Below are 48,862 nucleotides of genomic sequence, written 5' to 3'. Positions count from 1 at the left end.
ACGGCAACCTCGTCATGCTACCGCAGGGAACTCGTCGCGCCGCCTGACGCGTTTCCACTCCAATTGACACGACCTCGCGGACGGCCACTGCCTGTGCATCGTCCCGGAGGCCGTGCGGCAGGATCCGGAGGCGATGCTCGCGTGGGTGGACCAGCGGCGCATCGACGCGCTGGACTGCACGCCGTCGCTGTTCAAGCTGCTGCTGGAAGCGGGCTTCCTGGAGCAGTCCCACGTGCCGGCCATCTGCTTCATCGGCGGTGAGGCCATGGACGAGGTGACGTGGCGCACGCTCGCGGCCACGGACCGCACGAGGGCGTACAACGCCTACGGCCCCACCGAGGGCACCGTGGCGTCCACCACCGAGTGCATCCATCGCACCGCGCAGCCCACGCCCGTCATCGGCCGGCCCATGCTCAACGTGAGTGTGTACGTGCTGGACGCGAACCTGAACCCCGTGTCCGTGGGCGTCCCGGGCGAGCTGTTCATCGCGGGCGAGGGCCTGGCGCGCGGCTACCGCAACCGGCCGGACCTCACGGCGGAGCGCTTCATCCCCCACCCGTTCAGCACGGTGCGCGGAGCCCGCCTCTACCGCACGGGCGACCGGGCTCGCTGGAAGCAGGACGGCACGCTGGACTTCATGGGGCGCGTGGACTTCCAGGTGAAGCTGCGCGGCTACCGCATCGAGCCGGGAGAGATCGAAACCGCGCTGCGCACGCACCCCGGCATCCGGGACGCGATGGTGCGGGTGCGCGAGGACGTGCCGGGCGTCCAACGCCTGGTGGCGTACGTGGCGCCGGAGGTGGACACCGCTCCGCTCCGAAGCCACCTCCAGCGCTCGCTGCCGGACTACATGGTCCCGGCCGCCTACGTCGCGCTGCCGGTCCTTCCGCTGACGCCCAACGGCAAGGTGGACCGAGCCGCACTGCCTGCCCCGGTGGAGGAAGCCGTGAACCCCGAAGCGAGGGTCGGCCCCAGGGACGAACGGGAAGCGATGCTCGAACGGCTCTGGGCCGAAGCCCTGGGCGTGTCCACCGTGGACGTGCGCACCAGCTTCTTCGAGCTGGGTGGGCACTCGCTGCTCGCGGTGCGGCTGATGGCGGCGGTGCACCGGGAGACGGGCCTGAAGCTCCCACTGTCCGCCCTCTTCCAGGCCCCCAGCGTGGAGCGGTTCGCGGTCCTGTTGGGTGAGGCCGAGCCGAAGCCCTTCACCCCGCTGGTGCCCTTCACGAAGGAAGGCACGGGCACGCCGTTCTTCTGCGTGCACCCGGTGGGAGGCAACGTGCTGGCGTACGCGGAGCTGGCGCGCAGGCTGGGACCGGCTCAGCCCTTCTACGGCCTCCAGGCGCGAGGACTCGACGGCACGGAGCAGCCGCTGGACACCGTGGAGGCCCTGGCCGCCAGCTACGTGCGGGCGGTGCGTGGGGTCCAACCCCACGGCCCGTACCACCTGGGCGGTTGGTCCCTGGGCGGCGTCATCGCCTACGAGATGGCGTACCAGCTCCGCGAAGCGGGTGAAGTCGTGGAGCTGGTGGCGATGCTCGACTCGTACGTGCCCCAGACGGTGCCGGACTCGGAGCCGGACCTGGACCGCGCGCTGGCGGTGGGGCTGTTCGCGCAGGACCTGATGGGCGTGTCGCTGGCGGACCTGGACGTGGACACGGCGGAGCTGGAGCCGGAAGCGATGCTCACGAAGGTGCTGGAGTCCGCGGCCCGGTCCGGAGCGCTGCCGTCCGGAGTGGATGCCATGGCCCTCTTCCAGGTCTTCGAGGCGAACCTCGAAGCGGCCCGTCGCTACCACCCGCCCGCGATGGAGCAGCGCGTGTTGCGCATCCACGCGGAGGAGCGGGACGAAACCCGACCCATCGACGGAGGCTGGGCGGCGCTGGTGGGTGAGCGGCTCGAATCACACGAACTGCCGGGCACCCACCACACGCTGCTGCGCGAGCCGCTGGTGCAGTCCGTGGCGGAGCTGCTGGCGAAGGCGCTGCGCGACGCGGACACGAAGTAGCAACGAAGAACCCCGCTCCCTCTCGTCGAGGGGGCGGGGTCCGTGAACCACGTCACCACTGCACGGTGACTACTTGTGCGCGTTCAGGTCCGGCTCGGACGCGGGCGCCTTGTCGGCGGGCACGTCGAAGAAGGTGCTGGGGCTGGCCGCGCGCGTCGGCGACATGTTGTTCTCCAGCGTCTCCGGCACGGGCGGCAGGGCGGCCGGCGTCATCTGCGCCGTGGCGGCGGCCTCGGCCTTGAGCTTCGCGTTCTTGCGGCGGCGGTACACGAAGTAGCCCACCGCCAGCACCGCCAGCGTCCCCATCACCACGACCTGGCCGTCCTTCAGCTTGCGGATGACCATGTCCAGCTCGCCACCGAAGTGGAACCCGAGCCACACGAACACCGGCGCGGACAGGAGCGCCGCCAGCCCGTCCCAGAAGATGAAGCGCCAGTACGACATGTGCACGGAGCCCGCGGTGAAGTACGTCACCGCGCGCACGCCCGGCATGAAGCGGGCGATCATCACGATCTTCTGGCCGTGTGTGACGAAGAGCGACTCCACCTTCGCCCGCTTCTCCGGTGTGACGATCTTCGAGAAGAACCCCCCACCCTTCGCCCCCGGGTCGCGCCCCAGCCGCGTGCCCAGCCGGCGCCCCGCCAGGTAGATGAGGCTGTCACCCACCAGGATTCCGAAGAACCCCACCGCCATCATCACCGGCAGGTCGGCCGCGCCCTTGTGCGCCAGGAACCCACCGAGGATGAGCGAGATGTCCTCCGGCAGCGGCACGCCCAGCCCGCATGCCACCAGGATGGCGAACACGGTCAGGTAGGCGAAGAGGCCCTGGGAGTTACCGAGCAGGTTGGTGAGCAGTTCTTCCACGCGTCGTTCCGTCCAATCACTTCCCGAAGGGCCGCTCGGCAACCACCCGGGCCAGCCCGTCCATCACCCAGCCAAGAACCGGGTGAAGCAGTTGAAAACTCCGGCCGCCCAGCTTCCCACCTCAAGCGCCCACGCCATACCCCGAAAGCCGTCGGCCCCATGTCTACCCATACCCACGGTGTGCGACAGTCTGGGAGCCCGGGGAGCCTTCAGGCGAGCACAGTAACCACCTCCGGTGCGGGTGGCAGGCCCGTTCGTGCGTCCGGCCTCACGGCTGGAGCCCGGGGCCACCTGTCCGACAGTCGCTCAGGTTCCCGGGGCCCGCGCCACCAGCGTGCGCAGCATGTCCCGGTTGTCCCGGGCCTTCGCGCCGAAGTGGCTGACGATGCCCATCAACAACTTGATGCAGGCCTGCGGCTTCTGCGCGAGCAGCTTCTGGAAATCCGCCGCGCGGATCTCCAGCGCCATCACGTCCGTCTGTGCCGTGGCGGAGCACAGCCGCTCGCCCTTCTGCACGAGCGCCAGCTCGCCCAGGGGCTCCCCGGCGGTCACCTCGCCCAGGGGCACGTCCTCGCCCGAGGGGCTCCGGGCGCTCAGCCGCACCGTGCCCTCACCGACAATCAGCAGCGAGTCCCCCGGCTTGCCCTCGGTGAACAAGGCCGACCCCTTGGGGTAGGCGCGCGACACGGCCGCCGCCGCGAAGATGGAGATGCCGGTGTCGGTGAAGCCCTTGAAGAGCGGACAGGCCTTCAGGGTCGTCTCGGGGGCGAGCGCCATGGGGTGTTCCTAACACGCACAACGCGGCCGCGTCAGCGGCTGGCGCGGTGTTCAGCGGCGGTGTGCACGTAGTGGAGGGCGGACTGCACCAGGAACTCACGTTCGCCGTCGTGAATGGGGCGCTTCACCTTGCCGGGCGAGCCCACCACCAGCGACCCGGGGGGAATCTTCGTCCCGGGCGTCAGGAGCGTGCCGGCGCCGATGATGCAGTCGTCCCCCACCTCCACGCCGTCCATCAGGATGGCGCCCATGCCCACCAGCACCCGGTTGCCCACGACGCACCCGTGGAGGATGACCCGGTGGCCCACGGTGCAGTCGTCGCCCACCGTCGTGGAGTCACCCTGGCTGGTGACGTGCACCATGGTGAGGTCCTGGATGTTGGTGCGCTTGCCGATGCGGATGGAGTTCACGTCCCCGCGCAGCACGGAGTTGAACCAGATGGACGAGTCCTCGCCCAGCTCCACGTCGCCCACCACCTGGGCGGAGTCCTCGATGAAGCAGCTCGGGTGGACGCGGGGGGACACCCCGCGAAACGGCTTCAACGGCATGGTGGCACCTCCGACGGCGGGACAGCGGCGGAAGCGTCAGGCCTCCGCCGGGACATGCAGCGGCACGGGCAGCTCCACGGCGGGCGGCGCCACGGTGGGGGCCTGGAGCACCACCACCTGCTTGCCCGCGAGCTGGTTGGGCGTGGCGCGCTCCACGTGCACCGTCACGATGGAGCCCGCCGGCGCGTCGCCCTCGAAGTTCACCGTGCGGTTCTCCGGCGTGCGGCCGAAGCGCTTGGTGGCGTCGTAGCGCGAGCGGCCCTCCACCAGCACCTCCACGTCCAGGCCCACCTGCGCCTGGGTGTACTCGCCGCTGATGCGCCGCTGCAGCTTCTGCAGCCGCTCCAGCCGGGCCACCTTCACCTCGTGCGGGATGGGGCCCCAGTCCTTCTCGCGCAGCGCGGCGCCCGTCTTGGGGCGCGGGCTGTACACGAAGGAGAACTGGTTGTCGTACTTCACCCGCTCGGTGAGCTGCATCGTCATCTCGAACTCTTCCTCCGTCTCTCCGGGGAAGCCCACGATGATGTCCGTGGTGATGGCGATGCCGGGGCGCGCGGCGCGCAGCTTCTCCAGCCGCTCCATGTACTGCTCGACGGTGTAGTCGCGGCGCATCATCTTGAGGATGCGGTCGCTGCCGCACTGCACCGGCAGGTGGAAGTGCGGGGCGATCTTCGGCTGCACGCGGAACGCTTCGATGAGCTCGTCCGACAGGTCATGCGGGTGGCTCGTCGTGAAGCGCACGCGCTCGATGCCCGGCACCTCCGCGGTGCGCAGCAGCAACTGCGCGAAGCTGATGCCGCCCTGGTACGAGTTCACGTTCTGCCCGATGAGGGTGACCTCGCGCAGGCCCACGCCCGCCAGGTCCGCCACCTCGTTGAGCACCTGCGTGAACTCGCGGCTCACCTCGCGGCCACGGGTGTGCGGGACGATGCAGAACGAGCAGACGTTGTCGCAGCCCTTCATCACGGTGACGAACTCGGTCACCTTGCCGCGGGACGTCTCCGCGTCGGCGCGCGGGAAGACGTACTCCTCGGAGTCCACGAAGGCCGTCTCCACCACGCGCTCGCGGGCGTCCTGCACGCGGGCGATGACTTCCGGCAGCTTCGCGATGTTGTCCGGGCCGAAGACGAAGTCCAGGTACGGGACCTTCTTCAGCAGCTTGTCCTTCTCCTGCTGGGCCACGCAGCCGCCCACGCCCAGGATGGCGCCGCGGCTGGCCTTCACGGCGCGGTAGCGCCCCAGCGCGGACAGCATCTTGTCCTCGGCCTTCTCCCGGATGGAGCAGGTGTTGAGGATGATGAGGTCCGCGTTGTCCGGCTCCGGCGTGGGGACGTAGGACATCTTCGACAACGCCTCGCTCATGCGGAGCGAGTCGTTGACGTTCATCTGGCAGCCGAAGGTGTGGATGAAGTAGCGCTTCATGGGTGGGCCTTGAAGGAAAACGGGCCGTTATGGAACGCCCGGACGCGGAATGCAACCGGGCGGGCACTCCGGGTCATCCCCGGCTGAGCACCTTCGTGAGCCGGGTGTGCAGGGCCACCAGCTCCGCCTCGCGCTCCCGGAGCAGGGCCACCGTCTCCGCGCCGTAGCGCCGGCCCAGGGCGTCCGTCTCCCGCTCCTGCTTCACCAACTCGTCCCGGACGCGCTTGCCCACCTCGTCCACCTCCGGCCCGGAGCGGGACTCCAGCTCCGTCAGCTTCGAGCGCAGCCGCTGCACGGTCCACCGCCGCCCGCCAAAGGCCCGGAGCACGGCGCTCCCCCACTCCGCCGCCTTCACGTCCAGGCCGCTCGCCTCCAGCGCCGCCTTCGCCGCGCCGGCCATGGCCTCCGGGGCGGCGTCCGCCTCCACGTGCGACAGGAAGGTCTCCTGGTAGCGGACCAACTGCTCGAGCAGCGCCTTGTCCACCGGCCGGGACGCCATGCGCAGCGTGCGGTCGTCGGCGGCGTCGAAGTCCGGACCGGTCTCCACGTTGGGGACGTCCTGGTAGTCGTCGAAGAAGGACGGGGCCATGGGGGGCGCTCCTCGGGTGCGAAGGGGTTTTCAGACGGGGACGAGCTGTTCCGCGATGCGGGCCAGGTCCGACACGGAGGTGACGACCACGGCCTGGGTGCAGTGCTTCTCGTAGGTGAGCATCTCGCTGTCGCCGATGCCCCAGTTGCCCCGGTCCTCGGGGCTGATCCACAGCACGCGCTTCGCCTTGCGCTTCAGGTCCTTCAGGGCCCAGGCGTTGCTCGCGTTGTAGTTGTTGCGGCCGTCACCGATGATCATCACGGTGGTGCGGCGCGTGATGCTGCCCAGGTGGTCGCGCGTGAAGTCCGCCAGCGCGCGGCCGTAGTTGGAGTTGGAGCTCATGGACACGGTGCGCCCGGCGGTCGCCGCGTCGATGGCCTCGCTCACGTCCAGGTCCTTGAAGAACGGGGTGACCTCGCCCACGTCGGACACGAAGACGAACGAGCGCACGCGCACGAACAGCGACTGCAGCGTGTGCATGAACAGCAGCATCATCCGGGACGCGTTGCGCACGGAGTCGGACACGTCGCAGAGCACCACCAGCTCCGGGCGCTCCGGCCGGCGGGTGCGGAACACGGGCACCATGGGGATGCCGTCCCACGGCATGTTCCGGCGCAGCGTGCGCTGGGCGTGGAGCGACCCGCGCCGGTGCGAGCGCTGCTTGCGGATCATCCGGCTCTTGAGCTTCTCCGCCAGCGTGCGGACGGCGGCCTCCATCTGGTCCACCTCCGCCTGCGTGAGCAGGTGCAGCGGCTTCTCCGTGACGGAGTCCGTGCGGCGGCGGATGCGCGCCTCGGACTGACGCTTCACCTCCGCGCGAGCGGCCTCTTCAATCTTGCGCATGGCCGCGGCCACGTGGCGCGAGACGATCTCCACGCCCTCCGCGTGCAGCCCGCGAGCCTTGAGCTCGTCCTCCAGCGACTTGAGGTCGGAGCGCGCCCGCTCCATGCCCGCGCCCGCGAGCATCCGCCGCGTGAAGAACCCCGTCTGCAGCGGGCTCTCCAGTTGCCCCAGGTCCAGTTGGAGCGACGCCTGACGGAAGATCTGCGCCAGCCGCGCGCGGTCACCCGCGAGGATGGCCTGCGCCAGCGGGGACATCTCCGGCGCCAGCAGGTTCATCTGGTAGATGACCATCTTCAAGAGGTCGCCTTCCAGGTAGCCCTCTTCCTCCAACTGCTTCGCCAGCGACTGGTCGATGGCCTCGAACGTGCGGGCCGCGCCGGAGAAGAAGAAGTCGAACGCGCGGCGGAACGTCTCCACGTCCAGCTCGCGCTTCACCAGCGTGGTGCGCAGCACGGAGCGGAACAGGTTCCGGTCCTCGACCCCCACCTCCGCCGTGGCGCGGAGCGCGTCCTGCACCTCGGACGTGCTGACGCGCACGCCGTTCTGGCGGAGGACCTCGGCGAACTCGACGATGCGGGCGTCCATGGCGCGTCAGGCTCCCCGTTCGAAGGACATCACCGCTTCCACGTGGTGCGTCTGCGGGAACATGTCCACCACCTGGAGCGCCACGGGCTTGTAACCGGCCTCCACCAGCCCCGCCGCGTCGCGCGCCAGCGAGGCCGGGTCGCACGCCACGTAGACGACCCGGCGCACGCTCAGCGCGCGCATCCACTTCGCCAGCCCCGGCGCCCCGGCCCGGGGCGGATCCGCGAGGCACAGGTCGAACGAGCGCCCCTCCGCCACCAGCCCGTCGCACACCTTGCGCGCGTCGCCCTGGACGAAGCGCACGTTGGCCACGCTGGCCTCCCGAGCGCTCCGCTGCGCCAGCTCCACGCCCACCGGGGACGACTCCACGCCCAGCACCGACCCGGCCGTGCCGGCCAGCGGGAACGTGAAGTTGCCGTTGCCGGAGTACAGCTCCAGCACGGAGTCCGTCTCCTGCACGCCCAGCTCGTACAGGGCCGCCGTGACGAGCCCCACGTTGGCCTCCGCGTGCGCCTGCGCGAACGCATCCGGCCGCAGGTACACCGGCACCTCGGGGCGCAGCGGGGACAGCGAGCGCAGCACCGGCCGGCCGATGAGCCGCGCCGAGCCCTCCCTGGGCACCAGCACCGCGCCCTCCAGCCGCAGGGCCCGGACCGCGCCTTCCGCCGCCTCCAGGTGCCGCGCCGTCACCGGGCCGCCCAGGTTCACCGCGAACGCGGCCTTGTCGCCCTCGGCGAGCAGCAGCACCTCTGCGGTGTCCCTGGCCAGCGGCTTGAGCAGCGGGGCCAGCTTCCCGGGCAGCGCCGTGAGCGCGGGCGTGAGCGCGGGGCAGACGTCCACCGGGATGCGCTCGTGCGTGCGCCGGCCGAAGTACCCGAGCGCCCCCTTCCCCGCCCCGTGCAGCACCGCGCGGCGGCGGTAGCCCCAGTCCCGGGGCGCCACCATCAACGGCCGCACGGTGAAGGCCGTGCGCTTCAGGTGGCCCAGGTGCTCCAGCGTGGAGAGGACGATCTCCAGCTTCGCGGACCGCTGCGCCGGGACGGACAGCTCCAGCCAGTCGCAGCCGCCGCACGCGTCGGACAGGACGCAGCGCGACGGCACGCGCTCCGCTCCGTCCGTCAGCACCTGGCCCAGCAGGCCGCGCAGGACCTTGCCCTGGGCCTCCAGGCGGACGCGCACGGTGTCGCCGGGGAAGGCGCCGGGCACGAAGACGGTGCGGCCCTCCCACTGGGCCACGCCTTCGCCCAACTGGCCCAGCCGCTCAATCGTCAGTTCAATGGGGGATTCGGGCAGCGTCGTCATCACAGGCGCACTCGCGGGGGCCGCCTGGGCGGGGCCGCCCTACTTCCGGGTCGCGCTGCCACGCTCGTCCGCCGGCAGGGCTTCCCGCAGGCGCTCCACGAACGCTTCGATGCGCGACCGCTTCTCGTGGTCAACGTCCAGGAACTCCACCGCCATCCCCGGGACCTCGGACCCCGGCGTCCCCTGGGGGTTCGTGCGGGTCACCTTCCCGGACAGGTCCACCGGGAAGCTGGCCCCCGGCAGCGACACCAACAGGCGCACCACCGTGCCCACGGGCAGCGGCTGCGGCGTGTTGATGTAGAGCCCGCCGCGCGACAGGTTCACCGCCCAGTCCGTCACGAAGCCCGCCACCGTGCGGTACGCCACGGGCAGCTCATGGTCGATGCGGTGCGCGCGAGGCGCGGGGACGGGCTTCTCCGAAGTGTCGGACATGCGGTGCTCCGTTCTCCGGGAGACGGTGGCTTCCGTCTCGTCTCCAGAACTGGAGGGAGAGACGGAAGCGCACCCTAGCACCCAACGTCAGGCCTGGAACTTCATCTCGCGCAGGTCGGGCGCGATCTTCAGCTTCGGCTCGGTGAGCTGCTGCACCCGTTCCACCGTCAGTCCGGGTGCCAGCTCGCGCAGGACCAGGCCCTCCGGCGTCACGTCGATGAAGGCGTGGTCCGTGACGATGTGGTGCACGCACTTGAGGCCCGTCAGCGGCAGCGAGCACTTCTTCAGGATCTTGGGCTGCCCGTCCTTGTTGGCGTGCTCCATGGCCACGTAGATGCGCTTGGCACCCACGGCCAGGTCCATGGCGCCGCCCATGCCCTTCACCATCTTGCCGGGGATCATCCAGTTGGCCAGGTCACCCGCTTCGCTGACCTCCATGGCGCCCAGCACGGCCAGGTCGATGTGGCCGCCGCGGATCATCCCGAAGGACAGCGCGGAGTCGAAGAAGGCGGAGCCCTTCACCACCGTCACCGTCTCCTTGCCCGCGTTGATGAGGTCCGGGTCCTCGCTCCCCTCCTCCGGGTACGGCCCGATGCCGAGCAGGCCGTTCTCCGACTGGAGCACCACCTCCACCCCGTGCGGGATGTAGTTGGGCACGAGCGTGGGGATGCCGATGCCCAGGTTCACGTAGAAGCCGTCCTTCAGCTCCTGGGCGATGCGCTGCGCGATCTGTTCACGAGTCAGGGGCATGGCTCAGGACGCCTTCTTGCGGACGGTCCGCCGCTCGATCCACTTCTGGAGGTTCTGCGCCTGCACGATGCGGTGCACGAAGATGCTCGGGATGTGCACCTGATCCGGGTCGATCTCCCCCGGCTGCACGATGTGCTCCGCCTGCACGATGGTGACCTTGGCGGCCATGCACATCATGGGCGTGAAGTTCCGCGCCGTCTTGTGGAACACCAGGTTGCCCCAGGTGTCCGCCTTCCAGGCGTGGACGATGGCGAAGTCCGCCTTCAGCGGCGTCTCCAGGACGTGGAGGCGCCCGTCGATCATCCGCGTCTCCTTGCCCTCCGCCACCTGGGTGCCCGCGCCCGTCGGCGTGAAGAACCCGCCGATGCCGCAGCCCCCGGCGCGGATGCGCTCCGCGAGCGTGCCCTGGGGGTTCAGCTCCACCTCCAGCTCCCCGGAGAGGAACTGCCGCTCGAACTCCTTGTTCTCCCCCACGTAGCTGGCGACCATCTTCTTCACCTGCTTGTTCTGCAGGAGGATGCCCAGCCCCAGCTCCGTGGTGCCGCAGTTGTTGGAGATGATGGTGAGGCCCTTCACGTTCTTCTTGTGCAGGGCCGTGATGAGGTTCTCGGGGTTGCCGCACAGCCCGAACCCACCACTCATGAGGGTGATGTTGTCCGGGATGTCGGCGACCGCCTCATCCGCGCTCGCGTAGACCTTGTTCATGCGGGCGGTGTCCTCTTCAGCGCTCGACCATCAGCGCGATGCCTTCGCCGCCGCCGATGCAGAGCGACGCCACGCCGCGCTTCTTGTCCTGGTCCTTCATCGTCTGGAGCAGCGTGACGAGCACGCGGGCGCCCGACGCGCCAATGGGGTGGCCCAGCACCACCGCGCCGCCGCGCACGTTCACCTTGGACGGATCCAGGCCGAGGATCTTGTTGTTGGCGATGGACACCACGGAGAAGGCCTCGTTGATCTCCCAGAGGTCCACGTCCTTGGCCGTCACGTTCTGCTTCTTGAGCAGCGTGTTGATGGCGTCCGCCGGCGCGATGGTGAACTCCACCGGCTTGCGGGCGGCCTGCGCGTAGCCCTTCACGCGGCCCAGGATGGTGCGGCCTTCGGCCTTCGCCTTCTCCTCGCTCATCAGCACCAGCGCCGCGGCGCCGTCGTTGATGGAGGACGCGTTGGCGGCCGTCACGGTGCCGTCCTTCTTGAACACCGGCTTCAGGCCCGGGATCTTGTCCGGCTTGGCGTTCTTGGGGCCCTCGTCCTCGGAGACGGTGGTGAACTCATCCGGCTTCTTGCCCGGAATCTGGACGGGGACGATCTCCGCGGCGAACAGGCCCTCCTTCTGGGCCTGGATGGCGCGGCGCGTGGACTCCAGCGCGAACTCGTCCTGCTGCGCGCGGCTGATGCCCTGCGTGGTGGCGCACTCCTCGGCGCAGATGCCCATGTGGACGTTGCCGTACACGTCCCAGAGGCCGTCGTTGATCATCGCGTCCTTGAACTCCACGTTCCCCATGCGGGCGCCGCCGCGCATGGTGTGGCTCAGGTAGGGCGCGTTGGACATGGACTCCATGCCGCCCGCGACGATGACGTCCGCGTCACCCAGGGCGATGGACTGCGCTGCGGCAATCACGGTCTTCAGGCCGGAGCCACAGACCTTGTTCAGCGTGACGGCCGGGACGGAGTCCGGGAGGCCGGCGAACAGGGCCGCCTGACGCGCGGGGGCCTGGCCCACGCCCGCCTGGAGGACGCAGCCCATGATGACCTCCTGCACGGCCTCCGGCTTCACGCCCGCGCGCTCCAGCGCCGCCTTGATGGCGATGGCGCCCAACTGCGGAGCGGTGAGCTTGGACAGCGCTCCCTGGAAGGAGCCGATGGGGGTACGGGCCGCGCCCACGATGACGACTTCACGAGCCATGGAACTGTCTCCTTGAGAGGGAACCGGGAACCGCTGGAAAGGTTTGGATGCGACTTATCACGGGCGGTTTCGGGCGAATCAAATGGAAACGGCCGGGCTCCCGCTGGGGAACCCGGCCGCCATCCACTTCAAGACGTGGGGCTGATTACTTCTTCAGCTTGCTCGCCATGACGTCGCCCAGGCGGGCCTTGGAACCCTCGGCCTGCTTGCGCAGGTACTCGCGGTAGTCCTCGCCCTCGCCGATGAGCGCCTTGATGGACAGCGCCACCTTGCGGTCCGGGGTGTTGATGTCGATGAGCTTGACCTCGACCTCCTGGCCCTCCTGCACCACGTCGCGGGGGTTCTCCACGCGCTCTTCCTTCAGCTCGGAGACGTGGACGAGGCCCTCGATGCCCGGCTCGATCTCCACGAACGCGCCGAAGTCGGTGACCTTGGTGACCTTGCCCTTCACGCGGCTGCCCACCGGCAGGCGCTCGGACAGCGTCTCCCAGGGGTCCGGCTGGAGCTGCTTGATGCCCAGGCTGAAGCGCTCGTTCTCGACGTCGATGTTGAGGACCACCGCCTCGACCTCGTCGCCCTTCTTGAACATCTCGCCCGGGTGCTTGATGCGCTGGGTCCAGGAGATGTCGGACACGTGCACCAGGCCGTCCACGCCCTCCTCGACGCCGACGAACACGCCGAAGTCGGTGACGTTGCGGATCTGGCCCTTGATGACGGAGCCGATCGGGTACTTGTCCTCGAGCAGCGTCCAGGGGTTCTGCTCGATCTGCTTCATGCCCAGCGCGATGCGCTTGGCCTTCGGATCGATGTCGAGGACGACGGCCTCCACCGTCTGGCCGACCTCCAGGATCTTGGACGGGTGCTTGAGGCGCTTGGTCCAGGACATCTCGGACACGTGCACCAGGCCCTCCACGCCCTGCTCGATCTCGATGAACGCGCCGTAGTCGGTGATCGACACGACCTTGCCGGCGACGCGGGTGCCGACGGGGTACTTCTCGTCGGCGCGGTGCCACGGGTCCTCCTGGATCTGCTTGAGGCCCAGGCTGACGCGCTCCTGCGCGGGGTCGAACTTGAGGACGACGACGCGCACTTCGTCACCGACGTTGAACATCTCGCTGGGGTGACCGATGCGGCCCCAGGACATGTCGGTGATGTGGAGCAGACCGTCGATGCCGCCGAGGTCGATGAAGGCGCCGTAGTCCGTGAGGTTCTTGACCACGCCCTTGAGGACCGCACCCTCCTTGAGGTTCTTGAGGGTCTCCTTCTTCATCTCCTCGCGCTGCTTCTCCAGCAGCACGCGGCGAGAGAGGACGATGTTGCCGCGCTTCTTGTTGAACTTGATGACCTTGAACTCGAATTCCTTCGAGATGTACTGGTCAAGGTTGCGCACAGGGCGGATGTCGACCTGGGAGCCAGGGAGGAACGCCTTCACGCCGATGTCGACGGAGAGGCCGCCCTTCACGCGTCCGACGATGGTGCCCTTGACGATCTCATCACGCTCGCACGCGGCGGAGATCTCGTCCCAGATGCGCATCTTGTCGGCCTTCTCCTTGGAGAGGACGACCATGCCGGTGTCGTTCTCGCGGCTCTCCAGGAGGACCTCGACGGGGTCACCGGACTTGACGGTGACTTCCCCGCGGGGATTGGTGAACTCGGAGATCGGGACCTGGCCCTCGGACTTGTAGCCGATGTCCACGATCGCGAAATCCTTCGTCACCTGCACGACCGTGCCCTTGACGATCTCGCCTTCCTTCAGGATTCCGTCGCCGCCACGCTCCTTGAGCGAGGCCTCGAACATCGCCGCGAAGTCTTCGTCACCGCCGTCGATCTGCTGGTTCACGTTCTGCTGCATGAAGTGGAAGTCCTTGGAACGGTACAACTGCCCCCTGTTTGAATGGGTGCGCGGCCGCCTGCGGGGAGCGACGGGAAACCGCGGGTGTCCCCTGGATGGGAACGCAAGGCTGGTTGGAAGCCGCGCACCCTAGACACCGGAGTTTCCGGGAGTCAAGTGGGGCGCCGCGCCAGGTGGTGATCCGTGTTCTATGAACGCCCGGCCGGGTCCGCATCTGTCCTACCCGGCCGGTGCCCCCTGCCCGCTCGCCCCGTGTGGGACAAGCGGAGCGCTACCCCTCGCGCCGGAATGTTTCCCGGGCGATGACCATCCGCTGCACCTCGCTGGTGCCCTCGTAGATGGTCTGCACGCGCGCGTCCCGGAAGTAACGCTCGACCGGGAACTCGTCGATGTAACCGTAGCCGCCGTGAAGCTGCACGGCCTTGTCCGCGACCTTGTTGCTCATCTCGCTGGCGAAGAGCTTCGCCATGGAGGCCTCGCGGGTGAACGGCTGGCCGGCCTCCTTGAGGGCGGCGGCGCGCAGGGTGAGCAGCTCGGCGGCGTCAAGCTGGGTGCGCATGTCCGCCATCATGAAGCGCGGGGCCTGCAGGTCCGCCACGGCCTGACCAAAGGCCTTGCGGTCCTTCGTGTAGGAGACGGTCGCCTCCAGCGCGGCGCGGCCGGTGCCGCACGCCTGCGCCGCGATGCCAATGCGCCCGCCGTCCAGCGCCATCATGGCCAGGCGGAACCCGTCGCCCTCCTTGCCCAGGAGGTTCGCCGCGGGCACTTCGCAGTCCTCGAAGGTGAGCCCCACGGTGTTGGACGCGCGCAGGCCCATCTTGTCCTCGTGCTTGCCCACGTGGAGGCCCCTGGCGCCGCCCTCCACGATGAAGCAGGACAGGCCCTTGTTGCCCGCCTGGCCCGTGCGGGCCCACACGACGATGACGCCCGCGTAGGCGCCGGAGGTGATCCACTGCTTGCTGCCGTTGAGCACGTACGTGTCGCCGCGCTTCACGGCGGTGGTGCGCATGGCGCCCGGGTCGGAGCCCGCGTGCGGCTCGCTCAGGGCGAACGCGCCGACGATGGCCTCACCGGAGGTGATGCGCGTGACGTACTTCTCCCGCTGCGCGTCGGTGCCCACCGCGTGGATGAGCTCCGCGCACATGTTGGTGACGGCCATGGCCACGGACACGGAGGCGTCCGCGGCGGCCATCTCCATCATGGCCAGCGCGTAGGACACCACGCCGGCCTCCGCGCCGCCGTACTTCCCCGGCAGGTTCACGCCCAAGAGGCCGACTTCCGCCAGGGCCTTGAAGACTTCCGGGTCGAAGCGCTCCTCGCGGTCCGCGGCGCGGGCGTGCGGAGCCACGCGCTCGCGGGCGAACTTGCGAGCGGTGTCACGGATGAGCGTCTGGGTCTCGGTGAGGTCGAAGTTCACGGGCGCGGGTGTCCTGCTACTCGATGGCCTTGAGGTTGAACGGGTACTCGATGGGGTGGTCGCGGCCGTCCGGGGGCTTGGGGAAGTCCATGGACGACAGCACCGCCACCACGCAGTCGTTGAGGCCCGCGTCCTTCAGCGTGCTGCCGTGCTTGTCGATCTTCGCGCTGCGCACGGTGCCTTCGGCGGTGATGGTGAAGGTGGTGCGCAGGAGGCCCTCCACCTTCTTGTCCTTCTCCACCATGTGGTCCTCGTAGCACTCCTGGATGCGAGGCATGTGGTGGGCCATCACCTGGCGGATGGAGTCCGGGGTGAAGGGCAGCCGGCTCACGTCCAGCCCGTCGTCCTTCTTGGGCGCGGGCGTCGCCGGAGCCGTCGCCGGAGCGGGCGTGGCCTTCTTCTTCGACGAGCCCTGGGCGAGCGCCAGCGGAGAGGCCAGGCCCAGGGACAGGAACAGCACGGGGAGGAGCGCGCGCTTCATGACCGGGTGACTACTCCTTCAGCAGGTTGGCGGAGATGACGATGCGCTGGATCTCGCTCGTCCCCTCGTAGATTTCGGTGATGCGCGCGTCGCGCACGTGGCGCTCGGCGTCCATCTCCTTGCTGTAGCCCATGCCGCCGTGGATCTGCAGGGCCTTGTTGGCCACGCGGCTGGCCATCTCGCTGGCGTAGAGCTTGGCCATGGCGCTCTCCGGGCTGTGGCGCACGCCCTTGTCCTTCATCAGCGCCGCGCGCCACACGAGCAGGCGGGCCGCGTCGATCTCCATGGCCATGTCGGCGATCATGAACTGGATGGCCTGGTGGTCGCGGATGGGCTTGCCGAACGTCTTGCGCTCACCGGAGTAGCGGACGGCCTCCTCGAAGGCGGCGCGCGCGATGCCCAGCGCCTGGGACGCGATGCCGATGCGGCCGCCGTCCAGGGTGGACATGGCGACCTTGAAGCCCTCGCCCTCCTTGCCCAGGCGGTACTTCTCCGGGACGCGCATGTCCTCGAAGAACATGGAGCAGGACCAGGCGGCGCTGATGCCCATCTTCTTGTCGGGCTCCGCGCGGGTGAATCCCGGCGTGTCGGTGGGCACGAGGAACGCGGTGATGCCCTTGTTGCCCGCTTCCTTGTTCGTCATCGTGATGAGGACGATGGCGTCGGCCTTGGGGCCGTTGGTGATCCAGTTCTTGGAGCCGTTGATGATGTACTCGTCGCCGCGCTTCACGGCGATGGTCTTCTGGGCGGCGGCGTCGCTGCCGGCCTCGGGCTCCGTCAGGCCGAAGCAGCCGATCTTCTGGCCGCTGGCGAAGGGCTTGAGGAACTGCTCCTTCTGCTCGGGGGTGCCGAACTTGGACACCGGGTCGCAGTAGAGCGAGTTGTTCACGCTCATGATCACGCCGGTGGAGGCGCAGCCGCGCGAAATCTCCTCCATGGCGATGGCGTAGCAGACGTTGTCCAGGCCCGCGCCGCCCCACTCCTCCGGCACCGCGATGCCCAGGAGCGACAGCTCCGCCAGCTTCTTCACCGCGTCCGTGGGCCACGCGTGCTGTTCGTCCCACTTGCGGGCGTTGGGGATGAGTTCCTTGGCGGCGAACTCGCGGCACAGCCGCTGGATCTCGCGCTGGATGTCGGTCAGCTCGAAGTTCATGGTGGACCTCCCATAGTACGGGGTCCGCCCGGGGGCTACTCCGAAGACGCCCCTCCCACCCCGGGAGCAGGAATCCGGGTCCCAAAGAACATCGCCAGCGGCACCGTCACGTCGAAGGACACGTCCGTGCGAGCCCCCGCGTCCGTCCAGGCCCTGCGCACCACCACCGACACCGTCCAGGGTTGGGTGTCCCGGTGCCGCTCAATCAAGTCGTAGGTGAGCCCCACCCCGGCCACCCCGCCCTTCCCGTCCCCGCCCCACACGCCCGCCCCCTCGGCCAGCACGCCGAAGCGGGACGCGTCCGGGAAGGCGTACACGCGCCCTCCGGCGAGCAGGCGGAAGGTGGCCGGCCGCAGCCGGAGCTGGGGCTCCACGAAGGGCGACAGGATGAGCGTGGGGCCCGGAATGTCCAGGGGCGGCGTGGCCCACGGGTGGATGGGCCAGGAGAGCACCCAGCGGGCGCCGTCTCCCCACTCCCGGCGCAGGTCCGGGATGGCGGGCTCCAGGAAGCACAGCGTGTAGAGACACAGCGTGCGCTTCCAGGACACCAGGGCCGGGGCGCGGGGCTCACGCTCCTCCGCCCGGGCCAGCGGCGCGGCCAGGAAGCACAGCAGGCTCCCGGCCGCGACCGCGTGCTTCACGTCACTTGCCCTGGAAGTTGGCCGGACGCTTGCCCAGGAACGCGGCCATGCCCTCGCGCTGATCCTCCGAACCGAAGAGGACGGCGAAGCCCTGGCGCTCCAGCTCGTTGGCGGCGCGCAGGTCCTGGTCCGCGCCGTACTCCACCACGCGCTTGGCCTGGGCCACCGCGAGCGGGCCGTTCTTGAGGATCTTCGCGGCCACCGCCTTGACGTGCTCCATCAGCTTGTCCGCGGGCAGCACGTCCAGCACCAGGCCGATCTCCTTGGCCTTGGCGGCGTCCAGGCGGTCCGCGGTGAAGAGCAGCTCCTTGGCGCGGGCGCGGCCCAGCAGGCGCGTGAGGCGCTGGGTGCCGCCGAAGCCGGGGATGACGCCCAGGGTGACCTCGGGCACGCCCAGCTTGGCCTTCTCCGACGCGTAGATGAGGTCGCAGCCCAGGGCCAGCTCCAGGCCGCCGCCCAGCGCGAAGCCGTTCACGGCCGCGATGGTGGGGATGGGCAGGTTCTCCAGGTGCTCGAAGACGCGGTGTCCCAGGGCGGAGAACTCCCGCGCCTGCGCGGCGCTGATGGTGGCCATCTCCGCGATGTCCGCGCCCGCCACGAAGGCCTTGTCGCCGCCGCCGGTGACGATGAGCGCGCGCGTGTCGGCCGTCAGCGAGTTCAGCGCGTGCTCCATCTCGTGGAACGTGGCGCTGTTGAGCGCGTTGAGCGCCTTGGGCCGGTCCACGGTGAGGATGGCGAGCGCGCCGTCCTTCTCGAACTTGATGTTCTGGTAGTCCATGTGCGTGTGGGCTCCTGGAGGGGGCTAGTACTTGTAGAAGCCGCGGCCGGACTTCTTGCCGTACCAGCCGGCGTCCACGTACTGGCGCAGCAGCGGGCACGGGCGGTACTTGGAGTCACCCAGGCCCTTGTGCAGCACCTCGGCGATGTAGAGCACCGTGTCCAGGCCGATGAAGTCCGCGAGCTGCAGCGGGCCCATGGGCTGGTTGGTGCCCAGCTTCATCGCGGTGTCGATGTCCTCCGCGCTGCCCAGGCCCTCCATCAGGGCGAAGCAGGCCTCGTTGAGCATGGGGATGAGGATGCGGTTGACGATGAAGCCCGGGTAGTCCTTGGAGACCACCGTCGTCTTGCCCATGCGCTCCGCCATCGCGCGGATGGTGGCGTACGTCTCATCGCTGGTGGCCGCGCCGCGGATGAGCTCCACCAACTGCATCACCGGCACCGGGTTCATGAAGTGCATCCCGATGACGGACTCGGGGCGCTTGGTGGCCGCGGCGATGCGGGTGATGGGGATGGAGGACGTGTTGGTGGCGAGGATGCCGCCGGGGCGGACCACCTCGTCCAGCTCCAGGAAGATGCGGCGCTTGAGGTCCTCGTTCTCCGTGACGGCCTCGATGGCGACGTCCACGTCCTTCGCCTCGCGCGCGCTGGTGAAGGTGGCCAGGTTCGCTTCGGCGGCCTGCTGCTTCGCCGCGTCCAGCTTGCCCTTCTCCACCAGCTTCTTCAGGCCCGCCTTGATGCGGTCCGCGCCCTTGGCGAGGCCGTCCTTGTTGACGTCCACCAGCGACACGCGCAGGCCCGCCTGGAGCGCCACCTGCGCGATGCCCGCGCCCATCTGCCCTGCACCGACGACGACGATGTGTTCCGTTGCCATGGCGTCTTCTCTCCTGTGCCGGCGGCCATAACGCACGCCTCCAGGAGGGTCAACGCCGGTCAGCGGCTGGCGGCGGGCAGTCTCAACGGGACGACGATCGCCTTCGCCTCGCCCACCATCAGCCGGCCGCGAATGACGTCGCGTTTCTCACGCCCGTCCACCTGGAGGAACAGCAGCGTGCGGAAGGTGCCCTCCGGCAGGTCCACCTTGAAGGTCACCTCCATGGGCGGGCCGTCCGCGAAGAAGCGCTCCTCGCGCTTCACGATGTGCTCCTCGGAGTCCAGCACCTGGAGGTCCATGGCGCGCACGTCGCCCCAGCCGTCGCCCTCCAGCCGGTAGATGAGCTGGCGCTCCGGGACGTCCGTCACCCTCCACAGCCACAGGCCCAGCGCGACGATGGCGATGAGCGCCAGCCGCTTGGGCAGGGGGTGCGTGCGCCAGGTGCGGCGCGGGGTCTCCGGAGCCGGAGGGGCCGGTGCCTCTTCCGCCACGTCCCTACTCCCGCTTCGAGCGCTTGGAGGCCGGCCGACGCGCGTTCACGTCCGTGATGACCACGCGCGCGCCAGGCGCCTCCGCGGCCTTCTTGTGGGCCTTGGGCGGGTGCGGCTCCGGCGCGGGCGCCTCTTCCGCCTTCTCCGACGGCACCAGGCGGATCTGCGCCTTGACCTCCACCGTCATGCCGGAGAGCAGCTTGAGGAACTCGTCGCGCAGCTTCTCCGACTGCATGAAGCGGCGCAGCTCCTCCGTGACGACGCGGCTGATGTCGTCCTTGGTCTTCTCCGCCTGGGAGAGGAGGAAGCCCAGCGCCTCCTTGGGCAGCTTGAGCTGGCCGGCGAGGGCCCGGATGCCCTCCTCGCCCATGAAGACCGCGCCCATGCCGGCCACCGCCATGCGCCGCACGAAGTCCGGCACGAAGCCGCCCGAGCGGCTCTCGCGGCCGGGCTGCTGCTCCGAGTCGTCATCGAACAGCGGATCGTGCGGAAGGTCGTCGTTGCCGGCCGGGGCCATGCGGTCTCCTCTTCAGGTTGAGCCCTACCGGGCCTGCATCACCGGCAGGGGCACGCTCTTCATGGACTGCGCGGACACGCGGCCCGCGACCGCGCGCGCGACGTCCTGGAAGGCCTTCGCCTCCGGGCTGTCCTTGTGCCCCACCACCACCGGCACGCCGGAGTCTCCCGCTTCGCGCACCTTGAGGTCGAGCGGGATCTCCCCCAGGAATGGGATGCCGAACATCTCCGCCGCCTTGTGGCCGCCGCCGTGGTTGAAGATGGGCGTGCTCTTGTTGCAGTGCGGGCAGATGAACTGGCTCATGTTCTCCACGATGCCCAGCACGGGGATGTGCACCTTGTCGAACATCTGCTTGGCGCGCACCACGTCCGCCAGGGCCACGTCCTGCGGCGTCGTGACCAGCACCGCGCCCGCGGCCCGCACGGACTGGGACAGCGTCAGCGCCACGTCGCCCGTGCCCGGGGGCAGGTCCAGGATGAGGTAGTCCAGCTCACCCCAGTTCACGTCGCGCACCAACTGCATGAGGGCGCCGTGGAGCATGGGGCCGCGCCAGATGAGCGCCTGATCCGCTTCCACCAGGAAGCCGATGGACATGATCTTCAGGCCGTGGGCGACCAGCGGATCCAGCGTCTTGCCGTTGGGGCTCACCGGGCGCTTGTCCGCGGTGCCCGTCATCAGCGGCACGGAGGGGCCGTAGAAGTCCGCGTCCAGCAGGCCCACCTTGGCGCCGTGCTGCGCGAGCGACGTGGCCAGGTTCACCGCCACCGTGCTCTTGCCCACGCCGCCCTTGCCGGCGCCCACGAGCAGGATGTTCTTCACGCCCGGCAGCAGCGCCCCGCCGGAGCCCCCGGCGACGCCGCGCACCTGGGCGCCCCACTCGATGTCGAAGGACTTCAGGCCCGGCACGGCCTTGAGCGCCGCCTCCGCGTCCGCCTGGATCTTCCCCTTCATGGGACACGCGGGCGTGGTCAGCTCGATCTTCAACTTCACCGTGTCGCCGGTGACGCGCACGTCCTTCACCATCCCGGCCTTCACCAGGTCGACGTGCAGCTCGGGATCGATCACCTTCGACATGGCCGCCATCACATCGGCCTGGGACACGCTCATCGGGACACCTGAAACCTTTTGAAAACGGGCGTTTGCACGCTCGAAGGGGGGCGGAGATTGCCAGCACTCCGGGGGCTGTCAACGTCGTTTAACGCACATCTCCGGAGGCCGCCCGGCCTTCCGCCGGCCCTGGAACGCGCCCGGCTTCTGGCCCTCATTCGATGGCGGCCACCCGGTACTCACCGTCTTCCAGCACCAGCCGCACGGCGCGCTCGCCGCCCAGGGGGAACAGGGCCTCGCCCGCCGCCACGCGCACGTGGGTGTTGAGGGCCAGCCGGGCGCGGCGCAGGCGCTCCTTCGCCAGGGGCTCGCGCTCGAAGTCCTCTTTCAGTCGCTCCGGGGTGTAGCGGGCCCTCAGCGGCGAGGCGAGCAGGCCCCACGCGCCCTTCCAGTCCCGGGAGTCCACCTCGTCCAGGAACTTCTTCAGGGCCGCGCGGGGTACGTCCGCGGGGCGGGACTCCACCACGCGCCAGTCCTCCCCCTGGCGGGCCAGCGTGACGGACGGGGCCCGGGCCTCCAGCACGGCGGTGCCCGCGCGGACGGCGGCGGCGCGCTCCTTCCGGGCGGCCTCGTCGGAGTACTCGTCCAGGTAGGCCCCCTCGCCCTCCGGGGCGCCGGTCGTCAGGCGGTAGGCGTCCGACAGGCGGTTCTCCTCCAGCGCCTTCGCGTACGCCTCCGCCACCGAGGCCGGTTCACGGGACGCGGTGGCACAGGCGGTGCCGAGCAGCAGGAGGCTCAAGGGGGCGAGGCGGGTCATCACTGGCGCGGCAGGGTAGACGCCGGCTCCGGGGCCGGCAATGCCCGGACGTCCGCCCCGTCGGTGCTCCCGCGGACGAACGGTCAGCGGCGCAGTCGCCGGAAGAGCCAGACGACGATGTCCACCAGGTCGACGCCGTCCGACGCGTCCTCCAGGTTCGGGTAGTTGGACGGATCCCGGTCCTTGGGGAGGCTGTTGCCGGACACGGCGCCCTTGGGGCGGTGCTCGCGGCAGTAGAGGTCGCCGTTGAACGCGAACGCCTGGGGCACGGAGACCTGGATGCCGCATTGGACGCAGGCCAGCGGGGAGCGCACGCCCAGCCCGCCCGTGGGCGAGTCCGACGGCGGCAGCGGGGCCGTGGCGCCCGGGCCCCTCCATGGATCCGCGCCCCCGTCCGTCGCCGGGGCGACCTCCCAACCCCTGGACACGGGCTGCGCCTTGGGGGGCGTCACGACGGCGTTCTCCAGGGCCTCGAACTTGCCCGCGTCCAGCCAGGTGCCGCCGCAGTGCGTGCACAGGTCCACGTTGCACACGCGCGCGTTGACCAGCGCCAGCCGCGCGCCGCAGCCGGGACAGCCCAGGGGCGCGCTGTCGCAGGTGGCGCAGACGGCCATGGCGCGCGGGATGAGGTGCCCGCCCGTGCGGCAGCGCGACGCGGCCTGCCTCGCCGCGGTCAGCAGCGGCTTGAGCGAGGGCCGGTCCGGAAAGCGCTCCAGCTCCCCCCGGTCGAAGTACAGGCCGTGGCAGCGCGGGCAGACGTCCACCTCCACGTCGGAGGCCTGGACGACGTTCAGGGGCTGGCTGGGGCAGACCGGGCAGGAGCGGGCCATGCCGCGCATGCTAAGGGGCGGATTCCCTCCGTGAAAGGGCGCGCGCTCACCCGTCGAGCCGGCGCAAGGCCCTGGCACCCTGGAGGCTCCAGGCCGCGGTGCAGAAGGCGTACGTGGCCGGGTGCGCCGCGCCCATCAGCAGCTTGAGCAGCGACAGCCTCGCGCGAGCGTCTCCGTAGCGCACCAGCTCGAAGTCGTCCGACGGGACGCGCGCCTCGTCCAGCGCGTGGCGGCAGACCTCCTCGAAGCCGCCGATGCGGTCCACCAGCCCCGCCTCCTTCGCGCGCAGCCCGGAGTAGACGCGCCCCTCCGCGCGCTGGTGGATCTCCTCCTTCGTCCGGCCGCGCGCCTGGGCCACCAGCTCCAGGAAGGACTGGTAGCTCTCCTCCACCTCGCGCTCCAGCGCGGCGCGCTCCTGCGGCGTGAAGCCCCGCGACGAGGAGAAGAAGGCCGCGTTCTCCCCCCGCGCCAGCGTGGTGCGGTGGATGCCCAGCTTCTCCAGCAGCTCGCCGTACTCGAACTTGCCCACGAACACGCCAATGGAGCCCACGACGGCGTGCGGCGCGGACCAGATCTCCTTCGCGCCGATGGCCGCCATGTAGCCGCCGCTCGCGCAGATCTGATCCACGTACGCGATGACGGGCTTCTGCTTCGCCACGCGCTTCACGGCCTCCAATATCTGCTCGGACGCGAGCGCGGATCCGCCGGGGCTCCCCACCGCCAGCACCACGGCCTTGGCGCGCGGATCCCTGCCCGCCTTGCGCAGCGCCTTCACCACCGAGTCCGCCGCCGCGAACCGGCCCGCGCCGCCGCTGCCCGGGATGATGATGCCCGCCACGTCCACCACCGCCAGCCGGGGCTTGCGGCGCAGCCGGCGCCACCTCACCGGCGGGAACGCGAGCGTCGCCAGGTACGCGTCATAGGTGGGCACCGGGGGCTCCTCGTCCTTCTTCGCCTCCAGGCCCAGGTGCGCGCCCAGGTCCGCCTCGTGGACCAGCCCGTCCACCAGCCCCGCCTCCAGCGCCCGCTTCGCGCTGTAGGGCCCCGCGTCGATGAGCGCCCGCGCCTCCTCCGGCGTCCTGCCCCGGTCGCGGGAGATGGCGTCCACCAGCACGCCGAAGCGCTCGTCCAGGAAGGACTCCAGTGTCTGGCGCTGGATGTCGGACACCTTGCCGTCCGTGAAGAGCTCCGGCGCCGTCTTGTAGTCGCCGCGCCGCGCGAAGTGCGCGTGGATGCCCACCCGGCCGAAGGCCTCGCCCAGCACCGTGGCCTCGGCGGCGTAGCCCACCAGCTCCACCCGGCCCATGGGAGCGAGCAGCACCTCGTCCGCCGCGCCCAGCACGGGGTAGGCGTCCGTGTCCACCATCACCGCCCAGGACACCACCCGCTTGCCGGCGGACTGGAAGTCCGACAGCAGGGCGCGCAGGGCCTCGCGCTTCGCGTCCGGAATGGACAGGCCCTCCAGCTCCAGGAGGATGCCCTCCACCTTCGGATCCGCGGCCAACACCTTGAGTGCGCGGCCCAGCGCTTCCAGTGAGGTCACCGTGGCGGGCTCCGGCCTGGCGCCGCCGAAACGGAGACGTTGCACGGGGCGCGGGCGGTACGGGAGCTCGCCCGAGAGCCGGAAGCGGATCCACGTGGGTCGTTTGCGCGCCGCCATCAGACGAAAGGGCAGGCCCAGGAGCAGCCGCAGCCCCAGGAGGAGGTTCGCCACGAGGAGGAAGGGAAGGCGGAGCATGCCGCGCGCGTAACGCCCCGCGCCGGGCGAAGCAACCCCTGTTCACCCGCGCCAGGAGGCTCTGTTAGGCTCAAGGCCCATGCCCTCCCCCTCCCTCCCCCGGCTTGTCCTCGTCCTCGCCCTTGTCTGGGGCGGCGCTGTCCTGGCGCAGCCCCAGCGCCGGCAGCCCCAGGAGTTCCAGAACCGCAAGGAGTTGACCCAGGAAGAGAAGGACGCCGCCAAGGCGCGCGCCATGGGCAACAACCTCAACGGTTACGGCAAGGACGTGCAGATCAAGGAGACGCCCATCCCGTGGATGGCCATCGGCCTCGTGGGCATCGTCTTCCTCGTCGCCGCGCCCTTCGCCATCCGCGCCTACCGGGGCACCGTGCGAGAGATGTCGGACGCCAACACCTTCGGCGCCCGCGGCGGAGCCACCGAGGACGAGGCCTAGACAGCCCCGCCCCCTCCTCTCACGCCGGGCGGACCTCCACGCTCCCGCCCGGCTCCACCTGGAGGTGCACCGGCAGGAAGCGCCGCAGCACCTCCGCCTGGACCGTCAGCGCGTCGGTGATGCGCGCGGCGGTGAAGCGCGTGGTGCCTGGCGTCACCGCCCCCAGCCTCCCCGACGCCAGGAGCGCCGCCGGCAGGAGCAGTTGCTCCGCCAGGTGCTCGTCGATCGCGCCGCCCGTCTGCATGAAGCGGGTCAGCGCCTCCGCCGCCTCGCGCCCCACGCCTTCCGCGTCCAGGCCCCGCTCGCCCAGGGACGTGAAGGCCGCGACGGTGTGCTCGAACTGCGCGAGCACGAAGGTCGCGGAGCCCTGCGAGCGCGTCACCGCCAGCGGGCGGTTGTCCGCCTCCGCCAGGATGCCCCGCTCGCGCAGCGCGGCCACCGCGGCGCGGGACTGACGCTCCGCCACCGCGAAGGGCAGCCCGCCCACGAAGGACATCACCCGCACCTCCCGCAGCACGCCGCGCGCGGGCAGGTCCACGCGCACGGGCGGTTCGGCCGGGGCGCCCACCTCCGCGGTGAACTCGCCCGCGCCCTCCGGGAGGAAGCCCGCGTGGGTGAGCGACAGTTGCACGGGCAGCCCGTACGCGCGCGCCACCGGCAGCCACGCGCCGACGAGCGCGTGGAAGCTGGGGCCGCCCCGCAGGTGCGTGGCGCCCCGCAGCGTGAGGCGCCCTCCGCCCGCGAGCGCCAGCGGGTACACCAGGCACTGGAAGAGCCGGGGCGTGCTGCCGGACGCGCCGGCCTCCAGCAGGTAGTCCCCCGCGCGCACCGGGCCCGGGGTGAAGCGCAGCTCCGTGGAGCCCACGGAGGCGCCCTCGCTGGTGCCGCCGCTCAGCGCCTCCGCGCCGCGCACGTAGGCCAGGTGGTGGGGGCGCAGGCCCGGCGGGTCGCGGTGCTCGCGCAGCCCGCTGAGCTGGAAGGGACGGCCGGTGATGAGCGACAGGGACAACGCGGAGCGGAGGACGTGGCCGCCCCCCTCCCCCAACTCTCCATCGAGCAGCACCCTCCCGGCGTCGGGCCGGTCGTGACCGGTCATGTCCCTCCCGTCATGGCGTGTCGTGGCGCGCGGCCCCGCGAAGGGCCGCACGCGAGGTGGCGGTGCGCAGCCTAGCAGACCGCGCGCGAGCGGACCGGGGTTCTACTCGTCCAGCGCGGGCAGGACGTTCACCTTCAACGCGCTGGGCTGGGCCGCCGTGTGGTGCAGCCGGTGCATCGCGCGCACGAAGTCCGTGGGCTTCGCTTCGTAGATGCTGGGCACGAAGGTCTGCGGGTTGCGGTCGATGAAGGGGAACCAGCTCGACTGCACCTGCACCATCAGGCGGTGGCCGCGCTGGAAGGTGTGGAACACGTCGTTGATGACGAAGCGCACCTTCGTCACCTCGTTGGGCGTGAAGGGCTTGGGCTGGGAGTAGCTGTCGCGGAAGCGGCCTCGGAACGGCTCCCCGCGCACCAGCGTCTGCTGCGCGCCCCGGTTGCGCTCGCCGGACTGCTCCTGCTCCTTCGTCCAGCCGGGCACCTTCCCGGGGTTCACGTCCACCAGCTTCACCACCCAGTCCGCGTCGGTGCCCGTCGTGGAGACCCACAGTTCCGCCTCCAGCGGGCCCGCGAGCGTGAGGTCCTGGGGCAGCGGCTCCGTCTGGTACGTGAGCACGTCCGGCCGGCGCGAGGCGAAGCGCTGATCCTCCGTCATGTACGTTTTGGACCAGCCGGGGCTCAGGTCCTGCGTGTACGGCACGGGCTTCGCCGGGTCGCTCACGTACTCGTCGAACGACGGCGCCTTGGGGGCCTGGAACGTCAGCGCGCCCTGGGGCTGGAAGTACAGGCGCGCCTCCTTCGTGCCCCTGGGCGGCCAGGCGTCCAGCTTGCGCCAGCGGTTGGCGCCGCCCTCGAAGACGAGCGCCTCCGGCACGGCCGCGTCCGGGCCGCCCTTCAGGTGCTGCTTGAAGAACGCGAGCACCAGGTCCTGGTACGCGGCGGCGGTGGGGAAGCCGAAGTCGGCGTCCCCCAGCGACGTGCCCTCCGAGCGCATCCAGCCGCCGTGGGGCCAGGGGCCCATCACCAGCGTGTTGGCGATGCCGGGGTTCTGCTTCTCGATGGCGGCGTACGTGCGCAGCGGCCCGTAGAGGTCCTCCGTGTCGTACCAGCCGCCCACCACCATCACCGCCGCCTTGATGTTCCTCAGGTGCGGCAGCAGGTTCCGCGCCTGCCAGAAGGCGTCGTAGTTGGGGTGCGCGACCAGGTCGTTCCAGAAGGCGATGTCGCCCTGGAAGTGCTTCGCGTTCGCGTTGGACAGCGGGCCCAGGTCCAGGAAGAACTGGTAGGCGTCCGGGGTGCCGAAGTCGAAGGACTTCCAGTCGGTGTCGTCGGTGGGCGCGGGGCGGGGCTTGCCGAAGATGGAGAAGAAGCTGAACGCGAGCTGCAGGTTGAGGGCGCCATGCCGGTGCATGTCGTCCCAGAACCAGTCCGCGATGGGCGCCTGCGGCGACACCGCCTTGAGCGCGGGGTGCGAATCAATGGCGCCCGCGGACGTGTAGAATCCCGGATAGGACACGCCCCACATGCCCACCTTGCCGTTGTTGTGGGGCACGCGCTTCACCAGCCAGTCGAGCGTGTCGTACGTGTCGCTGCTCTCGTCCACCTCCTTGCCGCGCTTGGTGTCGCGGTGGGGGCGCACGTTGACGAACTCGCCCTCGGACATGTACCGGCCGCGCACGTCCTGGAAGGCGAAGATGAAGCCCTCCTTCTCGAAGGCGGGCAGGGACAGGGTCTTCGGATAGCGGCCGGCTCCGTAAGGCCCCACGGAGTATGGCGTGCGCGTCAGCAGCACGGGGTAGCGCTTCTGGGGGCTCGCGTCGTTGGGCACGTAGAACGTCGTGAAGAGCTTCACGCCGTCGCGCATGGGGATGCGCACCTCGTACTTCGTGAAGTGCGACCGGACGTACGCGGCGCGTTCATCCTCCGGGCTCGCGGGCGGCCTGGGCGGCGCGGCGGGGGCCTGCGCGAGCGCGGGGCCGGACAGGGAGAACAGCGCGAGCGCGGCCAGGAGGCCGCGGGGGTGGAAGGACATGCTCCCCTCCTCTTTGCGGAAAAAACGCGGGGGAAATTCGGAAGGAAATGCATCTTGGGCGATGCCGCCGGGGCACGGAAGCTGGATCGCCCGCCGCATCGCGCCGCGCTCGGAGCGTGCAAGGGTTGCACACGCTCCTCGCATGCGCGGCACGGCAAGCCTTGCATGCACGGCAGGGTTTGCACGCTCCGCACAAAGCAGACCTCCGCTGTCAATTTCGCGCGCGTCCCCCGTTCCTTGGGCATCGGGGACGCGTTGGTGCGCCCCACGGATTCGAAGGCCCTGGGGAGACGGACACATGAAGGCGAGCAGCGGAACGGTGACGCGGTGGTGCCTGGTGATGGGGGTGATGACGGCCCTGGGCGCGGCGGCGGATCCGCCGCCGGTGAACAGCGCGCAGGGCGCGCGGCTGCACGGCTCGGAGCGCTTCGAGACGGTGAACGTCCCGCTGGGCTCCTTCGAGCCCGCCTCGTCGCCCGCGGGGTTCACGTGCACGAAGACCGCGTTGATGGTGGGTGGGCGGCTGGTGGGCTACCAGTCCTGCCCGGGCGCCAATCCGCCGGCGTGGTTCCTGGAGGGCACGGAGCTGGTGGGCTCGGCCTTCCGCGCGCCCTTCGAGGGGCGCTCCGTGAAGCTCACCATCGAGGAGGCCCGCTGCCACGCGAGCATCTCCGGGCCCACCTACGCGTGCACGACGCAGAACCTGGCGGACGGCAAGGCGTTCTGGGAGTACCGCGTGACGGCGACGCCGGAGGACACCCTGTCCCAGCCGCTGTGCCCCACGGGCAGCGGCTTCGCGCTCGCGGCGCCCCACGCCTGGTCCGCGGGCGGCGAGCTGCTCCAGAACTCCGAGTACTTCACCTTCGCCTGCGCGGCGAAGAACGAGGGCACCGCGACCCAGCCGTTCTTCGTGGGCGGCGGCGTCATCGCCAAGTGCATCGACTGGGGCTATCCGCCCTGGGCCACGACGTTCCCGCTGGACGTGGCGATGGACTACCACCAGTTGTGCACGCGCATGGCCACGGCGGACTACTGCGGCGAGGGCCGCAGCAACACGCTGGACGGGACGCCGCTGAAGTTCATGGGGCCCAAGGACGCCATCCTGCTGAACGCGGGGGGCCTGCCGGCCACGCTGGAGGGCTACTCCCTGGAGGCGGTGTGGAAGGTGGATGACTGCGGCGGCGTGCGGCCGCTGTGCCTGGGCAAGAAGCGCTGGGACACGCTGCCCCTGGAGGCCACGTGCGTGAACCGCAAGCTCCTGCTGGCCCCGCGCGCTGCGCGGCCGTGCGATTCGCTGAACCTGTCGTCCCAGGCGGACGCGACGCTGCTCGTCTCCTATTCGCTCTTCATCGACCGCTCGTTGGTGACGTTCAAGGACGCCAACGGCCAGTTCCTGACGACCACCGCGGTGACGGTGGATCCGCAGACCGTCGAAGGCGGCAGGAACGTGACGGGAATCCACCTGGACCTGGACGCGAACGGGGTGGCGGACGTGACGCCGTTCACCGCGCTGCGCAAGGAGGGGCCCATCCTCTCCCCCAAGCTGCCCGCCAACATCCGCGCGCGCATGAGCAAGTTCATCAAGCCGCTGTACCGGTGCGCGGACGGCAACGGGCGCTACCTGCTCACGGACAAGTCGACGTGTGACGGCGCCCCCGGCTTCTTCCTCAAGGTCATCAACGGGGACCAGGCCATCGAGGGCTTCGTGTACAGCGCCGTGGACATGACTGGCGCGGGCCAGCGCCGGCCGCTGACGCTGTGGCGGTCCCTGGTGACGGAGGGCGTCTACGCGACGTCCACGCAGGCCCCACCCGGGTTCACGTCCGTCCGGGAGCTGGGCTACCTGCCGGCGGTGGGGCAGTTGCCGGGGCGCGACCTGTAGTCAGGGCACGGACGCGCACACGCGCATCCCGATGAAGGGGAAGCGTGTGCGCGGCTCGCCGTCGCCGTGGTTGAGGGCCCGGGCGGTGAGCGCGTCCTGGTAGAACGACCCGCCGCCGTACGCGGGCGTGCCGTTCGTGTCCGTCACCAGCCACTCCCAGACGTTGCCGGCCAGGTCCGCCACGCCGAAGGGGCTGTCCGACGCGGGGTGCGAGCCCACCGCGTCCGGTCCGAAGGCGCGCGGCTTGCGGCCGTAGGTGGCGTCGAAGTTGGCGTCGTCCGGCGCGAGCACCGGGCCGTGCGGGTAGTCGCGGCCGTCCGCGCCCCGGGCGGCGCGTTCCCATTCGCGCTCGGTGCACAGGCGCGCGCGGGGCAGGCGGCCGGTGACATCCAGCCAGGCGGTGTACGCGCGGGCGTCCTCCCAGGAGATGCCGGACACGGGGAAGCGGCGCCAGTCCTGCTCGGCGCGCACGGCGCGGTCCTGGTAGCGCAGCGGCTCCCCTTCCCTCGCCTGGTACGTGACGCCTTCGTGCTCCAGGTGGAAGGTCCAGGTGCCGTCCGCGGCGGGGCGCAGCTCGATGGTGCCGAAGTAGTTGGTGCCTCGGGGCCTGCGCGCGGCGCGCTCGGACGCGGGCAGCTCGCGCAGCCAGGCGAGCCAGTCCGCGTACGTGACTTCGTGGCGCGCGATGAGGAAGGCGCCGGTGGTGAGCGGGTGCATCGGGCGCGTGCGGATGACGGTGCGGCGGATGGTCTCCGGATCGCCGCTGCCGTAGAGGAAGCGGCCCGGGGGCACGTAGACGTAGCCGTCCGGGACGTGTTCGGGGATGGGGACCCGGGCCCGGAAGGTCTCTCCGCGCGTGAGCAGCACCGGGTAGCGCACGGGCGGGCGGCCCGGGAGCGTGAAGGTCAGCCGGTGCGAGCCGGGCTCCAGCGTGAGGCCAGGGGCCGTGGGCGTCGTGGCGAGGGTCCTGGGCTCGGACGCGCGCGGCGGGCCGTCGGGTTGGGGCTCGAGGGTCTCGACCTGGACGGTGGCGCCCGGGGGATCGCTGTCCAGATCCATGCGGGCGGGAGCGGTCAGCTTCCGGCGCGTGGTGGCGCCGGGGTCCAGCGCTTCCAGGTGCTGCGTCAGGGCCTTCCGCGCGGTGAAGTCGCGGTCGCGCTCCGCGATGAGGATGCGCTGGAGGAGGACCTCGGCGACGTGTTGGTCCAGGGCGGGGTTCGTGCCCGGGCCCACGCGTGTCCGCGCGGCTTCGAGGAGGTCGCTGGCGTCCTGGTAGCGGCGGGCCTGCTTCGCGCCCAGGTCCAGGGCCTGGGCCCAGAGGGGCTCCGCTTCGGCGGAGCGGTCGGTGTCGAACGCGGTGAAGGCCTGCGTGCGGAGGGCTTCGATGCGGGCGTCCAGGGCGTGCGCTTCGTCGACGAGGGACGCGGCGGAGCGCATGGCCTGCTCCGCGTCGATGCGCCGGGACCGTTCACCCCACCAGCCGCCGCCCAGGAGGAGGGCTCCCGCGAGCCCGGGGAGCGCGAGCACGCGCGTGACGCGGAGCCACCGTGGACGCGGCGGCGGTGCGGGGACTGGGGTGGCACCGCGCGAGGTGAGGGACTCCAGCGCTTCGCGCAGCGCGTCCGCGGACTCGAAGCGGGCGAACGGATCATGCGCGAGGCAGCGCGCGAGGACGGCGGCGAAGGTGGCGTCGACGCCGGGGACGGCGGCGTCCAGCGGCTCGAAGGTCCGGTGCCGCGCTGGCGCCTCCGCGAGCGGTCCCGGCGTGGGGCCTCCGCACAGCTCGTAGAGGAGCACGCCCAGGGAGAAGAGATCGCTGCGGACCGTGGCCGGTTCACCTCGCCAGACCTCGGGCGCCATGTAGAGCGGCGTCCCGATGCGGCCCGTGGACACCAGGTCCGCGGGACCGAGGAGCCGCTCTGGCGGAAGCGGAGTGGACGTCGCGGTTCGCTGCGCGGTGCCCGCGTCCGCGAGGCCCAGGGGACGCGGGGAGGCGCCGCCGGAGCCGCCGGTCCTCGGGGGAGACCCCGGCACGTCGACGGTCGCCGTGCTTCGCGGATCCACCGGGCCCGGCACGTCCACCGTCGCCTCCCCCGCGACGGGCGTGGCACGCGGTGCCTGGAGCACGGGCCCGACGGGCGCCATCGCCACGTCGAGCAGCTTCGCCACGCCGAAGTCGAGCAGCTTCACCTGCCCGTCCTCGGTCAGCAGCGCGTTCGCGGGCTTGAGGTCCCGGTGCAGGACACCCTGCCGGTGCGCCGCCGCCAGCCCCTTCGCCAGCCCGATGCCAATCTCCCGCACGCGCGTCCACGGCACCGGCCGGGCCAGCCGGTCCAGGCTGTCGCCTCGCAGGAACTCGGAGACGAGATACGGCCGGTCCTTCACCTCGCCCACGCGGTGGATGCCCACCACGTTCGGGTGTTGGACCCGGGCAATCGCCCGCGCCTCCGTGCGGAAGCGCTCGCGCTGCACCTCATCCGGCGCGACGCCCGCGATGAACTTCACCGCCACCAGTCGGTCCAGCACCGTGTCGTGCGCCAGGTACACCTCGCCCATAGCGCCGCGCCCCAGCGGCCGCACCAGGCGGTACTCCCCGAACGTCGCGGGCGGCTGCCACGCTGGAAGCGGCTCGCTCCTCATCCACCCGCCGGGCCGCGTCCTCGCGAGGGCACGATGCGGTGCTGCTTCAGCTTGAACGCGAACGTGCGCAGCGGCATCCCGATGAGCTGCGCCGCCCGCGTCTGCACCCCACCCGTCGCCTCCAGCGCCTCCATCATCCGCTGCCGCTCCAGCGTCCGCAGCTCCTCCGCCAGGTTCTGGAACGTCTTCGGCGGCTGCGTCCTGGCTTCCGCCCGCTCGGGTTCCGGCTCCGGCTCCGCCGCCGCGCGCAGGGACTCCGGCAGGTGTGACGGCTCCACCACCGGCCCGGGCGACGTGGCCACCGCGTACTCCACCGTGTTCTTCAGCTCGCGCACGTTGCCCGGCCACGCGTGCGCGCCCAGCACCTCCATGGTCGCCGCGGACAGGTGCGGCGGCGGCCGGCCCGCCCTCGCGCACGCGTCCTCCAGGAAGGCCCGCGCCAGCAGCGGCAGCTCCCGGGGCCGGTCCCGCAGCGGGGGCAGCACCACCACCGCCGCGGACAGGCGGAAGAACAGGTCCTGCCGGAACCGCCCCGCCTTCACCTCTTCCGCCAGCACCCGGTGCGTGGCCGCCACCACGCGCAGGTCCACCGGCCGCTCGCGCGAATCCCCCAGCCGGGTGATCACCTGCTGATCCAACGCGCGCAGCAGCTTGGCCTGGATGGGCAGCGACAGCTCCGCCACCTCGTCCAGGAACAGCGTCCCGCCGCTCGCGCGCTCCAGCAGGCCCGCCCGCGCCCGGTCCGCGCCGGAGAACGCGCCCCGCTCGTGGCCGAACAGCTCCGCCTCCACCAGGCTCTCCGGCAGCGCCGCGCAGTTGAGCGGCACGAACGGCTGCGCCGAGCGCGGCGACCAGTGATGCACCGCCCACGCCGCGTTCTCCTTCCCCACCCCCGTCTCGCCGTGGATGAGCACCGGCAGGGGGCTCGCCGCCAGCCGGCGCAGCAACTCGAACAGCCGCGTCAGCGCCGCGTCCGCCACCACCACCGACCGCTCGCCCAGCGCCAGCCGGTACATGGACGGTCCGCTGACCCGCGTCCCGCCCGGCTCCGCCGACAGCGCCGCCGCCTTCGCCGCGCCCAGGAGCGCGTCCCCCTGCATCCCGTCCCCCGGCGCGGACGCCAGCCCTCCACGCACCCGTCCGGCCAGCGGCGAGAGCACCGACACCAGGTGCGCCGCCGCCGCCTCCGCCTCCTCGCCGGCCAGGTCCGGGAGCAGCACCATCAGCGTGCCCCCCACCTGCCCCACGGCATCCATCAACCGCAGCGCGCCGTGGAGCGCCCGCACCAGCTCCACCTGCGGCACCCGCGCGGACTCCACCTCCAGCGCCAGCACGCTCACCGCCAGCCCGGAGCCGCGCACCCGGTCCAGTTCCTCGGAGAGCCGGGCCCGCAGCCCCTCGGCCTCCAGCGCCCGCCGCTCCGGCAGGGGCCGCTCGCCCTGGTGGAACACCAGCGTCACGTTGCCCAGCGTCACCACGTCGCCGCCGTCCAGGGGCCGGGTGCCCTGCACCCGCTCGCCGTTGACCCGCACGCCGTTGTGGCTGCCCAGGTCCGCGATGAAGGCCTCACCCTCCGCCACGCCCACCCGCGCGTGCTGGCGGCTGACGGACGTGTCCTCCACCACGACGTCCGCCCCCGCCGCGCGGCCAATCACCACCGACCCCTCCCGGGGCAGCGGCACCACCGTGGAGGTGTTCCCCTGCACGAGCAGCAGGTACAGCCGATCCGCCGGGGCGGCGCGGCCGGGCCCCCTGCGGGAGTCCTCGGTGTCCATCAGGTCGCGTGACGGCATTCCCTGAAAGAATGCCCAGGCCCTTGAATTCCGGGCAACCGGGTAGACCCGATTGATTTGCGGGTCAGGCCACGCGCGGTCCATGCTCCCTCCGGGAGGATTGGGACTTTCATGGCCAAGATGCTGAAAGAAGGGGACGCGGTTCCGGATGTCACCCTGCAGGGGCCGGGCGGCGCGCCGGTGCGCCTGCGCGACCTGTTGGGTGACAAGGCGATGGTCATCTACTTCTACCCGAGGGATGACTCCCCGGGATGTACCGTCCAGGCCTGCAGCCTGCGGGATCAGTATCAGGACTTCACGGACGCGGGCGCGGACGTGGTGGGCATCAGCAGCGACTCCGCGGAGTCCCACGAGAAGTTCGTCGCCAAGTACCGCCTCCCCTTCCGGCTCCTCAGCGACCCGGATGGCGCGGCGCGCAAGGCCTTCGGGGTGGGCACCAACTTCCTGGGGCTGTTGCCCGGGCGGGTGACGTTCGTCGCGGACAAGGGCGGCACCATCCGCTACGCGTTCGACTCGCAGATCCAGGTGAAGAAGCACGCCGAGCACGCGCTGGACGTCGTCCGCTCGCTCACGGGCCAGGGAGCCGCGCCCACCCGTCCTGCCTGACAGACGTGTCTACCGGGCGTTTCCCGGTAGACTGATTCCCGCCGTCCCGGCCGTGGGAGCCGGGACGCCGCGCCCCCGTCGCGAGCAACATCGGGTGGGCCGGAGGTCATGCCATGCGGTTTCACTGGGTGCTGGGACTGTCGTTGTGCGTCGGCGGCTGCGCGAGCCTGACGAAGGACCTCCATGACGACCTGCCGGCGGACGAGGAGGTCCCCACCGAGGAGACGGTGTACCTGGTCCCGCTGGACGAGGCGCTCTTCACCATGCGGCGCGTCTTCGAGGAGCAGCGCTACGACGTCTTCGAGCGCGAGGATCACCACGAGCTCTACACGTCCGCGCACGAGCCCGGGATGAACCTGCCCGGCAACCGCACCTACGAGCGCTACTTCGTGAAGGGCGCGTCGCTGGGGCCGCGCCAGTCGGTCATCCGTGTCTTCCGCCTGCGCTACCGCGAGCAGGACACGAACATCGAGGTGAAGCCCAAGTGGCTCAACGAGCGCATCCAGGACGAGGAGAAGTACCTCTCCCGGAAGACGTTCGAGCGCTTCACGTTCGACGGCGTGCCGGACATGGAGGGCTTCAAGATGGTGCGCGGCACGCGCGACCTGCCGCTGGAGCGCAAGCTGCTGGCGAAGCTGGAGATGGTGCCGTCGCTGGAGCTGGTGGGGGGCAGGACGAACGCGCCCGTGCGCGCCGTGCAGGTGGAGGGCTGGGATGACGACACGGCCCAGCCGCCGCCGGTGAGGTGCGGCGAGCCGCTGCAGGGGGTGGAGCCGCTGCTCACGGCCGGGAACACGGTGCTGGTGGGAGATCCGCTGGGCACGCGCGAGCTGCCGGAGGCCGCCACGCGGATGCTGTGCGACGCGGTGGAGAAGAAGCTGTCGGTGGCGCTGGCGCTGTCCATGCCGTCGGAGGATCAGGGCGCGCTGGACGAGTACCTGGCCAGCGAGGGCCACGGCCCGGACCTGGAGCGGCTGCTGGTGGTCAGCTCGTTCTGGCGCCGCGTGTATCAGGACGGCCGCAGCAGCGGCGCGTTGCTGCGCCTCATCGAGCAGGCCCGGAGGCTGCGCGCGCAGGGCAACGCGGTGACGGTGCTGGCGTTCGACTCGAACAACGCCTCCGGCAACGCGCGCGAGGCGGAGATGGCGAAGAACCTCATCGCGTACCGCCAGGCGAATCCGGACACGTGGCTCCTGGCGCTCGCGGGTGACGTGCACGTGCGCACGAAGCCGGTGAGCTGGAACAAGGACTTCGAGCCGCTGGGCTGGCGGCTGACGAAGGCGCTGCCCGGGTCGCCGGTGAAAGCGCTGGAGGTGGGCTTCGCGCGAGGCTCGCAGTTCTCCTGCCGGTTCAACGTCTGGGAGCAGGTGGACTGCAACGTCTTCGCGCTCAGCCCCTCCCCGGAGCTGCGCCAGGAGCCGGGCACGCCGCGCAAGGTGGCGATGTTCGACGCGCCCAGCGAAGGGGGCTTCCACGGCAGGCTCTGGGTAGGGGCGCTCAACGCCTCACCGCCGGTCATCCAGCGCGCCGCGAAGCCCGTGGTCCAGAAGCCGCAGGATGGCGGCACGAAGCCCGCGGACGCGGAGCACTGAGACTGGGCCAGCCCCTTGCTTTTGGGAGAGGAGTTGGCCCACAGATAAATCAGCACGACTTCCCAGCGCGCAATGAGTGGCTGCGGGATGGAGTTGGATTTACTTGGCTACCATCTCCAGAAATCCCGCGAAGTTCCTCAACAGCATGATGTCGTCGTCCTCAAGTGGGTCTGGGTCGAAGTGCATGATGTCGTTCCGGAGGTTACGTACTTCCTTCATCTTCGCGATGAAGGGGTCCCTCTCAAAAGACACGTTCAGCTTTGGCCACGCCTCTCGATTCTCAAGGAGGTTCACGTATTCACCGAAGGTCAAATCGGAAACATCGTCGACCTTACGGGAAGTGTCGGCCTCATGCTTTGCCTTACGCATCTCCTCGACGGTGAAGCATTCTCGGATCAGGGATCGGAGGAGGTTCTCGATCTGCTCAAGAAGGAGAAATGGCTCGCTAAGCGCACGGAACTGGAGGCTTAGGTCCACGACAGTCACAATTCCTTGGAATCGCTTGTCCGGTCCTCGAACGAGCGCGAACTCCTTCGCGGCAACTTTCTGAATGGCCTCCAAAAGAGACGCATTCCAAGCCACCTCCTCCGGAGGCACCATACAGTCATTCACCGTTCTGCATTGCTTGCCCAGTTCTGCGGCCGTAGCAATGCTCTGCCATGTCACGACCCCCTTGCAGTCGCGTTCGTTCTGAATGACTGGCAACTGGGAGAAATCGTTGAGCATCATGATTGTCGTCGCCGCCTTGAGTGGCGTGTTCGGCGGAACGGAAACAACCTTTTTGTTCGCGGCGCGCAGCAGACTTATCCGACGGATTGGATCAGTCGTTTTCTGCTTTAGTGGCGGCTGAGTTGCTGGTGGGGATCCAGCTACGCTTGGCCCAATCGTGACTGGTTCTGCAGCGTGTGGTGACCCCCAGCGGGCGGCGATGCAGCCTCGGCACTCTGCGCCCGTTTGACCAATAGCGGCACATCGACCCACACCTCGTCAAAATCCGGTTCAGTCACTAAGTTTCGCGCGAAAAGTTCGTCACGGATCCAGGCGACAACTCGCCAACCACGACGCTTAGCTCCGAACAGCGTCAATAGTTCGCGCCCGGTAGTTGATGGAATCTCGCTACGCGAGAGCATTGCGCTCCAGCTGTCGAGTTTCTGGGAGATGGGCGACACGGGGGACTCTTCCAAAGGTGCATCATTGGAGGCAGGTTCGGGATGGTCCATGCCGCCAAGATACATGAGCACGCATTGCGATTGGCGCATTCTGAAGCAACCGCGCTCTCCTCTGCGTTCCGCCTTCCCTGTCATTGTAGGGGCGGCAAATTCCTACGCTCACCAATCCACTGCAATTTCACATCCCCCCTTGTTCTCGACCTGTTTGCGCACACGAAGGTAGAAAACTTATGATGTTGACGTCGTCTCCATTAACCCAAGGCTCGTTTGACGCGATCGTCGAGGCTTGATCTTCTCTGGGGATGAGCGAAGGACATCCGACCCCGGAGAAGCTGCGACGGGCCATCGGTGCGGGCCTTCCACGACGAGAGCCTGTCGTATGCGCAGATTGCCCACCTGCTGGGCATTGGCGAGGGGTATGCGCCAGGCAGTCGAAGCCGTTGGCGCCTGCGTCGTGTACCTGCCCACCTACAGTCCCGACTTCAATCCCATCGAGCCGTGGTGGGTGGACCTGAAGCGGCAGCTTCGTCGCCTTGCGCCTCGGGCCATTGAGGACCTGGCTCGGAAGGTGAGGCAGTTACGCGAGTCCACTCCGCTCGCAAAGCTCGCGGCCTGGTTCCGCCACTGCCTTTCATTCCTTCAACTCAACTGATCCCGGCGTTAGCATGGCGCATTGCGGTTCACCCTTCACTCTCCGCTGGGATGACCCTCGAAGTCTTCCCATCCGCCTGGGGGCGTCGGAATGCCCAGCGCGTCCAGGCACTCTCGGGCCTGGGCATTCCATCCGGAATCCGTGCGGCTGTCGGGGGGAGCGGCCGCCAGCAGTTCAGCAAGCATCCGCACCTTGGGGGCTGCCGCCCGGAAGCGCTCTGCGTCCGGGCTCCCCCACGACTTCTCACAGAAGGCGGCGAGCGCCGCCATGCGGGACTGGAGCACGGCCCGCAGTTCCTCCGCCGGAGCCTGGGAGCACCACCGCTCATGGAGGCGCGGTGCGGCCAGCACGGTCAGGAGGTTGAGCGCCTCGACGACCTGGGTTGCCTCCTGAGCCCACGAATCCTCAGCCACAGAAGGGCCCCAATCGCGTGTTGAAGGGCGCGGTGTTGAACAGGACGGCCTTCCCCGTTACGGCGCCGCCGCTCGTGCACGTGTAGACCGCCCACCCCGTGAAGACGAGGTTCTCCATGCCCTGGATGAAGCAATAGGGGCACTTGCCTTCGCCACAGCTCGAAACGAAGCACGGCGTGCTTCCGCAGGTGACGGTCGCGGGCCATCCGCGTTTCGCGCATCCCGGGGCCCTGGTCAGCGGCGGCTCCGCATGGGCCGCCGGTAGCTGGAAGAAGCCAAGCACTCCGAGTCCCAGCAGCAAACGCGTCAGCCCCTCTCGCGCATGTCGCGGCACGCTTCCCTCCTTCGCTCAGTCAGGGCTCAGGTGCGGGAGTGTTTCTTTCACGGCCGACGGGCGCAAGCCCCGCAGCGCGGGCCCCGGACACACCGGAGCCCGCGCCTGGTACGCCTACGGCAGCTTCGCCGTGAGGGTCACGCCGCTCACCACCAGGGCGTAGTCCGCGTCCACCGCGGTCGTCTCCGTGTGGGCGTCCTGGACCACCTCGTCCGCCAGGACCTCCACCGTCCACGTGCCCGCGGCGGGGTTCGCGAGGAAGACGTTCTCCACGGTGTCCACCTTGTTGGACACGCCTCCGGACGTGGACACGTTGCCCGCCGTCAGGCCGTTGTTGCCCCAGTACACCGTGCCGTTGGGCGCCGTCACGCGCAGGGACAGGTCGTTGACGCGCGCCCGGGCCGCGCCCACCGTGCCCATCGGGTCCGTGTAGGCCAGCGTGACGTTGAGCTCCGGCTCACCGCTGGTCACCGTGAAGGTGTACGTCCTGCTCCCGAGCGGCGCGAGGACGTCCGTCTCGTCGACGATGAACGTCTTCGGCGCGCGGTCGTACAGGCGCTTCAGGTCCGACGTGCCCCAGCCCTGCTTGTTGCGGTCGATGTCCGCGTTCGCGCCGCCCGCCAGCCAGTTGTACTTGGACGCGCCGTTGATCATCAGCGCCTTGGCCGTGGCCATCTTCGGGCGGCTGGTGAAGACGTCCGCCTTCTTGCCGTGCCCGGCCCACACGCCCTCGTGCCACATCTGGTGCAGCAGGCCGAAGTGGCCCGCCGTCTGCGGCGTGGCGGAGCTGGTCCCGCTGAACTCCGTGTAGGCGCTGTCCGAGGAGCCGTACGCCCCCCGCACGTTGTCGTAGTAGAAGGCCAGGTCCGGCTTGATGCGGCCGTCCGCCGCCGGGCCGATGCTCGCCCCCGACGACCAGCGGTCATCCGTGCGCGTCTGCGTGTTGTAGTGCCGGATGCCGCCCACGGAGACGATGTTCTTCGCCCACGCCTGCGGCCGGGAGTTGCGCGTGCCGGAGTTGCTCTGCGACTGCGTGCTCAGGATGGGCGCCTTGAACAGGTAGTCGTCCACCTCCGCGGAGATGGTCGTGTACGCCGTCGTCAGCGTGCTGCCCACGCTGGAGGTCTGGAACACCGCGCGGTAGGGGCCGCTCGGGTTGAGCAGCTCCTGGTTCATCGCGAGGCGGGACTTGGTGCCGCCAAACTGCGTGGCCTCCGAGTACAGGAAGAAGATGCCCTGCCCGCCCGGCAACAGGCCCTTGGCCAGCGGATCCACGCCCTGGGCGAAGTTGTGGCTGTAGCAGGCCGTCCCGTGCAGAGAACCGGAGGACGTGCCCGTGCTGTGGATGATGGGCGCGGTGGGCCACTCGCGGTGGGTGGTGCGCAGCTCGGTGTCGAAGATCTCCCCGCGCACGCCCTGCCCGTTCCAGCCCTTCAGCCCCTCCACGTAGTTGGCGCCGCCCGTCTCGCGCACGATGTCCATGTCCACCTCGCCGGGGCCACCCCAGCGGTCGATGAACTGCACCTCGTTGGCGCGCGCGACCGAGGCCAACTGCTCCTGGGTGAGCGTGGCCTCCACGCGCAGGCCGCCCGGCTCCACCAGGTCCACCCTGCCCCCCAGCCGCTCCACCAGCGCCGTCACGCGGGCCTGACGGGCCGCGCCGCCCTCACCCAGCATGATGGAGTAGCGCTGGGGCAAGAGCGCCGCCGCCCGTCCGAGCAGCGCATCCCGCAGCACCGGCTCCACGCGCCACTCCGGGTGGTAGTCCCCCACCCAGCGCACGGCCGGGAGCTGGGCCACGCGCGCGCGCACCTCCGACGGCATCTCCACCAGGTACGTGTGGTCCGACAGGAAGCGCAGCACCTTGCCGCCCGCGTTCTCGATCGTCTCCCGGTACTCCGGCAGCGGCGTGGCGTGGAACTGCACCAGCGACAGGGTGTTGTCCCGGTCCGCCACCAGCGCGTTGCCCAGGAGCGGCGCGGCGCGGGCCAGCGGGTCGAACGACGCCTCCGCCAGCCGGATGAGGTACTCCTCCTGCTGCACGCGGCCCAGGAGCTCCGAACCGCCGCGCGTGTACGCGGAGAAGGCGCGCTCCGTGCCGTCCGCCTGCCGCTCCCGCCAGACGTGCAACTGCACGCCCGTGTCCCGCACCACGTCCAGCGTGCGCAGGCCGCTGACCGGCCGCGCCGTCTGGTGGAACACCCACCCCGACGGCGTCGCCAGCGTGGTGCCCCCCGCCTTGAGCGCCGTCGCCACCGCCGCGCCCGGAGACGCCGCGGCCCGCGTGGCCGTTGAAGGGGTGCGCTCCGCCGCGAGCGCTCCAGCCGGAACCGCCAGGGTGCAGCCCAGCACCAGCGCCGTCACCGGCCGCCAGCCACCACGAGACGTCGAGAACCGCTTCCGCATGTTCTGCATGTCGTGCACTCCCTTTAAAGTGAGAAAAACCTGTAATACGTATTAAGGCTGTATTTCAAGTCCCTGCCACTCAGTTGCAATAGGGCGTGCTTTTTTCGCCGGGAGTGCGTCCTTCCGGTAGGTGCAGGTGGTTCTGGATGGGCGGAAGTGGCCGGATTCTCTCAAGACCCAGGAGTGCAAGAGCCACACACTGAGCGGAAACAAAGCGACCGAAAGACCGATAACCTCATTACCCATGACTTCCATCAATCCGAACCGTCCCACTCCGACCTTCCAGCCGACGCAGTCGACGGTCCCCGCCTCCCGCCCCGCGAGCGCGCCGCCACGGACGCAGCCGGCGGAGGCGCCCGCGTCGCAGGCCGCGGCGGAGCGCAACCGGGACTCGTTCTCGCCCGCCGCCGCGCTGCGCCCGTCGGGCCGCGCCCGGGTGACGACGCAGGGTGACAACTTCGTCCTGGAGGCCCAGGGCCAGGTGGGCAACCGCGGCTCGACGCCCCGGGGCGGCGTTCCGACGCGGCTGGGGCCGGTGAGCGCGGGCGGTTCGTTCGGGCTGCAGGGCAGCCTGCGCGTGGAGGTGCCTCGCGAGGCCGCCACGGACGCCATCCGCAACGGCCAGTTGCCCAACCCCGCCGCTCCGGAGACGTGGCCGGTGGGCACCCGCGCCCGGGCGGAGGTCCAGGGCCAGGCGGGCTTCAACGTGGGCCTGCGCGCGGGCCCGGGCAGGCTGGGCGAGCGGCTGGGGCTGAGCACGTCGTACGACCGCACCCAGACGCAGCGCTACGAGCTGCAGCGCACGTCGGAAGACACCGTGCGCGCCACGGTGACCAGCGACGGCCGCCAGCGGGACGCCACCAACATCCGCGGCCTGGAGGGCCGGCAGGATCAGCGCCTGGGGCACTCGCAGTCCGCGGACTTCAACATCCGCACGCCGGAGGGCCGCGCGGCCTATGACGACTTCATGCGCACCGGCCAACTGCCCCGGGAGAACGGCCCGGGCGTGAGCAACGTGCAGCGCACGGACACGCTGGATCAGACCCGCGACGGGCGCGTGCTGGGCCAGAGCGTGGCCACCTCCGAGCGCCAGACGCGGCTCTCGGCGGACGGCGCTGGTGATCAGACCGTGCGCCAGACGGACCGCAACGTGGCGGGCAGCACGCAGACGACGGAGATGCAGGTGGGCGCGGACGGCAACGGCCGGGCGCGCACGGCCATCAACGACTCCGTGGTGGCGACCACGACCACGCGCCCCGGCCAGCCCCCGGAGACGAGCTACGAGCTGACCTTCACGGATCCGAACGCGGCGGCCATCGCGCGCGGCGCCTTCTCCGGCGACGACGCGGCGGCGTCCGGCAGCGGCCCGTTCTCCGTGCGCCTCAACGAGCAGCAGGCGCGCGCGCTGGTGGAGCGCACCCTGGGCCAGGGCCTGCAGGGCGGCCAGCAGGCGCTGGACCGCGCCTTCCGCACGCTGTCCACGGGCGGGCAGCAGACCTTCGCCACGACGCTCTACAACTCGACCGTGGACACCCGGAACCCCAACGCCGCGCGCCGCCCGCTCGAGTCCATGCCGGCGGAAGCCCCCGCCCAGCCGCGCCCCCCGGCCGAGACCACGCCGATGTCGTAGTCCCGCCGTCCCCAGGCGGGGTATGGGACCTCCCATCGATGAGGTCCCCTCCCCGCCCCGTTTGTCCGCATGCATGACGTGAACGCGCTGGTCGGCACGCACGACCTGCTCCTCCTCACGCTGGACACGCTCCGCTACGACGTGGCCCGGGAGGAGCTGGAGGCAGGCCGCACCCCCACCGTGGCCGCGCTGCTGCCCGGCGGCCGGTGGGAGGAGCGGCACACCCCGGCGAGCTTCACCTACGCCGCGCACCAGGCCTTCTTCGCGGGCTTCCTCCCCACCCCCGTCACCCCGGGCCGGCACGCTCGCCCGTTCGCCCTGCGCTTCGAGGGCAGCGAGACCACGGGCCCCGGCACCTGCGTGCTGGACGCGCCGGACCTCGTCACCGGGCTGGCCGGGCGCGGCTATCACACGGTGTGCATTGGCGGGACGGGCTTCTTCAACCAGCGGAACCCCCTGGGCCGCGTCCTCCCGGGCCTCTTCTCCGAGGCGCACTGGGCCCCCGAGCTGGGCGTCACCGAGCCGCGATCCACGGAAAATCAGGTATCACTCGCGGTGAAGATTCTCGGGTCGTTGCCCCGGGAGCGGCGGGTGTTCCTGTTCATCAACGTCTCCGCGCTGCACCAGCCCAACCGGCACTACGTGCCCGGGGCGACGGAGGACTCCAAGGCGACGCACGCGGCGGCCCTGGCGTACGTGGACCGCCAGTTGCCGCCCCTGTTCCAGGCGCTGCGCCGGCGCGGCCCGGCGTTCTGCATCGTGTGCTCGGACCACGGGACGGCGTACGGCGAGGACGGCTACTCGGGACACCGGCTGGGGCACCCGGTGGTGTGGACGGTGCCCTATGGCCAGTTCGTGCTGCCGGTAGACTCCGCGCCATGACGCGCCTGGAGTCGATGCTCGAAGGGACGCCGTACGTGGCGTACCTCTACGGCTACCCGCACAAGACGGCCTACCGCCCGCTCACGCCCGCGCTGCCGCTGGAGGACGTGTGGGCGAAGGAGCGGCGGGACGCGCTGTTCCTCTACCTGCACGTCCCGTTCTGCGAGATGCGCTGCGGGTTCTGCAACCTCTTCACCGCCGCGGGCCCGAAGGAGGACGTCGTCGCAGCGTGGCTCGCCGCGCTGAAGCGCGAGGCCCGCCGGGTGAAGGAGGCGCTGGGACAGGCCACTTTCGCGCGGGCCGCGATGGGCGGTGGCACCCCCACCCTGCTGGACGTCGCGGGGCTGGAGACGGTGTTCGACCTGGCGGCGGAGCTGGGCGTGGACGCTCGCGACGTGCCCATGTCCGTGGAGGTGTCGCCGGAGACGGTGGACGCGGACAAGGTGGCGCTCTTGAAGGCCCGGGGTGTGGACCGGGTGAGCATGGGCGTGCAGAGCTTCCTGGAGTCCGAGGTCGCCGCGGTGAAGCGGCCCCAGAAGACGGCGCGGGTGGAGGCCACGCTGGAGCTGCTGCGCGGCGCGGGCTTCCCCACGCTCAACCTGGACCTCATCTACGGCATCGAGGGACAGACGGTGGAGACGTTCCTCCACTCGCTGGAGGCGGCGCTGCGGTACGCGCCCGAGGAGCTGTACCTCTACCCGCTCTACGTGCGGCCCCTCACCTTCCTGGGCAAGAAGTCGCGCGCGTGGGACGACCTGCGGCTGTCGCTCTACCGGACCGGCCGGGACTTCCTCCTGTCGCGCGGCTACACGCAGGTGTCCATGCGGATGTTCCGCGCGGCGCATGCCCCCGCGGCTCGCGGCGCGGTGTACCGCTGCCAGGAGGACGGCATGGTGGGCCTGGGCGTGGGGGCGCGCTCGTACACGGGCGCGGTGCACTACTCGTCCGAGTATGCGGTGGCCTCGCGCGAGGTGCGCGGCATCATCCAGGCGTACAGCGAGCGGGACACGGCGTCCTTCGGGGAGGTGCGCTACGGCTTCGTGCTGGACGCGGCCGAGCAGCGCCACCGGCACCTGGTGCTGTCGCTGCTGGCGGAGGGCGTGGACCCGGGCGCGTACCGTCAGCGCTTCGGCACTGAGGCGAAGGCGGACTTCCCGATGCTCGCGGAGCTGGAGGCGCACGGGCTGGCGCGCGACGTGGACGGCGTGTTCCAGCTCACGGCCGCGGGCGTGGAGCGCTCCGACTTGATTGGCCCGTGGCTGGACTCCGAGGCCGTGCGCGCGCGCATGGCGGAGTACGCCTGGAGATGAAGCTCACCGTGCTCTACCGGGGCCCGCTCTCCGGCTGCAACTACGGCTGCGAGTACTGCCCCTTCGGCAAGTGGAAGCAGAGCGAGGAGGAGCTGACGAAGGACCGCGCGGACCTGGAGCGGTTCCTCCAGTGGGTGGAGTCGCGCACGCGGGACACCGTGTCCGTGTTCTTCACGCCGTGGGGCGAGGCGCTCATCTGGCCCTGGTACCAGCAGGCCCTCGCGAGGCTGACGCACCTGCCCCACGTGGAGCGCGCGGCGGTGCAGACGAACCTCTCCTGCCGGCTGGACTGGCTCCCGGACTGCCGCACGGAGAAGCTGGGCGTCTGGGCCACGTACCATCCGGAGTGGATGAAGCGCTCTCGCTTCCTCGCGCAGTGCCAGCGGTTGTCGGAGCACGGCGTGCGGCACAGCGCGGGCATGGTGGGCTTCCGGCGCTTCGCGGACGAGGCGGAGGCCCTGCGCCGCGAGCTCCCCGAGGACACGTACCTGTGGATCAACGCGGTGAAGGACGGCCTGGACGCGTACACGCCCGAGGACGTGGAGCGCTTCACCCGCATCGACCCGCTCTTCCCGGTGAACAACACGCGCCATCCCAGCAGGGGCCGGGCCTGCCGTGGCGGCGAGTCCGTGCTGTCCGTGGACGGTGACGGCACCGCGTACCGGTGCCACTTCATCAAGGAGCCGCTGGGCAACCTCTACGCGCCGGACTTCGACGCGGCGTTGAAGCCGCGCCCGTGCTCGAAGGACACGTGCGGGTGTCACATCGGCTACGTGCACCTGGAGTACCTGGAGCTGGATCGCGTCTTCGGCTCCGGGCTGCTGGAGCGCGTGCCGGAGACGCGGCTGTGGACGGGCGGCGCTCAGCGCAGCGCTTCGCGGATCTCCCAGTCGTAGACGGACAGGCCGTCGCGCGTGAGGCCGGGGAGCAGGTCCCCGAAGGCGTTCGCCTCCAGCACGCGGTGGCCGTGGAAGAAGTCCTCGAACATCAGGTCGATGCCCACGTGGAGGCAGTCGTGCGCGCGGGCCACGGCGCGGCAGCTCTCCAGCGCGGCCTCCAGCTCGCCGGGCGGCACCGCAGCATGAAAGGCATCCAGGTCTCCCCGGTAGCCGCCCAGGTGCAGGTTGGTGATGGGCAGGCGGCTCTGGCGCACCACGGTGAAGACGGGCTCGCCGCTGATGGTGACGACGCGGCAGTCGAACATGTCCCCGCCCAGCCGCGCCTTCGGCCGGGACTGCTCCACCTGTGAGCCCTCGCGCAGGAGGAAGGCCAGCACCGCGTCCACCTCCCGCGCGTCCGTCACGCGGCGCACCTTGAGGGAGTTGAACCAGCCGGTGGCGCTCCGGTGCAGGCTGGTGAGCAGCGACCCTGGCCCCCTGCCCGGCCGGTACACGGCGAGGCACGACGCGGACGAGCCGCAGGACAGCTTCACGAACGCCTCGCGGAAGTCCGCCTCGCGCAGGGCGTGGCGCAGGGCTTCAGGTGTCGTGCCCGGGGCCACGTCCAGGAACGGCGGCACGGGGATGCCCAGGCCCGCGTACCGGCGCGAAGTGGTCCGCTTGTCGAACAGGTCCGAGATGGCGCCGGGCGAGGACAGCACGCGCCAGCGGGGGCGCTGCGCGAGCCGGGCGGACAGGTCCTCCAGCACGCGCAGGAAGCCCAGGTGGTGCTGCCGGGGGCACAGCACGCGGCCGTGCTCCTCCGGCAGTGCAGCCAACTGCTCGGGCGTCACGGTGTCGCAGCCGGCGGCGATTGCATCCGCGAAGCCGCGCTGGAGGAACAGGCGCTCCACCGCCGCGTCCTCCCCCGCCGCGTCGATGCGGACCAGGCGCTCCGTGTCGGGCAGCTCCAGGAGGACGTCCGGCGTCCGGGCCACCGTCTCCCACGCCACCACGTGCGCGGGAGGAAGCCCGGCGCGGACCAGGGCCTCCTGGAAGAGCGTGACGCGCCGGTTCCCGGGGTTGCCGATGATCAGGAACGGCGGCATGGAGACGGGCTACTCGCCCACGGCGGCGTAGCGCGACTCTTCGTCGTAGGGCGTGCGCTGGTTGCCGCTCGCCACGGACTTCGCGACGGTGGCCACGGTCTTCTGGCCCGCCTTCGTGAGGAAGTTCTGGGTGACGTCCAGCGTCTTGAGGTGCGCGAACGCCTTGGCGTTCTGGGCCAGCGTGTCCGCGCCCGCGTCGGACATCGTGCCCATGGACAGATCCAGCGCTTCGATTTGAGCGAGGATCTTCGACCTGGGCAGCGCCGCGCACAGCTCGTCCGTGAACTCCGCGTTGCGCAGCCCCAGCTTGCGCAGCGCCGGCACGCCCTCCGCGTCGAGCAGCGGCTGGAGGTCCTTCACGCCGCCGCTCGCGCCGTAGTTCTCCTGGCCGAACCAGATCTCCAGCGACTCCAGCTTCGGCCACTTCGCCTTCACGATCTCCTTCACCGCGCCCTGGTGGAGGCCACCGGTCTCCACGGTGAACGAGCGCAGCTCCGGCAGGTCGATCTTCCCGAACCCGATCTCACCGCCGCGCACGCGCAGCTCCTGGAGCTGGGGGTAGACCTTGTAGAGCGCCTTGAGATCGCCCACCTGCGTCCAGGAGATCTCCGTCTCGTCCGGGAACTCGAAGTCGCCGATGAACAGCGAGCGCAGCGGCGGGGCGGGCTTCGCCTTCGCGAGCACCGCCAGCGCCTCGTCGTAGTCGTTCTCGCCATCGAAGCTGGCCATGCCGAGCGTCAGCCGGCTCAGGAACCGCGCGGACGGGTGGGCCAGCAGCTCGGCGAGCAGGTCCGGGATGTCCGCCGTGGAGTCGTAGTCCACCTGGCCCAGGCGGGCTTCGCGGATGAAGCCCAGGTGCCACTCCAGCTTGAGGGTCTCGTCGGAGACGGCCTCCGCCAGCGACTCGCCCAGCAGCTCGTTGGCGTGGGCCTCGATGAGCGTCGCCACCTTCTTGCGCGTGGCCGCGGGCGCCTCCAGCGCGGAGTGCTGGAGGAGGATCAGCTCGGCGCGCGGGTCTCCCTCGCCCTTGAGCCATTCGGCGTACGCGAGGTAGCCCTTCACGTCGTCGGGCTTCGCGAGGATGGCGGCCTCCAGGTCCGGGTTGACGGCGGACTCGGCGGTGGCCTCCCCGCCGTCGTCACCCTCCCCGGCCTCGACGCGCGTGTAGCCCTTGCCTTCCTTTTCGCGGATCTGCGAGTCGTAGGCCTTCTTCGCCTCCGCCTTGGAGTCGAACTCCTCGACCTTCTCCTGGCCGTCGGTGCCGATGCGGCCCCAGCGCTTGGTCAGCGTGGTGCCCTCCAGGGTGATCTCCCAGAACTTGCTGGAGCTGCCTTCCGTGAACTCGAAG

Annotated in this window: 43 protein-coding genes and 1 pseudogene (1 of these 44 only partly in view); 11 read left to right on the top strand and 33 right to left on the bottom strand. The window is 70.3% G+C overall.

The genetic code is table 11. The features are described from left to right. Positions 1-88: 88 nt before the first annotated feature. Positions 89-502: pseudogene (locus K8556_RS39260) on the top strand (AMP-binding protein); the annotation flags it as partial. Positions 503-637: 135 nt separating this feature from the next. Continuing rightward, a complete protein-coding gene (locus K8556_RS27675; protein WP_255652319.1) occupies positions 638-2,008 on the top strand; it encodes an alpha/beta fold hydrolase in 1,371 nt (456 codons plus the stop codon). 69 nt (positions 2,009-2,077) lie between these two features. Here the strand turns inward: K8556_RS27675 and K8556_RS27670 are convergent, their stop codons facing one another. The 24 genes from K8556_RS27670 to sppA all read right to left on the bottom strand — a co-directional run bounded on the left by K8556_RS27670 (position 2,078) and on the right by sppA (position 24,658). After that, positions 2,078-2,872, bottom strand: coding sequence for a DedA family protein (locus K8556_RS27670; protein WP_223743105.1), 795 nt, complete (start codon positions 2,870-2,872; stop codon positions 2,078-2,080). A 306-nt stretch (positions 2,873-3,178) separates the two neighbouring features. Beyond that, positions 3,179-3,649 carry a cyclic nucleotide-binding domain-containing protein gene (locus K8556_RS27665; RefSeq protein ID WP_223743104.1) on the bottom strand — a complete coding sequence of 157 codons (471 nt, stop codon included), beginning with the start codon at positions 3,647-3,649 and terminating at the stop codon, positions 3,179-3,181. Between the two features lie 32 nt (positions 3,650-3,681). Then, positions 3,682-4,197, bottom strand: a complete 516-nt coding sequence (locus tag K8556_RS27660; RefSeq protein WP_207056925.1) for a gamma carbonic anhydrase family protein — start codon at positions 4,195-4,197, stop codon at positions 3,682-3,684. Between the two features lie 36 nt (positions 4,198-4,233). Then, positions 4,234-5,619: a tRNA (N6-isopentenyl adenosine(37)-C2)-methylthiotransferase MiaB gene (gene miaB, locus K8556_RS27655; RefSeq protein ID WP_223743103.1), complete on the bottom strand. Its 1,386-nt coding sequence runs from the start codon at positions 5,617-5,619 to the stop codon at positions 4,234-4,236. A gap of 73 nt (positions 5,620-5,692) precedes the next feature. Then, positions 5,693-6,208, bottom strand: a complete 516-nt coding sequence (locus K8556_RS27650) for a hypothetical protein (RefSeq protein ID WP_223743102.1) — start codon at positions 6,206-6,208, stop codon at positions 5,693-5,695. A 30-nt stretch (positions 6,209-6,238) separates the two neighbouring features. Beyond that, positions 6,239-7,636, bottom strand: a complete 1,398-nt coding sequence (locus K8556_RS27645; RefSeq protein WP_223743101.1) for a VWA domain-containing protein — start codon at positions 7,634-7,636, stop codon at positions 6,239-6,241. 6 nt (positions 7,637-7,642) lie between these two features. Beyond that, a complete protein-coding gene (locus tag K8556_RS27640; protein ID WP_223743100.1) occupies positions 7,643-8,938 on the bottom strand; it encodes a class I SAM-dependent RNA methyltransferase in 1,296 nt (431 codons plus the stop codon). A 39-nt stretch (positions 8,939-8,977) separates the two neighbouring features. Then, the gene (locus tag K8556_RS27635; protein WP_223743099.1) at positions 8,978-9,370 is read right to left on the bottom strand and encodes a TIGR02266 family protein; all 393 of its coding nucleotides are present in this window, start codon (positions 9,368-9,370) and stop codon (positions 8,978-8,980) included. Positions 9,371-9,457: 87 nt separating this feature from the next. Continuing rightward, complete coding sequence (locus K8556_RS27630; protein WP_223743098.1) at positions 9,458-10,120, bottom strand: CoA transferase subunit B; 663 nt, start codon at positions 10,118-10,120, stop codon at positions 9,458-9,460. A 3-nt stretch (positions 10,121-10,123) separates the two neighbouring features. Further along, positions 10,124-10,825 carry a CoA transferase subunit A gene (locus tag K8556_RS27625; RefSeq protein WP_120552348.1) on the bottom strand — a complete coding sequence of 234 codons (702 nt, stop codon included), beginning with the start codon at positions 10,823-10,825 and terminating at the stop codon, positions 10,124-10,126. A gap of 16 nt (positions 10,826-10,841) precedes the next feature. Next, positions 10,842-12,023, bottom strand: coding sequence for a thiolase family protein (locus K8556_RS27620; protein WP_223743097.1), 1,182 nt, complete (start codon positions 12,021-12,023; stop codon positions 10,842-10,844). A 145-nt stretch (positions 12,024-12,168) separates the two neighbouring features. Further along, a complete protein-coding gene (locus tag K8556_RS27615; RefSeq protein ID WP_014397002.1) occupies positions 12,169-13,875 on the bottom strand; it encodes a 30S ribosomal protein S1 in 1,707 nt (568 codons plus the stop codon). 271 nt (positions 13,876-14,146) lie between these two features. After that, positions 14,147-15,292, bottom strand: coding sequence for an acyl-CoA dehydrogenase family protein (locus K8556_RS27610; protein WP_223743096.1), 1,146 nt, complete (start codon positions 15,290-15,292; stop codon positions 14,147-14,149). Between the two features lie 16 nt (positions 15,293-15,308). Next, a complete protein-coding gene (locus tag K8556_RS27605) occupies positions 15,309-15,773 on the bottom strand; it encodes an AgmX/PglI C-terminal domain-containing protein (RefSeq protein WP_223743095.1) in 465 nt (154 codons plus the stop codon). A 10-nt stretch (positions 15,774-15,783) separates the two neighbouring features. Next, complete coding sequence (locus K8556_RS27600) at positions 15,784-16,926, bottom strand: acyl-CoA dehydrogenase (RefSeq protein ID WP_223743094.1); 1,143 nt, start codon at positions 16,924-16,926, stop codon at positions 15,784-15,786. Between the two features lie 35 nt (positions 16,927-16,961). After that, complete coding sequence (locus tag K8556_RS27595) at positions 16,962-17,567, bottom strand: hypothetical protein (RefSeq protein WP_223743093.1); 606 nt, start codon at positions 17,565-17,567, stop codon at positions 16,962-16,964. Position 17,568: 1 nt separating this feature from the next. Then, positions 17,569-18,345 (bottom strand): enoyl-CoA hydratase-related protein, encoded by a 777-nt coding sequence (locus K8556_RS27590; protein ID WP_223743092.1) that lies wholly within the window; start codon positions 18,343-18,345, stop codon positions 17,569-17,571. Positions 18,346-18,369: 24 nt separating this feature from the next. Continuing rightward, a complete protein-coding gene (locus K8556_RS27585) occupies positions 18,370-19,218 on the bottom strand; it encodes a 3-hydroxyacyl-CoA dehydrogenase family protein (RefSeq protein WP_223743091.1) in 849 nt (282 codons plus the stop codon). Between the two features lie 59 nt (positions 19,219-19,277). After that, on the bottom strand, positions 19,278-19,709 hold the full coding sequence (locus K8556_RS27580; RefSeq protein WP_223743090.1) for a hypothetical protein: 432 nt from the start codon (positions 19,707-19,709) through the stop codon (positions 19,278-19,280). 4 nt (positions 19,710-19,713) lie between these two features. Next, entirely contained in the window at positions 19,714-20,226 is a 513-nt protein-coding gene (locus tag K8556_RS27575; protein ID WP_223743089.1) for a hypothetical protein, read from the bottom strand. A gap of 24 nt (positions 20,227-20,250) precedes the next feature. Then, complete coding sequence (gene apbC, locus K8556_RS27570; RefSeq protein ID WP_223743088.1) at positions 20,251-21,333, bottom strand: iron-sulfur cluster carrier protein ApbC; 1,083 nt, start codon at positions 21,331-21,333, stop codon at positions 20,251-20,253. A 154-nt stretch (positions 21,334-21,487) separates the two neighbouring features. Beyond that, the gene (locus K8556_RS27565) at positions 21,488-22,090 is read right to left on the bottom strand and encodes a hypothetical protein (RefSeq protein WP_223743087.1); all 603 of its coding nucleotides are present in this window, start codon (positions 22,088-22,090) and stop codon (positions 21,488-21,490) included. Between the two features lie 83 nt (positions 22,091-22,173). Further along, on the bottom strand, positions 22,174-22,920 hold the full coding sequence (locus tag K8556_RS27560; RefSeq protein WP_223743086.1) for a zf-TFIIB domain-containing protein: 747 nt from the start codon (positions 22,918-22,920) through the stop codon (positions 22,174-22,176). Positions 22,921-22,966: 46 nt separating this feature from the next. Then, entirely contained in the window at positions 22,967-24,658 is a 1,692-nt protein-coding gene (sppA, locus tag K8556_RS27555) for a signal peptide peptidase SppA (protein ID WP_223743085.1), read from the bottom strand. A gap of 79 nt (positions 24,659-24,737) precedes the next feature. On the opposite strand from sppA, the gene K8556_RS27550 reads away from it, so the two are divergent. Next, the gene (locus K8556_RS27550; RefSeq protein WP_223743084.1) at positions 24,738-25,091 is read left to right on the top strand and encodes a hypothetical protein; all 354 of its coding nucleotides are present in this window, start codon (positions 24,738-24,740) and stop codon (positions 25,089-25,091) included. Between the two features lie 19 nt (positions 25,092-25,110). Here K8556_RS27550 and K8556_RS27545 read toward each other — a convergent pair whose 3' ends face one another. Continuing rightward, positions 25,111-26,187: an RNA 3'-terminal phosphate cyclase gene (locus K8556_RS27545; RefSeq protein ID WP_223743083.1), complete on the bottom strand. Its 1,077-nt coding sequence runs from the start codon at positions 26,185-26,187 to the stop codon at positions 25,111-25,113. 102 nt (positions 26,188-26,289) lie between these two features. Continuing rightward, positions 26,290-28,218: a CocE/NonD family hydrolase gene (locus tag K8556_RS27540; RefSeq protein WP_223743082.1), complete on the bottom strand. Its 1,929-nt coding sequence runs from the start codon at positions 28,216-28,218 to the stop codon at positions 26,290-26,292. A 298-nt stretch (positions 28,219-28,516) separates the two neighbouring features. Here K8556_RS27540 and K8556_RS27535 point away from each other — a divergent pair, with 298 nt between their 5' ends. Continuing rightward, positions 28,517-30,100 carry an ADYC domain-containing protein gene (locus tag K8556_RS27535; RefSeq protein ID WP_223743081.1) on the top strand — a complete coding sequence of 528 codons (1,584 nt, stop codon included), beginning with the start codon at positions 28,517-28,519 and terminating at the stop codon, positions 30,098-30,100. On the opposite strand, the gene K8556_RS27530 is transcribed toward K8556_RS27535, so the two are convergent. Further along, a complete protein-coding gene (locus K8556_RS27530) occupies positions 30,101-32,740 on the bottom strand; it encodes a bifunctional serine/threonine-protein kinase/formylglycine-generating enzyme family protein (RefSeq protein WP_223743108.1) in 2,640 nt (879 codons plus the stop codon). Beyond that, positions 32,737-34,533, bottom strand: coding sequence for a sigma 54-interacting transcriptional regulator (locus K8556_RS27520; protein ID WP_255652289.1), 1,797 nt, complete (start codon positions 34,531-34,533; stop codon positions 32,737-32,739). Before K8556_RS27520 ends, K8556_RS27530 begins: the two co-directional genes overlap by 4 nt. A 111-nt stretch (positions 34,534-34,644) precedes the next feature. On the opposite strand from K8556_RS27520, the gene K8556_RS27515 reads away from it, so the two are divergent. Both K8556_RS27515 and K8556_RS27510 read left to right on the top strand, forming a co-directional pair. Further along, positions 34,645-35,139, top strand: coding sequence for a peroxiredoxin (locus K8556_RS27515; RefSeq protein WP_014396984.1), 495 nt, complete (start codon positions 34,645-34,647; stop codon positions 35,137-35,139). 113 nt (positions 35,140-35,252) lie between these two features. Further along, positions 35,253-36,731 (top strand): hypothetical protein, encoded by a 1,479-nt coding sequence (locus K8556_RS27510; RefSeq protein ID WP_223743080.1) that lies wholly within the window; start codon positions 35,253-35,255, stop codon positions 36,729-36,731. Positions 36,732-36,830: 99 nt separating this feature from the next. On the opposite strand, the gene K8556_RS27505 is transcribed toward K8556_RS27510, so the two are convergent. Further along, positions 36,831-37,712 (bottom strand): CBS domain-containing protein, encoded by an 882-nt coding sequence (locus K8556_RS27505; protein WP_223743079.1) that lies wholly within the window; start codon positions 37,710-37,712, stop codon positions 36,831-36,833. Then, positions 37,601-37,900, bottom strand: coding sequence for a hypothetical protein (locus K8556_RS27500; RefSeq protein ID WP_223743110.1), 300 nt, complete (start codon positions 37,898-37,900; stop codon positions 37,601-37,603). Before K8556_RS27500 ends, K8556_RS27505 begins: the two co-directional genes overlap by 112 nt. A gap of 379 nt (positions 37,901-38,279) precedes the next feature. On the opposite strand from K8556_RS27500, the gene K8556_RS39255 reads away from it, so the two are divergent. Continuing rightward, positions 38,280-38,552 (top strand): transposase, encoded by a 273-nt coding sequence (locus K8556_RS39255; protein ID WP_370639974.1) that lies wholly within the window; start codon positions 38,280-38,282, stop codon positions 38,550-38,552. Between the two features lie 861 nt (positions 38,553-39,413). On the opposite strand, the gene K8556_RS27490 is transcribed toward K8556_RS39255, so the two are convergent. Then, positions 39,414-41,714, bottom strand: a complete 2,301-nt coding sequence (locus tag K8556_RS27490) for a S8 family serine peptidase (RefSeq protein ID WP_223743078.1) — start codon at positions 41,712-41,714, stop codon at positions 39,414-39,416. 235 nt (positions 41,715-41,949) lie between these two features. Between K8556_RS27490 and K8556_RS27485 the strand changes: the two genes are divergently transcribed. From K8556_RS27485 to K8556_RS27470, 4 genes are all read left to right on the top strand, one after another. Next, a complete protein-coding gene (locus K8556_RS27485; RefSeq protein ID WP_223743077.1) occupies positions 41,950-43,335 on the top strand; it encodes a hypothetical protein in 1,386 nt (461 codons plus the stop codon). A 69-nt stretch (positions 43,336-43,404) separates the two neighbouring features. Continuing rightward, a complete protein-coding gene (locus K8556_RS27480; protein WP_223743076.1) occupies positions 43,405-44,217 on the top strand; it encodes an STM4013/SEN3800 family hydrolase in 813 nt (270 codons plus the stop codon). Beyond that, positions 44,214-45,527 (top strand): STM4012 family radical SAM protein, encoded by a 1,314-nt coding sequence (locus tag K8556_RS27475; protein WP_223743075.1) that lies wholly within the window; start codon positions 44,214-44,216, stop codon positions 45,525-45,527. The genes K8556_RS27480 and K8556_RS27475 overlap by 4 nt, the downstream gene beginning before the upstream one ends. Beyond that, entirely contained in the window at positions 45,524-46,423 is a 900-nt protein-coding gene (locus tag K8556_RS27470) for an STM4011 family radical SAM protein (protein ID WP_223743074.1), read from the top strand. Before K8556_RS27475 ends, K8556_RS27470 begins: the two co-directional genes overlap by 4 nt. Here the strand turns inward: K8556_RS27470 and K8556_RS27465 are convergent. Together K8556_RS27465 and K8556_RS27460 are read right to left on the bottom strand one after the other, a co-directional pair. Further along, positions 46,390-47,514: an STM4014 family protein gene (locus K8556_RS27465; RefSeq protein WP_223743073.1), complete on the bottom strand. Its 1,125-nt coding sequence runs from the start codon at positions 47,512-47,514 to the stop codon at positions 46,390-46,392. The genes K8556_RS27470 and K8556_RS27465 overlap by 34 nt on opposite strands. 9 nt (positions 47,515-47,523) lie before the next feature. Further along, positions 47,524-48,862: the 3' portion of a WGR domain-containing protein gene (locus K8556_RS27460; RefSeq protein ID WP_223743072.1), read on the bottom strand. 8 nt of this gene lie beyond the right edge of the window; the window shows 1,339 of its 1,347 coding nt (coding positions 9-1,347); its start codon lies off the right edge, out of view — the gene reads right to left on this strand; it ends in the stop codon at positions 47,524-47,526.

This window comes from Corallococcus sp. AS-1-12, from assembly GCF_020036995.1.
In the GTDB taxonomy this organism is placed as follows: Bacteria; Myxococcota; Myxococcia; order Myxococcales; family Myxococcaceae; genus Corallococcus.
Note: the sequence above shows the minus strand (reverse complement) of the source record. Positions and strands in the feature narration are given on the sequence as shown.

Excerpts from the sequence above, each read along its gene's own strand:
- K8556_RS27520 (WP_255652289.1), bottom strand. The coding sequence starts at position 34,533 with ATGCCGTCACGCGACCTGATGGACACCGAGGACTCCCGCAGGGGGCCC.
- K8556_RS27545 (WP_223743083.1), bottom strand. The coding sequence starts at position 26,187 with ATGACCGGTCACGACCGGCCCGACGCCGGGAGGGTGCTGCTCGATGGA.
- K8556_RS27640 (WP_223743100.1), bottom strand. The coding sequence starts at position 8,938 with ATGACGACGCTGCCCGAATCCCCCATTGAACTGACGATTGAGCGGCTG.
- K8556_RS27635 (WP_223743099.1), bottom strand. The coding sequence starts at position 9,370 with ATGTCCGACACTTCGGAGAAGCCCGTCCCCGCGCCTCGCGCGCACCGC.
- K8556_RS27585 (WP_223743091.1), bottom strand. The coding sequence starts at position 19,218 with ATGGCAACGGAACACATCGTCGTCGTCGGTGCAGGGCAGATGGGCGCG.
- miaB (WP_223743103.1), bottom strand. The coding sequence starts at position 5,619 with ATGAAGCGCTACTTCATCCACACCTTCGGCTGCCAGATGAACGTCAAC.
- K8556_RS27665 (WP_223743104.1), bottom strand. The coding sequence starts at position 3,649 with ATGGCGCTCGCCCCCGAGACGACCCTGAAGGCCTGTCCGCTCTTCAAG.
- K8556_RS27515 (WP_014396984.1), top strand. The coding sequence starts at position 34,645 with ATGGCCAAGATGCTGAAAGAAGGGGACGCGGTTCCGGATGTCACCCTG.
- K8556_RS27645 (WP_223743101.1), bottom strand. The coding sequence starts at position 7,636 with ATGGACGCCCGCATCGTCGAGTTCGCCGAGGTCCTCCGCCAGAACGGC.
- K8556_RS27530 (WP_223743108.1), bottom strand. The coding sequence starts at position 32,740 with ATGAGGAGCGAGCCGCTTCCAGCGTGGCAGCCGCCCGCGACGTTCGGG.
- K8556_RS27630 (WP_223743098.1), bottom strand. The coding sequence starts at position 10,120 with ATGCCCCTGACTCGTGAACAGATCGCGCAGCGCATCGCCCAGGAGCTG.
- K8556_RS27490 (WP_223743078.1), bottom strand. The coding sequence starts at position 41,714 with ATGCAGAACATGCGGAAGCGGTTCTCGACGTCTCGTGGTGGCTGGCGG.
- K8556_RS27540 (WP_223743082.1), bottom strand. The coding sequence starts at position 28,218 with ATGTCCTTCCACCCCCGCGGCCTCCTGGCCGCGCTCGCGCTGTTCTCC.
- K8556_RS27535 (WP_223743081.1), top strand. The coding sequence starts at position 28,517 with ATGAAGGCGAGCAGCGGAACGGTGACGCGGTGGTGCCTGGTGATGGGG.
- K8556_RS27510 (WP_223743080.1), top strand. The coding sequence starts at position 35,253 with ATGCGGTTTCACTGGGTGCTGGGACTGTCGTTGTGCGTCGGCGGCTGC.
- K8556_RS27675 (WP_255652319.1), top strand. The coding sequence starts at position 638 with ATGGGGCGCGTGGACTTCCAGGTGAAGCTGCGCGGCTACCGCATCGAG.
- K8556_RS27480 (WP_223743076.1), top strand. The coding sequence starts at position 43,405 with ATGCATGACGTGAACGCGCTGGTCGGCACGCACGACCTGCTCCTCCTC.
- K8556_RS27620 (WP_223743097.1), bottom strand. The coding sequence starts at position 12,023 with ATGGCTCGTGAAGTCGTCATCGTGGGCGCGGCCCGTACCCCCATCGGC.
- K8556_RS27590 (WP_223743092.1), bottom strand. The coding sequence starts at position 18,345 with ATGGACTACCAGAACATCAAGTTCGAGAAGGACGGCGCGCTCGCCATC.
- K8556_RS39255 (WP_370639974.1), top strand. The coding sequence starts at position 38,280 with ATGCGCAGATTGCCCACCTGCTGGGCATTGGCGAGGGGTATGCGCCAG.
- K8556_RS27485 (WP_223743077.1), top strand. The coding sequence starts at position 41,950 with ATGACTTCCATCAATCCGAACCGTCCCACTCCGACCTTCCAGCCGACG.
- K8556_RS27560 (WP_223743086.1), bottom strand. The coding sequence starts at position 22,920 with ATGGCCCGCTCCTGCCCGGTCTGCCCCAGCCAGCCCCTGAACGTCGTC.
- K8556_RS27660 (WP_207056925.1), bottom strand. The coding sequence starts at position 4,197 with ATGCCGTTGAAGCCGTTTCGCGGGGTGTCCCCCCGCGTCCACCCGAGC.
- K8556_RS27550 (WP_223743084.1), top strand. The coding sequence starts at position 24,738 with ATGCCCTCCCCCTCCCTCCCCCGGCTTGTCCTCGTCCTCGCCCTTGTC.
- K8556_RS27605 (WP_223743095.1), bottom strand. The coding sequence starts at position 15,773 with ATGAAGCGCGCGCTCCTCCCCGTGCTGTTCCTGTCCCTGGGCCTGGCC.
- K8556_RS27465 (WP_223743073.1), bottom strand. The coding sequence starts at position 47,514 with ATGCCGCCGTTCCTGATCATCGGCAACCCCGGGAACCGGCGCGTCACG.
- K8556_RS27600 (WP_223743094.1), bottom strand. The coding sequence starts at position 16,926 with ATGAACTTCGAGCTGACCGACATCCAGCGCGAGATCCAGCGGCTGTGC.
- K8556_RS27475 (WP_223743075.1), top strand. The coding sequence starts at position 44,214 with ATGACGCGCCTGGAGTCGATGCTCGAAGGGACGCCGTACGTGGCGTAC.
- K8556_RS27575 (WP_223743089.1), bottom strand. The coding sequence starts at position 20,226 with ATGGCCCCGGCCGGCAACGACGACCTTCCGCACGATCCGCTGTTCGAT.
- K8556_RS27650 (WP_223743102.1), bottom strand. The coding sequence starts at position 6,208 with ATGGCCCCGTCCTTCTTCGACGACTACCAGGACGTCCCCAACGTGGAG.
- K8556_RS27470 (WP_223743074.1), top strand. The coding sequence starts at position 45,524 with ATGAAGCTCACCGTGCTCTACCGGGGCCCGCTCTCCGGCTGCAACTAC.
- K8556_RS27615 (WP_014397002.1), bottom strand. The coding sequence starts at position 13,875 with ATGCAGCAGAACGTGAACCAGCAGATCGACGGCGGTGACGAAGACTTC.
- apbC (WP_223743088.1), bottom strand. The coding sequence starts at position 21,333 with ATGAGCGTGTCCCAGGCCGATGTGATGGCGGCCATGTCGAAGGTGATC.
- K8556_RS27625 (WP_120552348.1), bottom strand. The coding sequence starts at position 10,825 with ATGAACAAGGTCTACGCGAGCGCGGATGAGGCGGTCGCCGACATCCCG.
- sppA (WP_223743085.1), bottom strand. The coding sequence starts at position 24,658 with ATGCTCCGCCTTCCCTTCCTCCTCGTGGCGAACCTCCTCCTGGGGCTG.
- K8556_RS27565 (WP_223743087.1), bottom strand. The coding sequence starts at position 22,090 with ATGACCCGCCTCGCCCCCTTGAGCCTCCTGCTGCTCGGCACCGCCTGT.